The organism is Streptomyces sp. NPDC043952 (assembly GCF_056435325.1).
The window spans coordinates 57,416-114,555 of the sequence record NZ_JBWKES010000016.1 but is presented as its reverse complement, the minus strand read 5'-3'; the positions used below and the strand labels follow the sequence as shown (position 1 = coordinate 114,555).

The window sequence follows — 57,140 nt, the reverse complement described above, 5'->3', positions numbered from 1 at the left end:
GCCACACCGACAGGTTGACGATCATCCACGCGTCCCCGAGCACCGGGACGTCGGTCGCGTTGCCGGAGTCGCTCTGGAGCCGCCACACGAAGCCGTCGGCGGCGTCGGCGACCGCGTTCACCGGGTCGAGCCCGTCCACGAAGTCCTTCAACTCGGCGGAGTCCAGAGGGTGTTTGAGGCGGGCGATGTTGACCTGGGCCAGTTCGTACGCGGGTGCGATATCCGTCATGGGCGCCACCCTAAGGAGATCCGGGCCGCTCGCGGCAGCCCCGTCTCACCGGCCGAGCACCGCCCGCATCACGTCCCGCGCGATCGGCGCCGCGTCGCCCCCGCCGCTGATCTCGCCCCGGTCCGCCGAGGCGTCCTCCACCACCACCGCGACCGCCACCGCCGGCTCCACCGCGTCCTCGTCCCGCGCCCAGGAGACGAACCAGGCGTACGGCAGGCCGGTGTTGCCCACCCCGTGCTGCGCGGTGCCGGTCTTGCCGCCGACGACGGCACCCGGAATGGCCGCGCGGGTGCCGGTGCCCTCCCGCACCACCCCGGTCATCAGCTCCTTCAACTGCTCGGCCGTGTACGGGCGCATGACCTGCCGCACCGGATGCGTCCCGCTGCCCGTGACCGTCTCGCCGTCGTGCCGAGTGGTGCGCTCCACCAGGTACGGCGCGTGCAGCCGCCCGTCGTCGGCGACGGCCGCCGCGACCATCGCCATCTGGAGCGGGGTGGCGCGGGTGTTGTACTGGCCGATCGAGGAGAGCGCCAACTGGGCCTTGTCCACAGGGGAGTCGAAGGTGCTGCGCGCGACCGGGAAGGGGATGCGCAGCCCGTCGTCGTCGAACCCGAACGCCCGCGCCGTGGCCGTCATGTTCCGTACCCCGACGTCCACGCCCAGCTTGGCGAAGACCGTGTTGCAGGACCATTCGAAGGCGTCCCGCAGCGAGGTGTCCGCGCAGCCGTCGGCCTCGTTGGTCAGCTGGGTGCGGGTGCCGGGCAGCCGGTAGGGGTCGGGGGAGTGGGTGCGCGCGTCCGGGTCGGTGACCACCCCCGCGTCCAGCGCCGCCGCCGCGGTGACCACCTTGAACGTGGAACCCGGCGGATAGGTCTGCGACACCGCCCGGTTGAGCATCGGCTTGTCCGGGTCGCCGTTGAGCCGCGCCCACGCGGAGGCCACCGACGCGGCGTTGCCGGAGAGCTGGGCCGGGTCGTACGACGGGCTCGTCACCAGCGCCAGGACGCGTCCGGTGGAGGGCTCGATCGCGGCCACCGCGCCCTTGCGCCCGCCGAGCCCCCGGTACGCCGCCTCCTGGGCCGCCCGGTTGAGGGTCGTCACGACGTTCCCGCCCGGATCGCGGCCCCGCGTCAGGTCGTTCCACAGCGGCAGCGGCGCGAGCAGCGGATCGGTGCCGGAGAGCACTCCGTCCTCGGCGTTCTCCAGGAAGGTGGTGCCGTACGACTGGGAGGCGAACCCGGTCACCGGGGCGTACAACGGGCCGTCCTGATAGCTGCGTTCGTAGCGCAGCTGCTCATGGGTGTCCACGGAGCCGGTGACCGGCTTGCCGCCGACCAGGATGTCGCCGCGCGGCTGCTGGTAACGGGCGATGGCCGCACGGCGGTTGGCCGGGTTGCCGGTGTAGACGCCGGCCTGGACCAGCTGCACGCGGGCCGCGTTCACCAGCAGGGCGGCGAGCAGCAGCGTGCAGAACGCGCAGGCGTGCCGGATGTACCGGGCCATCGGCCGCCCGCCCTCGCCCACCCCGGAGAACTCGCTCACGGCGCCTCCCTGCCGTCGTACTGGCTGCGCGCCGAGTCGCTGACCCGGATCAGCAGGGCCACGATCGTCCAGTTGGTCACCACCGAGGAGCCGCCCTGGGCGAGGAACGGCATCGCCATGCCGGTCAGCGGGATCAGCCCGGTCACTCCGCCCGCGATCACGAACACCTGGAGCGCCAGGATCGAGGCGAGCCCCACCGCGAGCAGCCGCCCGAACGGCTCGCGCAGCGCGAGGCCCGCCCGGTAGCCGCGCTCCACCAGCAGCGCGTACAGCAGGATGATCGCCGCGAGTCCGGCGAGGCCCAGCTCCTCGCCGGCCGTGGCCAGGATGAAGTCCGACTTGGCGGCGAAGCCGATGAGCACCGAGTGCCCGAGCCCGAGGCCGGTGCCCAGCAGCCCGCCCGCGGCGAACGCGAACAGCGACTGGGAGAGCTGGTTGGGGCCCCGCCCGGCCTCGATGGTGGCGAACGGGTGCAGCCAGTCCGCGATCCGGCCGCCCACGTGCGGCTCCACCCGGCCGACGGCCACCGCGCCCAGCACGGCGAGCACCAGCCCCACCGCGATCCAGCCGGTGCGCCCGGTGGCGACGTACAGCAGCACCACGAACAGCCCGAAGAACAGCAGCGAGGTGCCGAGGTCCCGCTCCAGGACCAGCACCCCGACGCTGAGCAGCCAGATCGTCACGATCGGCCCGAGCACCCGCCCGGTCGGGAACTGCATCCGCCACAACCGGCGGCCGGTGTACGCCAGCGCGTTGCGGTTGGCGGCGAGGTACGCGGCGAAGAACACCGCCAGCAGCACCTTCGCGAACTCGCCGGGCTGGATGGAGAATCCGGCGACCCGGATCCAGATCCGGGCGCCGTTGACCGCCGGGAAGAGGATCGGCGCCAGCAGCAGGACGAGGGCCGCGACCACGCACACATAGGAGTAGCGCTGGAGCAGCCGGTGGTCGCGCAGCAGCAGGACGACGACGATGAACAGGGCCACCCCGAGCGCGGACCACACCAGCTGGGCGGGGGCGGCACCGTCGCCCGGTGTCTCCAGGTCGAGCCGGTAGATCAGCACCAGGCCGAGCCCGTTGAGCAGCACCCCGATGGGCAGCGGCAGCGGATCGGCGTACGGCGCCCGCAGCCGTACGGCGAGATGCGCGAGCAGCGCGAGCACCCCGAGCCCGGCCCCGTACGCCAGCGCCCCCGGCGGCACCCGCCCGGACCGCGCCAGGCCCACCGCGCAGTACCCGTACACCGACAGCGTGACGGCCAGCACGATCAGCGCCAACTCGATGCCGCGGCGCCGGGGCAGCCGGACGCCGCTCACGGCGGCCGGGGCCGTCGCCGCGGCAGTTCCGGCGTCGGTCATGCCGCGAACTTACCTAAACCTGCCCATCCCGCCTCATTGCAACGCGCTCTACCGCGCCTGCGAAGCCACCGGCAGGACGAGCGTCGCCACCGCGCCCCCCTCCGCCGCGTTCCGGAACGACAGCCGTGCGCCCAGCACCTCCGCCTGCCCCGCCGCGATCGTCAGCCCGAGCCCGTGCCCCTTCGCCCCGCCCTCGGTGCGGAACCGCTGCGGCCCGTGCGCGACCAGGTAGTCGGGGTAGCCGCCCCCGTGGTCCCGCACCGTCACCACCGGCCCGTTGACCGTGAGGACCACCGGCGGCGCCCCGTGCTTGTGCGCGTTGGCCACCAGGTTCCCCAGCACCCGCTCCAGGCGCCGCCGGTCGGTCTCCACCAGCGCGTCCCGCACCACCCGCACCTCGGTGTCCGTCCCCGAGGCCCGCACCACCCGCTCGGCGAGCGCCCCCAGCTCCTCCGCGTCGGCCTCCAGCCGCTCCCGCCCGGTGTCCAGGCGGGAGATCTCCAGCAGGTCCTCGGTGAGCGTGCGCAGTGCCGCCACCCGGTCCCGCACCAGCTCCGTCGGCCGCCCCGGCGGCAGCAGTTCCGCCGCCGCGTGCAGCCCGGTGAGCGGGGTGCGCAGCTCGTGCGCCACGTCCGCGGTGAACCGCTGCTCGCTGAGCAGCTTGCCCTGGAGCGTGGCGGCCATCGTGTCCAGCGCGGCGGCCACCGCGGCCACCTCGTCCTGGGGCCGGGTGGGGTCCTTCGTACGGGGGTCGCCGACCCGCGCGTCCAGGTCGCCCGCGCTGATCCGGCGGGCCACCCGCGCGGTGCCGTGCAGCCGCCGGGTCACCCGCGACACGGCGAACACGCCGACCAGCACGGTCGCGCCGATGGCGAGCACCGAGGACCACAGGATCGAGCTGTCCAGCCCGGCGATGGTGCGGGACTGCTGCGAGTAGTCGATCTCCACGGCGAGCGCCCGGTGCCCCTGGACGGGGCCCGCCGCCCACATCGTCGGCCGCCCCCGGTGCGTGGACACGATGGTGCCGCGCCGCCCGGAGACCGCCAGCGCCCGCAGCGAGCCGGGCAGCCCCTCGGGGTCCACCCCGGCGTTCGGCAGCAGCGTGTCCCCGGCCTCGTAGGCGCGGGTGGCGTCCGCGAGCCGGGACAGGGCGAGGTCGCGGGCCTGACCGACGGTCTGGTCGGTCACCGAGACGTGCACCAGCACGCCGAGCAGCGCGGCCAGCGCGCAGCACATCACGGTGATGAACACGGCCGCCTTCACGGCGAGGGGCCCGGCCCAGCGGGCCAGCAGCAGCCTCATGGCGTGCCCGAGGGGGACGGGGCGGCGGACGGGGCGGCCTTGTGGACGCGGCGGCCCGTGCCGGTGTGCAGGTACTCGTCGCGGGAGAACACCATCGCCCGCTGGCCGGGGTCCCACTCCCAGGTGGTGCGGTACTCGTAGCCGGAGATGTCGGCCGGGTTGCGCTCGATCAGCGCCCGCCCGGCCAGCTCCACGCCGAGGATCGCGTCGTTGTCGGCCAGCACCTGCACCAGGCGGCGGCCCTCGACGGTGTAGACCCGGACCGCCGTCTGGTTGGTCGGGTAGAGCCGGAAGCCGAGCGTGAGATCGGGCCGGCCGTCCCCGGTGAGGTCCCGGTAGTACGGCTTGAGCAGCGGGCACAGCGCCCGGTCGCCGCCCGCGCGGCACTCCTTCACCCGGTCCACGGTCCCGTGGAACGCCCCCTTGGACCCGTAGTCGGCCGGGTGCGCCTTCAGCTCCGCCTCCACGATGTCCACCGGATCGACCCGGCGTATGTCGCCGCCGGGCACGGTCAGGCCCTTGACGACCTCGCGGGTGGCCACGTCGTACGGATAGGCCGGGCTGGACGCCGGGCGCAGGTCGGGCCAGAGCTTGGCGGGGCTGTCCGCGGTCTGGGTCGGCCCGGCGCTGCGCAGCTGTCCGGCGTCCCCGCAGGCCGCCGCCGTCGCCGACAGCAGGGCGACGGCGACCGCGGCGAAGGCGGTGCGCAGGGGGCGACGGAGGGGCACGGTGCTCCAGAGACGATGGTTTTGCAGGTCAGTAGGCCAGTATGCACATAGATTCCAAGGAAGCCCCTTTTCGTCCGTTCTGCGCCCCCGGCTGCCGGAAGCTGGGAGAGAGGCTACTCGGCCAGTTCTTCGAGGAGTCGTACGGTAGGCAGCCCCGCGCGCAGATACGCCACGAACAGCTCGTTGTGCAGCGCCCACGCCGAGCGGCGGGTCCGGATCAGCCGGACGGCCTCGTCCGCCGCCTCCCCCCGCTGGATCAGCGCGTGCGCCACCACCAGACCCGAGCGGTTGTAGCCGTGGTAGCAGCGCACCAGCACCCGGCGGCCGGCGTCCAGCGCCTCGTTCGCCGCCCGCGCCAGCCGGATCACCCCGGCGAGCTGCGTCCCGTCCAGCGGCCCGTCCGGGATCGGCCACACATGGTGCTCGACGCCCGCGTCCGGGCCGTGGCCCGGCAGCCGCAGCAGCGACTGCACCACGTCGAACTCGTCCCGTACGACGGCCGTCTCCAGCCGCCCCGTACGCCCCCGGTACTGGTGCCCGCCCATCCACAGGCCGGGCACGATCTCGCTCCACGGGCTCCGTGGAGCGGGCACGTCGGGCTGCATCCCGCGGGTTCGCACCGGCGCCTCCCCAACTCCCCTGCGCAGGACCGCCCTCCACGGTAGCCGCTCTTGCCCGGTAAGCACCCGGCCTGTTCCCATGGACGAGGGGTGATGCGCATGAGCGCACTGCGCGTGGTCCCGGCCCGCCGGCACGGCCGGGACCGGTTGTACGTCTGCCGCCCGGACGGCAGCCGGATCGCCTGGTACGACCGCGACGCCGGCCGGGTCGACCTGCTCGCCGAGGACGAACGGGACCGGGTGCTCGAAGCCCTCGGGCCCTTCCTCACCGGCCCGGTCGCCGTGGGCCCGCCCCCGGTCCCCACGCCCGCCGAACTGGCCCGGCTGACCCTGCACCCGGACGACGACCTCGCGCCCAACCGGCCCGGCGAGGCGCTGCTGATCGCCCTCGACCGCGAGCCGGGCACCGGGCACCGGCTGCGCCCCGACCCGCGCCGGCGCGCCCTGCTGGCCGAGCAGACCGTGGGCGCGGCCCTCGACGGCCTGGAGGGCGGCGGCTGGCACGCGCTGCACTCGCTGCCGCTGCCCGGCGGCGACCGGGTCCACCATCTGCTGATCGGCCCCGGCGGGCTGTTCGCCGTCCACGCCCTGTACGCCCGCAGGGCGCGGGTGCGGATCGCCGACCCGATGGTCGCCGTGGGGCGGCGCGCCGCCGAGCCCCTGCTGCGCCGGCTGCGCGACCGGGCCGGCCGGGCCGCCTTCGCCCTGACCGCCGAGGTCCGCCCGGTCCTCGCCCTGACCGACCCTTCCGGGGTGACCCTGACCGCCGTGCCGCGGGAGGTGCGGATCCTGTCCGCCGCGGAGCTGCCGGGACTGGCCCGGCTGGGCGGCGTGCTGAAACCGGCGGACGTGGAGGCACTGCACGCGATGGCACGGGACCGGCGCACCTGGGAGCAGGTCTAGCTAGGTCTTGGCGGGCAGGGGCGCGGCCCGCCGCGCGTCCAGCAGGGGGGCCAGCAGGTCGCCGTGGTCGCGCAGGCGCGGTGCGATGTCCTCGGCGCGGAACTCCAGCCGCTCCGGTGAGCGGCACCCGGCGACCTCGTCCCAGGTCACGGGCGCGGAGACCAGGGGGGCGCGGCGGGCGCGCAGGGTGTAGGGGGTGGCGGTGGTCTTGCGGGCCGCGTTCTGGCTCCAGTCCACGAACACCTTGCCGGGCCGCAGGCTCCTGGTCATCCGGTGCACCACGAGCCGGGGCAGCGCCCGCTCCGCCTCGACCGCGAGCGCCTTGGCGTACTCGCTGGTCCGCTCCGAGGAGGCGCCGGACACCGCGGCCAGCAGGTGCAGCCCCTTGGACCCGGCCGTCTTCGGGTACGCCTCGATCCCGTCCGCCGCGAGCCGCTCGCGCAGCCACAGGGCGACCTCGCAGCACTGCACGACCGTCGCCGGGGCACCGGGGTCGAGGTCGAACACCAGCCGGTCGGCCTCCCCCGGCGAGGGCACCTTCCACTGGTGGGTGTGGAACTCGGTGACCAGGTTCGCCGCCCACACCAGGCTCGGCAGATCCTGTACGACGACCATCCGGGCCGGGCCCTCCGCCGAGGACCTGGGCACCTCGGCGGTCGTGACCCACTCGGGGGTACCCGGCGGCACGTTCTTGGTGAAGAACACCTGGCCCTCGGGACCGTCCGGATAGCGCAGGAAGGACACCGCGCGGTCGCGCAGATGCGGGAGCAGGGCGTCGGCGGTGGTCGCGTAGTAGTGCACCAGCTCCGCCTTGGTGAAACCGGTCGCCGGATACAGCACCTTCTCCAGGTTGGTCAGCGGGACCCGCCGCCCCTCCACCTCTGTGATAGGCGTCATAAGATGACAATCCCAGATGAAGCGGGAGAAACGGGAAAGGACGGGTGCGGCACGTGCGATCGATATGGAACGGCGCCATCTCCTTCGGGCTGGTCAGCATCCCGATCAAGCTGGTCAACGCGACCGAGAGCCACGCGATCTCCTTCCGCCAGATCCACACCGAGGACAACGGCCGCATCCGCTACCGCAAGGTGTGCGAGGTGGAGGACCGCGAGGTCAGCCAGTCCGAGATCGGCAAGGCGTACGAGGACGCGGACGGCACCATCGTCCCGATCACCGACGAGGACCTGTCCCACCTGCCGATCCCGACGGCCCGCACCATCGAGATCGTCGCCTTCGTGCCGGCCGACCGGATCGACCCGCTCCAGATGGGCGCGGCGTACTACCTCGCCGCGAGCGGGGCCCCGGCCGCCAAGCCGTACACCCTCCTGCGCGAGGCCCTGAAGCGCAGCAACAAGGTCGCCATCGCCAAGTTCGCACTGCGCGGGCGGGAACGGCTCGGGATGCTCCGGGTCGTCGACGACGCGATCGCCATGCACGCCCTGCTCTGGCCGGACGAGGTACGGGCCCCCGAGGGCGTCGCCCCGGACGTGGACGTCACCATCCGTGACAAGGAACTCGACCTCGCGGACGCCCTGATGGACACCCTCGGCGAGGTCGAGATGGCGGATCTGCACGACGAGTACCGGGAGGCGCTGGAGGAGGTCATCGCCGCGAAGGCCGCGGGCGAGGCACCCCCGCAGGCCCCGGAGCCGGCGCCCGGCGGCAAGGTCCTCGACCTCATGGCCGCCCTGGAGAACAGCGTCCGCGCCGCCCGCGAGTCCCGTGAACCCGCGGGCGAGGCCGAGGTCAGATCCCTGCCGGACCGCCGCTCCACCCCGAAGGAGACGGACGGCAAGAAGTCCGCCTCCACGGCGAAGAAGACCGCCGCGAAGAAGACCCCGGCGAGGAAGTCCACGTCGAAGACGGCGTCGAAGCCGGCGGAATCCGCCAAGAAGGCGACGGCGAAGAAGACGGCCGCGAAGAAGACGGCGGCGAAGAAGACGTCCGCGCGCAAACGCTCGGCCTGAGCGGCCCGGTTCAGCGGGCGCGCGGCGGGGCGTCCGCGCGCCCCTCGTCGCCCGGCGGCTGCTCCTCCAGCGCGGGCAGGGCGCGGGGGAGACCGGGCAGGGCGCGCCAGTCGAGCGGCTCCGTCCGGGGAGTGCCGCCGTCGGCGGTGGCGTGGACATCGGCGGCCAACCAGTGCTCGCCCGGCGGTAGTTGGCCCCGCAGTACGGGCAGCGCGGTCCGGGGCCACAGGAGATGGCTGCTGGGGTCGGGGAGCATGACCTCACCGGCGCGGGCCCCGGTGAGGTCCCGTACGGCGCTCGCGAGGTCGCCGCGCACCGCCCGCGCCTCCCGGCCCCCGGCCCCGGTGACGGCCCCCTCGCGGGGGAGCGCGAAGCCGCCCTCGACCGTGTGCAGCGGACGGGGGGTGACCAGGCGGTGGACGCGGACGTGCCGGCCGGGTCCGGCGGGCAGCAGCCAGGTGTCGACGGTGACATCGGGCCAGGGGTGCCAGCGGGCGCGCACCCGGTCGGCGGTCACGGAGCGGGACGCGCAGGCGATCCGGGAGCGCCAGTACAGGCCGTCCTCGCTGAGCAGCAGGGCGCTGTCCGGGGCGGCGGCCTCCGCGCCGAGCGGGCCGGTGGCGACGGCGCAGCCGAAGGCCGTGGAGTAGGCGAACTTGCCGTACTTCGCGGGCGCGTTGCGCACCCAGGTGTCGGCGTCGCAGGCGGCCAGCGCCGTGGTGTGCCCGCCGCCGTGCTGGACCAGCAGACCCGCCTCCGGCTGGGCGTGCACCGCGTCCGCGGCGGGCAGCGGCTCCTCCTCGGCGGTCCAGAACGGGTGCCCGGCGGGCAAGGCGAGCGGCAGGAACGCCTTGAACGCCCAGTAGGGGGAGCCCGCCGCGTTGTACTGCTCGCTCATGAACAGGTTCGGATAGGCGTAGCCGACCGACAGCGTGCCGTCGGCGGCGAACACCGGCTGCCGCGCCCACCAGCGCAGATTCCGCGCCCACAGCCCGCGCAGCACCCCCCAGGGCAGCGCCTCCACACCCGCGTGGGCGAGCGCGCCCCAGAACGCGCACTGCGCGAACCGGTACGTCAGACTGCGGCCGAAGGGCAGCGCCGCGCCGTCGGCCGCGAACCAGTGCCGGAACTCCCCGGCGAACAGCGCGGCCCGCTCCCGTACCCGCGCCACGACCGCCGGGCCGGCGTCCGGGGCGAGGGCCGTGTACAGCAGCGTGTACAGGTGCAGGGCCCAAGGACCGTAGTAGTCACGGGGTTTGCCGTCCGGTCCGTCCGAATACCAGCCGCCGCCCCGGTAGAAGTCCTCCACCCGCGCCAACGCCCGCTCGGCGAGCCCCGGTTCGGGTTCCTCCCCGACCGCCGTCAGGCCCAGCTCCACCATCACCGGGAACAGCTGCCAGTTGTTGTCGGGGACGCGCTCGGCCCGCGCCGCCGCGCGCAGCCAGGCGGCGAGCCGCGTCCGTTCCGCCCCGGAGAACGGCTCCCACAGCTCGCCGGGTGCCAGGGCCAGCGCGCACCCGAGCCCGGCCGCCTCGACCAGGCGCTGGTCCATCGCGCCGGGCTCGCCCCAGTACTCCGGGTGCGCCGGATCGGTCCCGGCGGCGACGGCCCGCCGGACGCGCTCCCAGCCGTCGTACCGCCCGCCGCCCGCCGCGAGCGGGGCCAGCCCCCACAGCGGTCGTACGGTCGCCTCCAGCCGGGCGACGCGGGGTGCGTACGCGGTGCCGGGGGCGGCCAGCGCCGCGTCGTCGGGGTAGGCATCGGCGAGCGGGGCGCACAGGGCGAGCAGCGCGCGCTGCCAGTCGGCGCGGCTGGAGAGGGGGTTGCCAAAGAACGGGTGCGGGCGGTTGCGGGTCATGGCTCCTCGTCCGGGAAGGTCCGGTGGCTGCGGTCGGGGCGGTGGCTGCGGTCGGGCCGGTGGGTGGTGACGGCCAGGTCAGTCTTCCCCTCCCCGCCCAGGGCTCAGGCCGAGCGCTCGAACTGCTCGCGGACGACCGGATGGGCGAACGGCCGCCCGTGCGCGAGGCGTTCCAGCTCGTCCAGCGCCGAGTCCGCCATCCGGTGCAGCTCACCGCCGAGCGAACCGGCGATGTGCGGGGTGAGCACCACGTTGTCCAGGTCGTACAGCGGGGAGTCGGGCGGCAGGACCTCCGGCTCGGTCACATCCAGTACGGCGTTCAGCCGGCCGCTGGTCAGCTCGCGGACCAGCGCGTCCGTGTCCACCAGCGCCCCCCGCGCGGTGTTGATCAGCGTGGCGCCGTCCGGCATCAGCTTCAGCCGGCGCTCGTCGATCAGGTGCCGGGTCTCGGGCAGCGCGGGCGCGTGCAGCGAGACCACGTCGCAGCGGGCGCACAGCTCGTCGAGGCCGGCCGGCCGCACGCCGAGCGCCCGCGCTTCCGCCGCGCTCAAGTACGGGTCGTACACCAGGAGTTCCATGTCGTAGGGGGCGAGCAGCGCGATGAGGCGGCGCCCGGTGCGGGAGGCGCCGACGATGCCGACGGCCCGGCGGTAGTTGCCGGCGTCGCGGTACTCGTGCTGCCAGGAGAGCTGGGCGCGCACGGCCCGGTAGTGGTCGCGGGTCCGCAGCGCCCGCTTGTTGGCGAGCAGGATCACCGCCAGCGCGTACTCCGCCACCGGCAGCGCGTTGGCGTCGGCGGCGGAGGACAGGGCGATGCCCCGCTCCCAGCAGGCGTCGGTGACGAAGTTCTTCACCGAGCCCGCGGCATGCACCACCGCCCGCAGCCGGGGCGCCCCGGCGAGCACCTCGGGCCCGAGCGGAGGACAGCCCCAGAAGGTGAACAGCACGTCAGCGCGGGCGAGTTCGGCGGCGATGCCGTCGGCGGTGAAGTCGTCGGCGACCAGCGCCGGGTCCAGGTCGGCGAGGCCGGTGAGCCGGGCCATCCGCGCCGGGTCGAGCAGCAGGGGCAGCAGATCGCGCTGCATGGCGAGCAGGACCCGTGGCCGGCGGGCCGTGGGCGGCAGGACCCGCGGGCGGCGGGCCGCGGGGGGCAGGTCGGACACAGGACTCCTCGGGTCATGGGCGTGGGGCGCCGGTGGCGGGCGGCGCCCCACGCGGGAGATGCGGTACGTCGGCGGCCGGCGGCCGGGACCGGCGGGGCGGCCGGACTCACCGGAGAGCGGCGGGGCTCACCCCGCCGCCGCCTTGGCCTTGGCGAATTCCTCGGCCATCTGGTCGATGCCGTTCTGCTGCTTGATCCGGGCGACGGCGCCCTCAGGGCGATGGCCACGACCCAGGAGACGAGGTCGGCGGGAACACCACCGACCGGCGCCGTACTGGAAGACCAGGAAGTACAGCACGCCCGGCACCATCATGAGCAGCGGCACCCGGTCCCGCCGCACCCGCCGCCACCACGGCACCGCGTGCCGGGCGACCGCTGCGGCGGGCGTTCCGGGAGGTACGTGCTGTCGCTCGGCCGGTGTACTGCCGGGCCGCTGGCCGACCAGGGACACAGGGGCCTCCTTCCGGGGGAGAGGCGGGGCATCGAGGACGCCGCCGGACACGACGGGATGCCGCGAAGACCGCCGGCGTCCGATGCGGCTTCAGCATCCGGTCAGGTCCGTAACCCGTCAATGAGGTCGTGCGTACCTGGAACGACCCGGAGCCATCCGGAACGTTCCGGTACCCCGCTCCCTCCCCGTCCGCCCCTTATCCCTCCTTTCGATCACCCGCCGCCCGGCCGCCTTCGCACTCTCCACGGGCCGCCGGGGGCTGCCCAACTCCCGCCGGGCCCGCTAGGTTTCTTCCGTTCCCAATAGTTCGGAACCTCTTCCATGCCAGCGCCAAGGGAAATGTGACGCGTGATGCTCTCTCCGGACCGGCACGACCTGCTCCTCGCCCATCTGCGGGAACACGGCTCGGCACGGATCAGTGACCTCGTGGGCCTGCTGGGGGTCTCCGACGTCACGGTGCGACGCGATGTCGAGGCCCTGGAACGCGAGGGCCTGGTACGGCGGTTCCACGGCGGCGTCGCCCTGGAGCGCAGAGCCGCGACCCTCGGCCACGAGCCCGAACACACCTCCAGCGCCCTGCGGTTGGGCCTGCTGCTGCCCAACGGCCCCTACTTCCGGAAGGTCCTGGAAGGAGCCCGCGAGGCGGCGTCGGAGCTGAACGCCGAACTCACCCTCGCCTTCTCCGACTACCAGCCCGAGCAGGACCTGGTGGCCATCCGCCGCCACCTGGACGACGGCGTCGACGGCCTCCTGCTGGCCCCGCCGACCCTGGAGAACTCCCGCCACACCCGCTTCGAGGAGCGCCTGCGCGAGCTGAAGCTCCCGGTGGTCCTGGTCGAACGCGAACTGCGCTCCACCACACTGGTCGACCGCCTGGACCACGTGGTCACCGACCACCAGGCCGGCGCCCGCCTCGCGGTGGAGCACCTGGCCCGCCTCGGGCACCGCCGGATCGCCCTCATGGTCAAGGACCTGGGCCCCACGGCCCCCGCCGTCCGCCTCGGCCACACCCACGCCCTGCGCGCCCTGGGCCTCGACCAGGACACCCCCGTCCACCTGGTCCCGCAGCGCGAGACCTCCCCGCACACCGAGCAGCGCATCGACGAGGTCCTCGACGACCTGCGCGCCCACGGCGCCACCGCCGTCCTCGCCCACGGGGACGCCGAAGCCATCGTCCTGCTCCAACTGGCCGCCCAGCGCGGCATCCGCGTGCCCCAGGACCTCGCGATCATCTCCTACGACGACGAGGTCGCCGCCCTGGCCAGCGTCCCCCTGACCGCCGTCGCCCCACCGAAACGCGCCCTGGGCCGCAAGGGCGTCGAACTCCTCACCTCCCGCCTCCGCTCCGACCACCCCCTCCCCGTCCACCACCTGACCCTGCAACCGTCCCTGGCCATCCGCGCCTCGTGCGGCAGAGGAGCGGGCGGCCGGGGACGCAGGGGGCGCTGAACGGGGGATCGGCAATCCCTCAGGGGGCGCCCCCGGACCACCCGTCCGAGTCACCCCGAGGCGGAGCCCAATCCGTGACGCCGAGTCCCGTACTCCGCAGGAAGTGCTCACTGATTCCCAGTTGCTGGAAGGGGGACCGCCCGTGTCTTCCGATCCAGGAGCTACGGCGCCTTTTCTCGTCCTCGGTGAGCAGGTCCCAGTCGTCGAAGTGGAGTCCGGGATTCTTGTCAGTGTGAAGTAGACCGCGCATCACGGCGTACTTCGCCTCGGCCGGATTCCTCCTCACCCTTACCAGGATCCAAGCCGTCTCGATGGTCATGCCGGCTCGCTGTCTGCGCATGAATCGATACGCGCGCCATTGCGTGACCGGAGACAACAGCCATTGCCGGGTGGCACGTCGCATCAGAACGGACCTCTGAGCAGTGAAAGACGCATCGACGCCGCTTAGACCGTCCCGTCCCTGCCCTCGTGCGGCTGATCGAGTTGCTGCTGCCGCTTCCGCTGCTCGACACGGAGGTCCTCGACCTCCTTCGTCAGTTTCGCCAAGTTGTCGGCTGGGTCCCCGGAGTAGGGCGGAATCCCGAGCTCGAAGGCGGTCGCGTGCTGGTCGATGGCATCAGCCGTCTGCTGCAAGTAGAAGCTCCGCTCCCGGTACTTGAAGTAACCGGTGAAACCCGCCGACATGCCCACGGCGAAACTGAGACCGACCGTCACCCATTTGAGATAGGAAGGCGTCTCGGCCAGGCTGGCCGCCGTGGTCGTCCCCAGGGAGCCGATGATGATGACGGACTGAAAGGCATTGTGGATGCGCCGGTAATGCTGTGCCTCGGCGCGCAGCTGGTCCAGCTCCCGCGGAAGCGAGTCCTTGTACGTGAACTGCCGCTGATCGACGGGAAAGTCGAGCGCCTTGGCCTGAAGGAGCCTGCGCTCCTCGGCGATCTCCAGCTCCAGTTCAAGCCTTCGGACGGATTTCTTGCCCACGCGACCGCGCTCCGCGGCGTGCTGAAACGCGAAGGCGATTCCACACAAGACGGTCAGGGGAATGGCAATTCTGTTGATCTTCCCGATGTCGACCGTGCGCCATGTGGCTACCGTGGCGACGTAGATGGCGACGATATTGAAGATGGTGATGAGTCCCGTGCCGTACAGAGACCGGAGCTGGATCTTTCGGATGCGGATCTGAGCCTGCAACTCCAGGATGGCTGCCCTGTGTTCCAGTAGTTGTTCGGTGGGGCCGCTCGCGTACGGCACAACTTGATTCAAGGTCCCACCCCCCGGCGGTCACGAATGGTACGGGGGAATCGTACAAGTCGGATAACGTCCGAGGTGCGCAACTCCGAAGTATTCACCAGGTCGGACATCGCTTTGACCGGATTGCCGCTCTGCGGCATCAGGTTTGTTCGAATCCCAGCGCACGCCAGTGCAGTTGTATTCCCCTCGCTGCCGGGTGAGCGGCCACCTCGGCTCGCCAGTGGCCATGGCGCTCATGCCCCCGCCCTGCCGGGCCGGTCTCCGGCTCCTACGGGTTCGGAAGCCCATCGGCGGCGCGTACCTCGACGGCTTCGGAGCTCGAACGTCTCCCCGCCGCACGGTGAGCGAATTCCAGACGGTCGCGCGGTCTCCGTTCGCTCGCCGTCCTGCCGCGGCTGCTCGGTATGGTGTGCAACTCTGCTGACGTATCGGCTCTTTGATCGAAAGATGGTGCACGTGAACGAGAACAGCACGCATGCCGCGGTGGTATCGGTCCCGGTGGGCCGGGTGGTCGGCGGCCGGGCGGAGGTCCGCGACGACGACTGGGGCGGGGAGACCGCGATCATCCGCCTGGACGCCGGCCAGTTCGGCCCCGAGGCGGTGGCCGGCCTGGACTCCTTCTCCCACCTCGAAGTCGTCTACCACTTCGACCGTGTGCCCGTGGAGAAGATCGAGACCGGCTCCCGGCACCCGCGCGGCAACACCGACTGGCCCCGCGTCGGCATCTTCGCCCAGCGCGGCAAGAACCGCCCCAACCGGCTCGGCGTCTCCCGCTGCCGCCTGATCAAGGCCGACGGCCTCGACCTGCACGTCCAGGGCCTGGACGCCGTCGACGGAACCCCCGTCCTCGACATCAAGCCCTACATGAGCGAGTTCGGTCCCCAGGGCGAGACCACCCAGCCCGAGTGGGCCACCACCATCATGCGCGACTACTACTGACGGTACGGCTACTGACGGTACGACGGCCGCTCACTGGGGCTGAAGACCGAGCGCGACGCGGGTGAGTTCCGCCTTGTCGCCGATGCCGGACTTGGACCGCACCCGCTTCGCGTACGTTCCCGTGGTGCGGTCGTAGTTCGCGGAGCAGGTGAACGGCCGGCGGGGCGGGGCCGTACCGCCTGGGGCGAGAAGGGCCCGAGAGCGAGCCGGGAACGCGACCACCCCCACAGATACAACACAATTTCCGCACGTCTCCCGTGCTCGCACTCTGTGGGTACTACAGTCAGTCGCGCGCGGTAGGTCACAGAGCGCCACGCAGCGCATCAGGCGGCCGGGGCGGGCGCTTTCCCGTGCCCGGTCCGCATCGTTTGGGGGGCTTTGTGCGCGACATGGTCGCGGGCTCGAACGTGTCGCTGCCGGCCCTGAGCGAGAACGCCAGCTCGGTGATCGTCAGTCTGGGCTGGGCGAGCCCGACCGGCGAAGGCGACGCCGATGTGTCGGTCCTGTTGCTGAACGCGAAGGGCAAGGTCCGCAGCGACGCGGACTTCTACTTCTACAACAACCCGGTCGCCCCCGACGGGAGCGTGCAACTCCTCGGCAAGGCACCTGCGGCGGACGGAAACGAGGACCGGATCAGCTCCGACCTGACCGCGGTCCCGCACGAGATCGCCCGCATCGTCGTGGCCGCCAGCCGCTACGAGGGCGCCCGCTTCGGTGAACTGGAGGACGTACGACGGTCGTTGGCGGACGGGAGCGGCGAGGAACTCCTCCGCTTCACCGTCGGGGACATAGACGACGACGCGACGGCCGAGGACGCACGGGAGGCACAGGACGCGCGGGAAGTGCAGGAGGCACGGGAAGTGCGGGGGACGACCGCCGGTGCCGACGACCGTCCGGACACGCCACCGCCGGCGCCGGCCGACGCCCCGATACGCCGGGGGACGCTGGGAGCCGTCCCCGCTCCCCGCCGGCCCGACGAGGAGACCGGCCCCAAGAAGCCGGCCAGGCGGCCTCGTACCGCCAAGAAGAGGGTCACCCTGCCCAAGGCCCCCAGGAAGACGCTGGCGGAGAACGAGTCGTGGAACGAGGCCAGACTCTTCCCGGTATCGGCGCTCAAGAGCGACCGGGACCGTGAGACGCGTGCCACCTCGGTGCTGCTGTCGGTGATGGCACAGGTACCGGAGTTCGGCAGGAGACTCACCGCCGCGTTCGGAGCGCCGGCCGGCCGCATGGAGACCTTCGCCGAGGTCACCCTCCCGCATGGTGACAGCCCGCGCCGCCCCGACGGGGTGATCCGCGTCGAGCGGGCCGGCAAGCTGTGGACGGCGCTGGTCGAGGCGAAGACCAACGGCAACGCGCTCAGGGCCGAACAGGTACAGGCCTCCATGGACATCGCCGCGCGCCGCGGCTACGAGGCCGTGATCACGCTGTCCAACGATGTCGCCCTGGAGGGCAGCCCCCTGGTCGCGGTGAAGACCGACGGACGGCGCAAGCACAACGTGGCCCTCTGGCACCTGTCCTGGGCGGAAGTCGCCCACCAGGCCCAGGTGCTGATCCGGCACGAGGGTGTCGGCAACGCCGCGCACGCCTGGCTCCTCCAGGAACTGCTGCACTACCTGCGGCACGAGAACTCCGGCTGCCACGGCTTCCAGAACATGGGCCCGGCGTGGGTGCCGGTACGCGACGGCATCGACGACGAGACCCTCTGCCAGGGAGACCCGCGCGCACTGGAGGTGGTGGAGAGCTGGTCGGCGAGACGGTCCCGGCGACCAGCTCTGTCTCGACGGCAGGCTCCAGGCGGAGCTGCGCATCGAGGGAACGCCCGGCGTCCTGGCGATCGGCGCGGACCTGCGCACCGGCAAGCTCCGCACCTCCATCGAGATCCCCGCACCCGAGCAGGGCTACCCGCTGGCCTGGGCCAAGCGGCTCATCCGGCGCCTGGCCGAGGCACCGGCCGACCTCCACATCGAAACTCTCGTCGAAGGCGGGACCGGCGGCCCCCGCGGCACCCTCGAACACCTCCGCCCCGAGCCGGCCGACCTGCTCCTCAGACGAACACAACAGCCGGCCGGCTATAGGCCCCGGCGGCTCGCACAAAGCAGGCCTGGCTTTTACGCGCATTCTGCTCCGGGCCTCGCGCAGGCCGATGGAGAGTTCCTTCGGCCTGGTCCCGGCCCTGCGGCGTTAACTGGTTGACAGCGTTCAAGGCCGGGTGATCACATGGCTCCCCCACTGGTGTTACGTGAGGGGCGGAAGTGACGCTGGAGCGTTTGGTCTCGCGGGCGCAACTTTTGGACAGTGCGCAACTGGACATGCTCGGGGAGATGGCCGAGGCTTTGCGGCAGCCATGCGAGGTTCAACTCGATCCTGGCTCTGACCTGGTGAGCAGTGAATTCAGCGACTACTTCTTGAATCGCCTGAAGGTTCACCATGCGACATCCGAAGAGAAGTTCAAGAAAACTTCGTTCGAATATGCCTTCATTGCCGCGGCCAAGTATGCGGGAGCCTCGGCGAGTAAAACGCTGTCGCAAACCTTCCAGGGTGCTGATGTCATAGTTGACGGGGTGCGCTGGTCACTGAAGACCGAGGCATCGGCAGGGATAGGTAAATCCAGTATCGTGGTCTCGAAGTTCTCCGAGGCCCGCTGGATTCGGGATTGCAAGACGCCCGGAGACTTTGCGCGCGAATGCCTGCCGAGATTTCTTGCACACTTGGGCGAGTATGACAGAATCGCCACACTCCGCGCCTTTTCGGTGGGGCATGAATTTGTGCGTTATGACCTCGTGGAGATACCGAAAATCCTCTTGATGGGCGTGGCCGACCTCACGGAAGATGACTTCACGTTGCGGACGAAAAACGGAGGAAGCTCTGCGCTCGTGAAGGACGGGAACGGCATTGCGTTCAAGTTGGTTCTCGACGGCAGTGTCGAGAAGGTCACCCTGACTCGAATTCCGGTCAAACGTTGTCGGATCCACGCGAGTTGGACGGTGCCGACTATTCCCGAGATTGCCGAATAGCGGGCGCGAATGAAAAGGCGGAGTGCGACCTCGATCAATAGCGCTCCGCCGCACTGACATCAAACCGCGGCGAGATCCAGCTGCGTCGGCTGGTCGGAGAGCACGATGTCTTCCGGCCGCAGGCTGGTTCCGGGAAGGACGACGCTCTCGAGCTCGGGCCGCTTTCCTGTCAGCACCCACTCGGCGACATGCGCCAACTGGTAAGAAATCAACGGCGGTACCGCATCGCCGATATGGCGGTACATGTTGGAGACCGCACGGGCCTTGAAGACAAAGCTTTCCGGAAAACCTGAGAGGAGACCAAGTTCACGCACGGTGCAAAGCCGGTCCTGTTCGGGATGCGAGTATCTCCCGTTGCCGAAGTGTGAGCACTCTCGCTTGATGGTGGGCGAGGGCCTGTCCCACCACAAACGCCCGTAGATGTCGGGATAGGAACCGAACTTGCCGGCGGCGATCGTCCGTTTCATGGCCGGCGTCAATACGATGTCAGCGTCAGGGTGTTCCCGCATATCGATCCACGAGCCACCATTGCGAGGGGTGGCCTGAAGTCGCCTGAGCGTGACGTCCGTACCGATGGAGGGCGAGACGTGCATCGGATCGGCGGGGTGACGCACGCCTGCTGCCACCTGCGGTAGATGGCTGATCGCCCGCCGCACCGAGATGGCTTCCGGCTGCACTGTCGCGTCGCCCCACAGCTCTTCGAGGGTGTGGAGCTGCTTGTCCTCGCGGACGGCGATGACCAAGGCACGTTCGCGCTGTTGCGGCAGCCCGAATCGCGTCAGCATGTGGGTGCTGGCGTAGACGCGATAGCGCATGTCCTTCAGGTCTGCGCGGAGCTGTTCGAAATGATGGCGGAAGTTTCCCTGAAGCATCTCCCGCGCGTTCTCCATCACCAGGACGGAGGGCATCAGTTCTGCGACGAACTCTGCTGTCTTTCCGATCAGCGAGTTTCGCACGTCATCTTCGATGTGGTTCTTCGGATTGGCTCGGGACAAACCCGTGCAAGGCGGGCAAGCGCTGAGCACGTCGAGTTCCCGGCCTTGAAGCCGCGGTTCCAGCAGTGAGCGAAGATCTGAGCCGGAAAGTGCAGCGATGTCTTTTTCGAATGGCTGGAGATGCATGTTGGCTGCATAGGTGTCATTGCATTCCAGCGTTCCCCTGCCGCTGCTGGGCTTGCCCAGCTGAGCGTCAACGGCCCCGACCAGCTGGAAGGCGCCATGTGCATGAAACCCATAGCTCATTCCACCGGCGCCGCTGAAGAGGTCGGCGAACGTCCATCGTTGCATCCAGCTGCCCCTTTCTCGGCGACTGCAGCGGTCGCGCTGCGGATCCTAGCGACTCGTCAAGGCTCGATGGGCTTCCCATGAGCACAGCCATTGTGGCGGGAGCCTCTGACATCGCAGCGAGCGCCGTCCCCTCATCCGTCCGCAGCCACCGTCGGACAGGCAGGACACGCCAGTGCCGGCTGGCGACAGACCTTTACGATCAGCGAGTCTACGTTGTGCTGCTGCCCCGGCAGGCCGAGGAGGCGTACCCGGATCACCGCGGCGACTTCCGTCCGGAGCTGCGGGCCTGCCCGGTAAAGCAGACGTCGGCGCCATGATCTTCGAGGCCGGCACAAAGCCGCTGGCAAAATGCGCATCATGCTGGGGCACGCATCGGCACCTCGACTTTCCCGGCTTGGCCCAGCGCCCCGGTGCCGGTGTGCGGGCGGGCGGAAGTCCACTGTTGCGCCGTCCGCCGAGGGTGCTGCCGTGACCGATTCAACAGCCCCTTCCCCAGGGCCGTCCGTCCCCTTCGCGGACCCGGGGCGAAGGAAGCTGCCGTCATGACGGCAGACGCCGCTCCCGCCCGGTAGGGCTCCCCGCGCCGGCTTCGCGGGGGTGCTCACACCTCTTCGGCCGACCGAACGCGCCGTTGCGGCCCCGCATCACCGAGTGCGCGGCCAAAGGCGCGAGACCGCGACCGTCAACCCCGGACCCCGGGCCATCAGGTTGCTCGTGCCCGCCCCGAGCTTGCAGACCTCCGGCTCCGACACGGGCCAGCAGGCCCTGGCGCCGTTGCACCGCGAATCCCTGCTCGGCCTTGCTGCCTCACACCCGCGTTGCCGACCCCCGGCCAACTGCACACGATGACCGCCATGAACGTCCTGCGACGAGTACGCCAAGACCTGTCCCATGGCGAGCATCTGGAGATCTCTACGACCGCCCTGCTGTCCTTGACCCTGGCGGTCTGGGAGTTCTCGACATAGCCGGCGGGAAGACCCTGGTCGCCGCCACCCTCGCCACCCTGGCCCTGCTTGCCGGAGGGCTGCTCGGCAGCCGCAGGCAGATCTCCGACCTGGCCGCGCACGTGCGCTCCCGCCTCGAAGGCGAGGTGTCCGCGGAGGACTTCCTGTCCCACGGCAAACCCGAGCTGATCGAGCAGATATGCGGCGCGTGGGACATCAGAATCATCGGAGTGACCCTGTCGCGCACGCTGCGAGACCTGGTCGACGAACTGCAACGCCGGGTCACAGCCGGAGCGACGGTCAAGGTGGCGCTGATCGATCCGACCACCTCCGCCCGAGAACAGACTGCGGCCGTCCATCGACCTGTTGCGAGAGGTGATGGAGACTCCGGGCGCGGAAGGCAGGGTGGAGGTGAGATTCATCCCCTTCGTCCCCGCATTCGGCCTTGCGCCGGTGGACCCGCAGCGGCCGTCAGGCCATATCCATGTCGACATCTACTCGCACAGCTCCGCCACCGGAGACGCCGTCTTCACGCTGACTCCGAACCGTGACGGCCAGTGGTACCAGCATCCCCAGGCCGAATTCGACCGCATCCGGACCTTCGGCCGCCCCGCCGCCACATCCGACGACTTCACCCCCGGCCCCGGCGCGTAGTGTCCTCCCCTTCACAGGAGCCCACTCGATCGATCGACGGCGTCGGACAACGAGCCCCGAACCGCGGCCGCTCAGGCCGAAATCCGGCTGCACACACGCAAAGACCCCACCCCAGCGTTCTCGACTGGGGGTGGGGTCTTTCGGCACCTTCTCTAAGGTGCCCCCGGCAGGATTCGAACCTGCGCACACGGCTCCGGAGGCCGTTGCTCTATCCCCTGAGCTACGGGGGCGTGTCGGTTGCGGAGCGTTGTGCTCGCTGCGACGGGTAGAACATTAGCAGGTCCGGTGGGGTGATCAGGAACCCGTTTGCGGGGAGGGGTCCCCTGTAGGGGGTGGAAGTGGGGAAAACCCGGACGCGGTGGCCCGGGCGGTCCTACTCTCGAGTTGTGCCGGGCGCGTCGGGCCGGGTGCTTGTTGTCGACGACAACAAGGTCATCCGGCAGCTGATCAGGGTCAATCTCGAGCTGGAAGGGCTTGAGGTCGTGACCGCGGCCGATGGTGCCGAGTGTCTGGACGTGGTGCACCACGTGCGGCCCGATCTCGTGACGCTCGACGTCGTCATGCCGCGGCTGGACGGGCTGCGCACTGCCGCCCGGCTCCGTGCCGATCCCCGTACGAATCATCTGCCCCTCGCCATCATCAGCGCCTGCACCCAGTACGAGGTCGAGACCGGCCTCGACGTCGGGGTCGACGCCTTCCTCTCCAAGCCCTTCGAACCCGCCGAACTCGTGCGCCTCGTCAAGCAGCTGATCCAGGGCCGCGCCGGGCGTGGGGGAGGGGGCGGTGGTGGAGACGGGGATGAGGACGATGACGATGACGGGCTCGCGGATGGGGTGGCCGGCGGGGTTTCCATCGGGTGATGCGGGCGGATCCGGCGGGGTGAGGGCCGCTGCCTGCCGGACCGGGTGGCTTGCCGACGCCGCAACGTGATCGAGCGCTGCTTCAACCGGCTCAAGCACAACAAGGCCCCGGCCATGCCACGACAGACGCGCCCGCCGCTGCCAAGCCCTCGTCACCATCGCCTGCCTACGACCCCTCCCCGTCTCACCAGGGAAACCGGCTCGCCCTCCCACCCCCCTCCTCCCCTACCCTTGTCCCGTGACCCCCGTCGAGCTCTCCCGCACCGTCCTGCACGCGGTGCGTCGTGCCGTGGACGAGGGGGAGCTGAGCGGCACCGTTCCCGAGCGGGTGGTCGTGACCGAGCCGGGGGCCGGCGGATGCGGCCAGTACGCGACCAACGTCGCGCTCCAGCTCGCCCGCGCGGCCGGGAAGCCGCCGCTCAAGGTCGCCGAGATCCTGCGGCCCCGGCTCATCGCGGCGGAGGGCATCGAGGACGTCGTCGTCACCGGGCCCGGTTTCCTCAACTTCCGGCTCGACCGGCGGGTCGATCCGCTCCAGGCGCTGGTACGCGAGATCCGCGCGCAGGGGGAACGGTACGGGCATGGGGACGCCCTCGCCGGGCAGGTCCTCGCGTTGCGGGTGCCGTACGAGGTGCGGGCCGAGGTCGTCGCCGACGCCGTCGTACGGATCGTCGCCACGCAGGGCGGGCGGGCCACCGTGGCGCATGGTGAGCCCGTCAATCTGCGGCCCGTGCCCGCGCCCGAGGACCCCGCGCCGCTCGGGCCCGACGCCGCCCGCTGGGCGCTGCTCCACCCCGCGCCGCACGACCGGCCCCGCATCACCGCCGACCATCTCGTCCAGCGCGAGGTCAATCCGCTGTTCCGGGTGCGGTACGCCCACGCCCGCATCCGGGCCCTCGGCCGGAACGCCGCCCACCTGGGCTTCACCGCCGAGCCCGGCCCCCTGACCGGGTCGGCTCCGCAGATCGAGCGGGGCTCACTGAACGAGCCGGCTCCGCAGACCGAGCAGGGCTCCCCGGCCGAGCTGCACCCCCTGACCGAGCCGGCTCCGCAGACCGAGCAGGGCTCACTGACCGAACAGGGCTCGCCAACCAAGCCGCGCCCCCTGGCTGCCAACTCAGGCCCCCTGGCCAAGCCGCGCCCCCTATCCGAGCCGACCCCCCCGACCCCCCCGACACCCCACCACGCCCTCACCACCCCCCTCCCCGATATCAACGCCGGCACCCACCACCCCCCGGCCCCCGCCTCCCCCCGCGCCGGCACCGGCCACCCCCCCGCTCCCGCCGCCCCCGGTGCGGATGTCCACGTCGGCCCCCCCGCCCCCGCCACCCCCGGTGCGGATGTCCACGCCGGCGCCCCCGCCCTCGCCGCCCCCCTCCACACCCCCCTGTCCGACTACCCCCGCATCCTCACCGCGGCCGCCACCCATCGCGCCCCGGACCGGCTGGCCCGGCATCTCGTCACCGTCGCGGATGCCGTGCTGCCCTTTCTGAGCTGTGTGCTGCCGGTCGGCGAGGAGAAACCCTCGGCCGCCCACCGGGCCCGGCTCGCGCTTGCCGAAGCGGCCGGGACGGTGCTGGCCGGCGGCCTGTCCCTGCTCGGCATCGACGCACCCGAACATCTCTGAGGGGACCGAGGAACAGATGTCCCCCGGAGAGAGACAGAGAGTCTGAGAGCCACCGTCATGAGCCGTTCCGCCCATCCCGCCGGGCCCCGTCACGCCGATGTCCTGCCCGAGGGGCATTACTCCGCGCCGCCCACCGACCTCAACCTGCTCGACCACAAGGTCTGGGCGCAGACCGTCGGCCGCGGTGAGGACGGGGTCGTCACCGTCGGCGGGGTCCCCGTGACCCGGCTCGCCGAGGAGTTCGGCACGCCCGCCTACATCATGGACGAGGCCGACTTCCGGGCACGGGCGCGCGCCTGGCGCACCGCCTTCGGGGCCGACGCCGATGTGTTCTACGCCGGGAAGGCGTTCCTCTCGCGCGCCGTCGTGCGGTGGCTGGATGAAGAAGGGCTGAATCTCGACGTCTGCTCCGGCGGTGAGCTCGCGACGGCGTTGTCCGCGGGGATGGATCCCGCGCGCATCGCCTTCCACGGGAACAACAAGTCCGTCGGGGAGATCACCCGCGCCGTGGAGGCCGGTGTCGGGCGGATCGTGCTCGACTCCTTCCAGGAGATCGTGCGCGTCGCCCACATCGCCCAGTCCCTGGGCAAGCGGCAGAAGGCGCAGATCCGGATCACCGTCGGCGTCGAGGCCCACACCCACGAGTTCATCGCCACCGCCCACGAGGACCAGAAGTTCGGCATCCCGCTCGCCGGCGGGCAGGCCGCCGAGGCGGTACGGCGGGCGCTGCACCTGGACGGGCTCGAACTGATCGGCATCCACTCCCACATCGGCTCGCAGATCTTCGACATGTCCGGGTTCGAGGTCGCCGCCCACCGCGTCGTCGGACTGCTCAAGGACATCCGCGACGAGCACGGCGTCGAACTGCCCGAGATCGACCTCGGCGGCGGCCTCGGCATCGCCTACACCAGCGACGACGACCCGCGCGAGCCGCACGAGATCGCCAAGGCGCTCGGCGAGATCGTCAGCCGCGAGTGCGAGGCCGCGCGGCTGCGCACCCCACGCATCTCGGTCGAGCCGGGGCGCGCCATCGTCGGCCCGACCGCGTTCACGCTCTACGAGGTCGGCACCGTGAAGCCGCTGGAGGCGCTGCGCACCTACGTCTCCGTCGACGGCGGCATGTCCGACAACATCCGGACCGCGCTGTACGACGCCGCGTACAGCGTCGCCCTCGTCTCGCGGGCCAGCGATGCCGAACCGATGCTCGTCCGGGTCGTCGGCAAGCACTGCGAGAGCGGGGACATCGTGGTCAAGGACGCGTTCCTGCCCGCCGATCTGGCGCCGGGCGACCTCATCGCCGTACCGGCCACGGGGGCGTACTGCCGGTCGATGGCCAGCAACTACAACCATGTGCCGAGGCCGCCCGTCGTCGCGGTGCAGGACGGCGAGGCCCGGCTGATCGTCCGGCGGGAGACGGAGGAGGATCTCCTGCGGCTCGACGTCGGGTGAATCCCATCGGTGTCGGGTGAATCCCCTGCGCGCGGGGTGGAAGATCTGCGGTCTGCCGACCCCGCGAAAATGAAATAAACGTCTCAGGATCCGGACGAAGGGTAGAAACTCCCGTCCGGTGAGTGAGACTGGTCCAACCGTAGACGGTAAGAGGAAACGAGGTCGGATGATGCGTACGCGTCCGCTGAAGGTGGCGCTGCTGGGCTGTGGGGTTGTCGGCTCAGAGGTGGCGCGCATCATGACGACGCACGCCGACGACCTCGCCCAGAGGATCGGCGCCCCGGTGGAGCTCGCCGGGGTCGCCGTACGCCGTCCGGCCAAGGTGCGCGAGGGCATCGACCCGGCCCTGGTCACCACGGACGCCACCGCGCTCGTCAAACGCGGCGACATCGACGTCGTGGTCGAGGTGATCGGCGGGATCGAGCCCGCCCGGTCGCTCATCACCACCGCCTTCGAGCACGGCGCGTCCGTCGTCTCCGCGAACAAGGCGCTGCTCGCCCAGGACGGCGCCGCCCTGCACGCCGCCGCCGGGGAGCACGGCCGGGACCTCTACTACGAGGCCGCCGTCGCCGGCGCCATCCCGCTGATCCGCCCGCTGCGCGAGTCCCTGGCCGGCGACAAGGTCAACCGGGTGCTCGGCATCGTCAACGGCACCACCAACTTCATCCTCGACAAGATGGACTCCACCGGCGCCGGCTACCAGGAGGCCCTGGACGAGGCAACCGCGCTCGGGTACGCCGAGGCCGACCCGACCGCCGACGTCGAGGGCTTCGACGCCGCCGCCAAGGCCGCCATCCTCGCCGGCATCGCCTTCCACACGCGGGTGCGCCTGGACGACGTCCACCGCGAGGGGATGACCGAGGTCACCGCCGCCGACTTCCGCTCGGCCAAGGAGATGGGCTGCACCATCAAGCTGCTCGCCATCTGCGAGCGGGCGGCGGACGGGGCGTCCGTCACGGCGCGCGTGCACCCCGCGATGATCCCGCTGAGCCACCCCCTCGCCTCCGTGCGCGGCGCGTACAACGCCGTCTTCGTGGAGAGCGAGGCGGCCGGCCAGCTGATGTTCTACGGCCCCGGCGCCGGCGGGTCCCCGACCGCCTCCGCCGTGCTCGGCGACCTCGTCGCCGTCTGCCGCAACAAGCTCAACGGCACCACGGGGCCCGGCGAGTCGGCGTACGCCGCGCTGCCCGTCTCCCCGATGGGCGATGTCGTCACGCGGTACCACATCAGCCTGGACGTGGCCGACAAACCGGGCGTCCTCGCCCAGGTCGCCACGGTCTTCGCCGAGCACGGGGTGTCCATCGACACCGTTCGGCAATCGGGCAAGGACGGCGAGGCGTCCCTCGTCGTCGTCACCCACCGGGCCCTCGACGCCGCCCTCACCGGTACCGTCGAGGCGCTGCGCAAGCTCGACACCGTGCGGGGTGTCGCCAGCATCATGCGGGTTGAAGGAGAGTAACCAGCAATGACCCACCAGTGGCGCGGAATCATCGAGGAGTACCGGGACCGGCTGCCGGTTTCCGACAGCACGCCGGTCGTGACGCTCCGTGAGGGCGGCACGCCCCTCGTGCCCGCGCAGGTGCTCTCCGAGCGCACCGGCTGCGAGGTCCACCTCAAGGTGGAGGGCGCGAACCCGACCGGGTCCTTCAAGGACCGCGGCATGACGATGGCCATCTCCAGGGCGAAGGAGGAGGGGGCCAAGGCCGTCATCTGCGCGTCCACCGGCAACACCTCCGCCTCCGCCGCGGCGTACGCCGTACGCGCCGGCATGGTCTCGGCCGTGCTGGTGCCGCAGGGCAAGATCGCGCTCGGCAAGATGGGCCAGGCCCTGGTGCACGGCGCGAAGATCCTCCAGGTCGACGGCAACTTCGACGACTGCCTCACCCTCGCCCGCGCGCTGAGCGAGAACTACCCGGTGGCGCTGGTCAATTCGGTCAACCCGGTGCGGATCGAGGGCCAGAAGACGGCCGCCTTCGAGATCGTGGACATGCTCGGCGACGCGCCCGACATCCACGTCCTGCCGGTCGGCAACGCGGGCAACATCACCGCGTACTGGAAGGGCTACCGCGAGTACGCCGCCGACAACGCCGCCACCCGTACGCCCCGCATGTGGGGGTTCCAGGCCGCCGGCAGCGCGCCCATCGTGCGCGGCGAGGTGGTCAAGGACCCGTCGACCATCGCCACCGCCATCCGGATCGGCAACCCGGCCTCCTGGCAGTACGCGCTCGCGGCACGGGACGAGTCCGGCGGTGCCATCGACGAGGTGACGGACCGTGAAATCCTGCGCGCCTACCGGCTGTTGGCCGCGCAGGAGGGCGTCTTCGTGGAGCCCGCCTCCGCCGCCTCGGTCGCCGGTCTGCTGAAGGCCGCCGAGCAGGGCAAGGTCGATCCGGGCCAGCGCATCGTCTGCACCGTCACCGGCAACGGCCTCAAGGACCCCGACTGGGCCGTCGCCGGCGCGCCGCAGCCGGTCACCGTCCCGGTCGACGCCGCCACCGCGGCCGAGCGCCTCGGCCTCGCCTGAGTCTTCCCTGACAGGGGGCACAGGGGGCCTACGACACGCATCGTGCGCCTCCTGTGCGCCCTATGTCGCTACTGAACCTTCCTTCGATAGGCTGTACCGAACCCGCTCGTTGCATATGCACTGCGCATAGGGGCAACGCCGCGCCGTCTGCGCGAGGGTCTCCACGTACGTATCGAATGTCTCAGACAGTCACGCAGCTCAAGGAGAGTCTTCGAGCGATGGCCGGTCCAGCCTTCCGTGCCGCCGCCGTCCGGGTGCGCACCCCCGCCACCAGCGCCAATCTCGGTCCGGGCTTCGACGCCCTGGGCCTCGCGCTGGGGCTCTACGACGACGTCGTCGTCCGGGTGGCCGACTCCGGGCTGCACATCGACATCGCGGGCGAGGGCAGCGAGACCCTGCCGCGCGACGAGCGCCACCTCCTCGTCCGCTCCCTGCGCACCGCCTTCGACCTGCTGGGCGGCCAGCCCCGCGGCCTGGAGATCGTCTGCGCCAACCGCATCCCGCACGGCCGGGGGCTCGGCTCCTCCTCCGCCGCCATCTGCGCCGGCATCGTGGCCGCCCGCGCCGTGACCATAGGCGGCGAGGCCCGGCTGGACGACGCGGCCCTGCTGGCGCTGGCCACCGAGATCGAGGGCCATCCCGACAATGTGGCCGCCTGTCTGCTCGGCGGATTCACCCTGTCCTGGATGGAGACCGGCGTGGCCCGCGCGATCAGGATGGACCCCGACGATTCCATCGTTCCGGTGGTTTTCGTGCCCGGAAAGCCGGTCCTGACCGAGACCGCCCGCGGACTGCTGCCGCGCACCGTGCCGCATGTCGACGCCGCCGCCAACGCGGGCCGTGCCGCCCTGCTGGTCGAGGCCCTGACCCGGCGCCCCGAACTGCTGCTGCCCGCCACCGAGGACCGCCTCCACCAGGAGTACCGCACCCCGGCCATGCCGGAGAGCGCCGCGCTGGTGGAGCGGCTGCGGGCGGACGGCATCCCGGCGGTCATCTCCGGCGCCGGACCCACCGTCATGGCCCTGACCGACGCCGGCACCGCCGACAAGGTCTCCCACCTCGCGGGTGAGGGCTGGGCCGCCAACCGGCTGGACCTCGACACGCGGGGAGCGAGCGTGCTGCCGCTTGCGTCCTGACACACGGTTGCCGGATTTGGAGAGGGGGAATGTTTGTTGGATCCGGTAGTGTTAATCTCAAGTCTGCACCCGACCCCACCATGGCGAGGTGCCACGTGTCCCCGTCCGGGACAGACATTCTTCCGGGAGCCCCCCACGCCACTCCGTGTTCCGTGCGCCGTACCTGGGCAGTACGACGGATGCGAGCACTGAGCCGGTCGCAGGGCATGCTCCGGAACAGGTGCTACCACGCCACGTGACACCGGGTGCCACGGCTCGCGGAAGCGCCATCACCGCACATTTCTCTTCCGCCGCGTTCGTTGGCGGACCACCGCCCCGGCACGGTTCACCGAAGACAGGACCGTAGCCGGACAGCACAACCGGTCGCCGAGCCAGAAGGCCGACGTCCGCTCCAGGGAAGGACCCTTCGTGAGCGACACCACCGATCTGATGGGCGCACGTGTCGAGGAGACCGCTGCCGCGCCCGCCACGGACGCCTCCGCGCCTGCCACCGGTGCCGGCTCCCGGCGGCGCCGGGGTACCGGCCTTGAGGGCATGGTGCTGGCCGAGTTGCAGCAGGTCGCCTCGGGCCTCGGGATCAGGGGCACCGCGCGGATGCGCAAGAGCCAGCTGATCGAGGTCATCAAGGAGGCGCAGGCCCAGGGCGGCGCCCCCAAGGCCGAGGCCGCCGCCGAGACCAAGCCGAAGCGCCGGGCCACCTCCAAGGCCCGCACCGGCGAGAGCGCGGACGGCGCGCAGAAGGCCGCCAAGTCCGAGGCGCCCGCCGAGAAGGCTCAGCAGCAGATCGAGATTCCGGGGCAGCCCGTCGCCGGGGGCACCGCCCGCGCCAGCGAGGGCGAGCGGGCGGACGAGGCGCCGGCCGAGCGCCGTCGCCGTCGCGCCACCGCCGAGGCCGGCAGCCCCGCCGCGGGCGCCGAGACGGCCGCCGCCGAGACGAAGACCGAGGCCCGCGCCGAGGCGAAGGGCGAGGCCAGGGCCGACGGCCAGCAGCCGCAGCAGCAGGGCGAGTCCGCGAAGAACGACGCCGGTGACGGCGAGGGCCGTGGCCGCCGCGACCGCCGTGAGCGCGGCCGCGACCGCGACCGCGGCGAGCGTGGTGACCGCGGGGACCGTGGTGACCGCAGGAACAAGGGCGACGACCAGCAGGGCGGCCAGCGTCAGCAGCAGGGCCAGCAGGGCGGCCGCCAGGACCGGCAGCAGCAGGACGACGACGACTTCGACGGCGGCCGGCGCGGCCGGCGCGGCCGTTACCGTGACCGCCGGGGCCGTCGTGGCCGCGACGAGATCGCCGAGCCGCAGGTCGCCGAGGACGACGTCCTGATCCCCGTCGCGGGCATCCTGGACATCCTCGACAACTACGCCTTCATCCGGACCTCCGGCTACCTGCCGGGCCCGAACGACGTGTACGTCTCCCTCGCCCAGGTCCGCAAGAACGGCCTGCGCAAGGGCGACCACCTCACCGGTGCGGTCCGCCAGCCGAAGGAGGGCGAGCGCCGCGAGAAGTTCAACGCGCTGGTCCGCCTCGACTCCGTCAACGGCATGGCGCCCGAACACGGCCGCGGCCGCCCGGAGTTCAACAAGCTGACGCCGCTGTACCCGCAGGACCGCCTCCGCCTGGAGACGGACCCCGGTGTGCTGACGACCCGGATCATCGACCTCGTGTCGCCGATCGGCAAGGGCCAGCGCGGTCTGATCGTGGCCCCGCCGAAGACCGGCAAGACCATGATCATGCAGGCGATCGCCAACGCGATCACGCACAACAACCCCGAGTGCCACCTGATGGTCGTCCTGGTCGACGAGCGTCCGGAAGAGGTCACCGACATGCAGCGGTCGGTCAAGGGCGAGGTCATCTCCTCGACCTTCGACCGCCCGGCCGAGGACCACACCACGGTCGCGGAGCTGGCCATCGAGCGCGCCAAGCGCCTCGTGGAGCTGGGCCACGACGTGGTCGTGCTGCTGGACTCCATCACGCGTCTGGGCCGCGCCTACAACCTGGCGGCGCCGGCCTCCGGCCGCATCCTGTCCGGTGGTGTCGACTCGACCGCGCTGTACCCGCCGAAGCGCTTCTTCGGTGCCGCGCGCAACATCGAGGACGGCGGCTCGCTGACCATCCTGGCGACGGCCCTCGTGGACACCGGCTCCCGCATGGACGAGGTGATCTTCGAGGAGTTCAAGGGCACCGGCAACATGGAGCTCAAGCTCGACCGGAAGCTCGCCGACAAGCGCATCTTCCCGGCGGTGGACGTGGACGCGTCCGGCACCCGCAAGGAGGAGATCCTGCTGGGCGCCGAGGAGCTGGGCATCGTCTGGAAGCTGCGCCGGGTGCTGCACGCCCTGGACCAGCAGCAGGCGATCGAGCTGCTGCTGGACAAGATGAAGCAGACCAAGTCGAACGTCGAGTTCCTGATGCAGATCCAGAAGACGACGCCGACCCCCGGCAACGGCGACTGACGTCCCCGGCGCCGAACAAGAGGCCGTCCCCTTCCAGGGGGCGGCCTCTTCGCCGTACGGATGCCGGAAGGCGTCGGCGCGAGACCTTTGCCACAAGGGTTACGTTCCGTACCCGGCCGGAAACATACGACAACCGGTGCCAAAACCCCAGGTGAGCGCCGCACCCCGGACCCCCGCGACTACACACAGTGCCCATCGCCGCACGCGGTGGGCACTCTGCGTTGTGCAACGCTGTCCCGAGTTTCTCCGTCCTCCCGTACGGAGGGACGATGGAGCGGTGATGACCGCGCCTGACCCTGACCGCAGGGGGTAACCGATCGACGAGACCTAGGAGTGCCGTGTCCGCCGAGAGCATGCCGGAACCGATACCCCAGCCCGGCGCCCAGGAGCCCGGCCGAAGGGGCCGGGGACGGCGCCGCAAGCCCCGCAGCACCGGCCGCAAGGCCCTGCTCGCGACGGCCTGGACGGCCGCGGGCGTGCTGGTGCTCGGCGGCGCCGGGGCCGGTTACCTGTACTTCAAGCTCAACGGCAACCTGCACAGCGTCGACATCAACCAGGTCCTCGGCAAGGACCGGCCCACGAAGATCGACAACGGCTCCGAGAACATCCTGGTCCTCGGCTCGGACACCCGCTCCGGCTCCAACAAGAAGCTCGGCGGCGGCACGGACGACGGCAGCGCCCGCTCCGACACCGCGATGATCGTGCACGTCTACGAGGGCCACAAGAAGGCCGGCGTGGTCTCCATCCCCCGCGACACCCTGGTGGACCGCCCCGCGTGCACCGACACCAAGGGCGCCACGCACCCGGCGGCGAGCGCCGTGATGTTCAACGAGGCGTACTCCACCGGCGGTGCCGCCTGCGCCGTGAAGACCGTGGAATCCCTCACCGGCATCCGCATGGACCACTACCTGGAGGTCGACTTCGCGGGCTTCCAGAAGCTCATCGACGACCTCGGCGGCGTTCCGGTCACCACCACCAAGGCCATCGCCGACCCGCAGAGCCACCTCGACCTGAAGGCCGGCACGCACACCCTCGACGGACAGCAGGCCCTCGGCCTGGTCCGCACCCGGCACGGCGTCGGCGACGGCTCCGACCTCGGCCGCATCCAGCTCCAGCAGGCCTTCGTCAAGGCGCTGCTCGGCCAGGTCAAGAGCGTCGGCGTGTTCAGCGACCCGAAGAAGCTGTACGACCTCGCCGACACCGCCACCAAGGCCGTCACCACCGACTCCGACCTCGGCTCGGTCAACTCCCTCATCGAGTTCGCCGACGGTCTCAAGGGCATCGACTCCCGGCACATGACGATGGTCACCATGCCCGTCGAGTACGACCCGGCGAACCCCAACCGGGTGCTGCTGGTCAAGTCCAAGGCCCAGCTGGTGTGGGACGCGCTGAAGAACGACCGCCCGATCCCGAAGTCGGCCACGCAGGGCACGGCCACGGGCGAGGCCGGCGGCGTGGTCAGCGGCTGACGGCCGGCCGCGGGGGCGGTTCCGGCAGGACCTCCCGGAACCGCCCGCGGGGTCTCCCGGACTGCTCGCGGGGTCTCCCGGAACCGCCTGCGCAGCCCCCGCAGCCGTCTTCCGGGACCGCCCTGCGGAACCCTCGCAACCGCCTCCCAGGAGTCCCCGCAGCCGTCTTCCGGGACCGCGCCCCGCGGAGCCCCCGCAACCGCCTCCCAGGAGCCCCGGCAGCCGTCTTCCAGACTGCCTGCGGGGCTTCCCAGAACCGCTGCGGAGTCCCCGCAGCCCTCTTCCGGGACCGTCCCGCGGAGCCCCCGCGATCGCCCCCGGTCCCGCTCGCGGAGTCCCGGAACCGCCCCCCGGTCCCGCTCGCGGAGCCCCGGAACCGCCCCCCGGTCCCGCCCGCGGAGTCCCGGAGCCGCGCCCCGTCCCGCCCCCGGAATAGAACAACCGCACCCCCGGTTTTGGGGGATGGCCCCAGTCCTGGCAGACTGGTACGTCGGCCCCGGTTCACGTCCCCGCAGCCCGCGGCGGCGACCCGGAGCCCTCCCGGAACCTAGGAGAAACCTTGAAGCGCGACATCCACCCCGAGTACGTCGAGACGCAGGTCAGCTGCACCTGTGGCGCGTCGTTCACCACCCGGAGCACCATCGAGTCCGGCACCATCCGTGCCGAGGTCTGCTCCGAGTGCCACCCGTTCTACACGGGCAAGCAGAAGATCCTCGACACCGGTGGCCGTGTGGCCCGCTTCGAGGCCCGCTTCGGCAAGGCTGCCGCCGGCTCCAAGAAGTAGCGAGCCCCCATTCGCCGGTCCACGGCCGTACGTCCGCGAGGGCGTGCGTCCGGGACCGGCGTTTTTGGTCGCCCGCCCCTTCCCTTCACCGCAGTACAGGAGCCGAAAGATGTTCGAGGCAGTCGAGGAGCTCGTCGCCGAGCACGCCGACCTCGAGAAGAAGCTCGCCGACCCGTCGGTCCACGCCGACCAGGCGAACGCGCGCAAGCTGAACAAGCGCTATGCCGAGCTGACCCCGATCGTCGGCACGTACCGCTCCTGGAAGCAGGCCGGCGACGACATCGAGACCGCGCGCGAGCTGGCCGCCGACGACCCCGACTTCGCCGCCGAGGTCAAGGAGCTGGAGCAGCAGCGCGAGGAGCTGACCGAGAAGCTGCGCCTCCTGCTGGTCCCGCGCGACCCCAGCGACGACAAGGACGTCATCCTGGAGATCAAGGCGGGCGCGGGCGGCGACGAGTCGGCGCTGTTCGCCGGCGACTTGCTGCGCATGTACCTGCGCTACGCGGAGCGCGTCGGCTGGAAGACCGAGATCATCGACGCCACCGAGTCCGAGCTGGGCGGCTACAAGGACGTCCAGGTCGCGGTGAAGACCCGCGGCCAGGCCGAGCCCGGCCAGGGCGTGTGGGCGCGGCTGAAGTACGAGGGCGGTGTGCACCGCGTGCAGCGCGTGCCGGCCACCGAGTCCCAGGGCCGTATCCACACCTCCGCCGCCGGTGTCCTCGTCACCCCCGAGGCCGAGGAGGTGGACGTGGAGATCAACCCGAACGACCTGCGGATCGACGTCTACCGGTCCTCGGGCCCCGGCGGCCAGTCCGTCAACACCACGGACTCCGCGGTGCGCATCACCCACCTGCCCACCGGTGTGGTCGCCTCCTGCCAGAACGAGAAGAGCCAGCTCCAGAACAAGGAGCAGGCCCTGCGCATCCTGCGCTCCCGGCTGCTCGCCGCGGCCCAGGAGGAGGCCGAGCGGGAGGCCGCGGACGCCCGCCGCAGCCAGGTCCGCACCGTCGACCGCTCCGAGAAGATCCGTACGTACAACTTCCCGGAGAACCGCATCTCCGACCACCGCGTCGGCTTCAAGGCGTACAACCTGGACCAGGTCCTGGACGGCGAACTCGACGCGGTCATCCAGGCCTGCGTCGACGCCGACTCGGCGGCGAAGCTCGCGGCCGCGTAAGGAACCACGAGGACTTGCTGACTTCCGGAGGACTTGCGTGAACCTGCTGCTATCGGAGGTGGCCCAGGCCACCCAGCGGCTGGCCGACGCCGGCGTGCCCTCGCCGCGCACCGACGCGGAGGAGCTCGCCGCGTTCGTGCACGGCGTCAAGCGCGGCGAACTGCACTCCGTGAAGGACGCGGACTTCGACGCCCGGTACTGGGAGGTCATCGCCCGGCGCGAGCAGCGCGAGCCGCTCCAGCACATCACCGGGCGGGCCTACTTCCGCTACCTGGAACTCCAGGTCGGGCCCGGCGTGTTCGTGCCCCGGCCGGAGACCGAGTCGGTGGTCGGCTGGGCCATAGACGCGGTGCGCGCCATGGACGTGGTCGAGCCCTGCATCGTCGACCTGTGCACCGGCTCCGGTGCCATCGCGCTGGCCCTCGCCCAGGAGGTGCCGCGCTCGCGGGTGCACGCCGTGGAGCTGTCGGAGGACGCGCTGCGCTGGACCCGCAAGAACGTGGAGGGGTCCAGGGTCGACCTGCGCCAGGGTGACGCCCTGGCCGCGTTCCCGGACCTGGACGGCCAGGTCGACCTGGTCATCTCCAACCCGCCGTACATCCCGCTCACCGAATGGGAGTACGTCGCCCCCGAGGCCCGCGACTACGACCCCGAGCTGGCGTTGTTCTCGGGGGAGGACGGGCTCGACCTGATCCGCGGCATCGAGCGCACCGCGCACCGGCTGCTGCGGCCCGGCGGGGTCGTCGTCATCGAACACGCCGACACCCAGGGCGGACAGGTGCCGTGGATCTTCACCGAGGAGCGGGGCTGGGCCGACGCGGCCGATCACCCCGACCTCAACAACCGGCCGCGGTTCGCCACCGCCCGCAAGGCGCTGCCGTGAGCAGCGAGACGTCAACCCCGCAGTTTGTGTACGAGGAGGCCCGTTAAATGGCACGGCGATACGACACCAACGACGCGACCGACCGCGCGACGGGTCTGCGCGAAGCCGCGTCCGCCGTCCGCCGGGGCGAGCTGGTGGTGCTGCCGACCGACACGGTCTACGGCATCGGTGCCGACGCGTTCTCCGCCGAGGCCGTCGCCGATCTGCTCGCCGCCAAGGGCCGGGGCCGCAACATGCCCACCCCCGTGCTCATCGGCTCCCCGAACACCCTGCACGGCCTGGTCACGAACTTCTCCGAGCTGGCCTGGGACCTGGTCGACGCGTTCTGGCCGGGTGCCCTGACGCTGGTCGCCAAGCATCAGCCGTCGCTCCAGTGGGACCTCGGCGACACGCGGGGCACGGTCGCCGTGCGCATGCCGCTGCACCCGGTCGCCATCGAGCTGCTCACCGAGGTCGGTCCGATGGCGGTCTCCTCCGCCAACCTCACCGGGCACCCGTCGCCGGAGACCTGCGACGCCGCGCAGGACATGCTCGGCGACTCCGTCTCCGTCTACCTCGACGGCGGCCCGACGCCGGGCAACGTGCCCTCGTCCATCGTGGACGTCTCCCGCGACGTGCCGGTGCTGCTGCGCGAGGGCGCCATCTCGCCGGACGAGCTGCGCAAGGTCGTACCCGACCTTGAGGTGGCGAATTGACGGCCCCTGAAGCGGGGCGTGGCATAGGCATCGGGGAGCGCCTCGCGGAGGAGACGACGACCTTCGGGTTTCCGCGCGACACCTTCCGCATCCTCCACGTCAGCACCGGCAACGTGTGCCGCTCGCCGATCACCGAGCGGCTGACCCGGCATTTCGTCGCCGAGCGCCTCGGTGTGCTCGGCGGCGGGCTGATCGTGGAGAGCGCGGGCACCTGGGGCCACGAGGGCGCGCCGATGGAGGCCAACGCGGAGACCGTGCTGGCCGACTTCGGCGCGGACGCCTCCGGCTTCATGGGCCGGGAGCTGCTGGACGAGCACGTGATCCGGGCCGACCTGGTCCTGACCGCGACCCGCGACCACCGCGCCCAGGTCATCTCCATGGGCCATTCGGCGGGCCTGCGCACCTTCACCCTGAAGGAGTTCACGCGCCTGGTCCGCGCGATCGACCCGGCGACGCTGCCGCCCCTGGAGGACGGCCTCGTCATGCGCGCCCGCGCCCTGGTCCGCGCCGCCGCCGCCCTGCGCGGCTGGCTCCTGGCCCCCACGGCCGAGGCCGACGAGGTCTACGACCCCTACGGCGCCCCCCTGCCCTTCTTCCGCTCCATCGGCGACGAGATACGGGACGCGCTGGACCCGGTCGTCACGGCGCTCACCGGAGTCCCGGCACGGATGTAGCGGACCATGCGAGTTCGCCGACACCGCGCCCCCGGACCGACCCCGGCCTACATTGGGGATACGTCACCGTCGACCGCCCGGAGTCCGTCATGTCGGTCATCACCCTGCACGAGGCCGATGTCCTGCGGGAGCAGGACTCCGAGGTGGCCGAGATCCTGCTGGGGGAGCTGCGGCGGCAGTCGACGTCGCTCCAGCTGATCGCGGCGGAGAACTTCACCTCCCGCGCCGTGCTCGCCGCCCTCGGGTCGCCGCTGGCGAACAAGTACGCCGAGGGCTACCCCGGCGCCCGCCACCACGGCGGCTGCGAGCTGGTGGACATGGCCGAGCGGCTGGCCGTAAAGCGGGCGTGCGCGCTGTTCGGGGCCCGGCACGCGAACGTGCAGGCCCACTCCGGCTCCTCCGCCGTCCTCGCGGCGTACGCCGCCCTGCTGCGCCCCGGCGACACCGTCCTCGCCCTGGGGCTGCCCTACGGCGGTCACCTCACCCATGGCTCCCCGGCCAACTTCTCCGGCCGCTGGTTCGACTTCGTCGGCTACGGCGTCGATGCGGAGACCGGGCTGATCGACCACGACCAGGTGCGCCACCTGGCCCGCAACCACCGCCCCAAGGCGATCGTGTGCGGCTCGATCTCCTACCCCCGGCACATCGACTACGCCTTCTTCCGCGAGGTCGCCGACGAGGTCGGCGCCTATCTGATCGCGGACGCCGCCCACCCCATCGGCCTCGTCGCGGGCGGCGCCGCCCCGACCCCGGTGCCGTACGCCGACATCGTGTGCGCGACCACGCACAAGGTGCTGCGCGGCCCCCGCGGCGGCATGGTGCTGTGCGGCGAGGAGCTGGCCGAGCGGGTGGACCGGGCGGTGTTCCCGTTCACCCAGGGCGGGGCGCAGATGCACACCATCGCCGCGAAGGCCGTCGCGTTCGGCGAGGCCGCGACGGCGGCGTTCGCCACGTACGCGCACCAGGTGGTCGCCAACGCCCGCACCCTGGCCGGCCACCTCGCCGAGGAGGGGCTCGCCGTCACCACCGGCGGTACGGACACCCACCTGATCACCGCCGACGTGGCGCCGTTCGGCGTGGACGGCCGCACCGCCCGCGGCCGGCTCGCCGCCGCCGGGATCGTCCTGGACTGCTGCGCGCTGCCCGGCGGCGACGGCCGGGGCCTGCGCCTGGGGACGGCCGCGGTGACCACCCAGGGCATGGGCGAGCCGGAGATGGAGCGGATCGCGAAGCTGCTCGCCGCGGTGGTGCGCGGGCACCCGGAACCGGCCGGGGCGCGGGCGGAGGTGCGCGAGCTGACCGCGGCGTTCCCGCCGTATCCGGGGTGAACGGGGGCAGCCGCGTCAAAGGGCACAGCACCGGCACAGCGACGGTCACAGCAAGGTCTGCAACCATCCTGGCTACCCGTAAGTCCTCATCCGTATACGCCCGCCGCTAGGCTGTGAGGCTGTGATGGCCAGCGAGACCTGTGGGGAAGCCCGTGCGTGAATACCTGCTGACGCTCTGCATCACGGCCGCGGTGACGTACCTGCTGACGGGGCCGGTGCGGAAGTTCGCGATCGTGGCGGGGGCGATGCCGGAGATCCGGGCCCGTGACGTGCACCGGGAGCCCACTCCGCGCCTCGGCGGGATCGCGATGTTCTTCGGGCTGTGCGCCGGTCTGCTGGTCGCCGACCATCTGTCCAGCCTCAACTGGGTGTTCGAGAAGTCCAACGAGCCGCGGGCCCTGCTCTCCGGCGCCGCCCTGATCTGGCTGATCGGCGTCCTGGACGACAAGTTCGAGATCGATGCCCTGATCAAGCTCGGCGGCCAGATGATCGCCGCCGGCGTCATGGTGATGCAGGGCCTGACGATCCTGTGGCTGCCTATCCCCGGCGTCGGCAATGTGGCGCTCACCCAGTGGCAGGGCACGCTGCTGACCGTGGCGCTCGTGGTCATCACCATCAACGCGGTCAACTTCGTGGACGGCCTGGACGGTCTCGCGGCCGGCATGGTGTGCATCGCGACGGTGGCGTTCTTCCTGTACGCGTACCGCGTGTGGGTGTCGTACGGCATCGAGGCCGCCGCCCCCGCCACCCTGTTCGCGTCGATCCTCATGGGCATGTGCCTGGGCTTCCTGCCGCACAACATGCACCCGGCGCGGATCTTCATGGGCGACTCCGGCTCCATGCTGATCGGCCTGGTGCTGGCCGCGGGCGCCATCTCGATCACGGGTCAGGTGGACCCGGACGTGATGAACCTGTTCTCCGGTTCGGAGCGCGCCACCGTCCACCAGATGGTGCCGGTCTACATCCCGCTGCTGATGCCGCTGACGATCATCGCGATCCCCGCGGCCGACCTGGTGCTGGCGATCGTGCGCCGCACCTGGCGCGGCCAGTCGCCGTTCGCCGCGGACCGCGGGCATCTGCACCACCGGCTGCTGGAGATCGGCCACTCGCACAGCCGCGCGGTGCTGATCATGTACTTCTGGTCCGCGCTGATCGCCTTCGGCGCGCTCGCCTACTCGGTCAACTCGGCCTCCATGTGGATCGTGCTCGGCGTCGTCTTCCTGAGCGCCGTCGGCCTCGTCCTGCTGCTCCTGCCGCGCTTCACGCCGCGGGTGCCCGTGTGGGCCCAGCGCTTCGTGCCGCCCCGCTACCGGCGCCGGCGCGCGGCCGCGGCGGCGGAAGCGGAACTCGCCAGCGAGGCTGCCGGACAAGGCACTTCGGAGGTTCCGGGGGGCGAAGAGCCCGCCCCCGTCCCGGCCGGTGTGTCCGGCGTCAACGGGGCGACCGCAATCGGCACTCGTGGGCGATTTCCTGACCGTTCCTGAGACGGTCAAGGTAAGAATCTGACTAGAGCATTGCCAACTCGTGGGGGAGCAAAGATCCCCAATACCAGACAAAGCGGCGGGGTTTCTGATCAGACGTGCAGAGTCACTCTCATGTGTGACAGCAAGCACACCGACCAGGTAAAGACCTCATCAAATAGTTTGTGATACTGTTCACGAGAACCCCGGATAGAGCCGAAGGACCGTAGTGCGACGGTCCATTGGTGTGAGATCTCGATCGCTCAGTCCGGGACTACGCTCGTCCATGACGACACCTGCCCCCTGTGAAAGCGGAGTTGCCGCCATGCCGTCTTCTGACGCCCGGATCCTTGCCCAGGCCGCCGTGCCCACGGCTGCCGTCGGCGCGCTCGCCGCCGTCGTCAGCGGTGTGGTCGCGGGCGGCAAGGGAGCGATCGGGGCCGTCGTCGCGACGGTGGTCGTCATCCTGTTCATGGGGCTCGGTCTGTACGTGCTCCAGCGCACCGCCAAGTCTTTCCCGCAGCTGTTCCAGATGATGGGCCTGATGCTCTACGCGGCCCAGCTGCTGCTGCTGGTCATCTTCGTCGCCCTGTTCAAGAACACCACGCTTTTCAACCCGCGTGCCTTCGCCATCACGCTCGTGGTCGCCACCCTCGCGTGGATCGGCGCGCAGACACGTGCGCACATGAAGGCCAAGACCCTCTACGTCGAACCGGACGCCTCGTCCTCGGGTGACAAGCCCGAAAAGACAGGGCGTACGTCGTGAGAGGTAGGGCCGGGATAAAGGCGCAGCACGCTTGCTGCTATCGTCCGGTGCCAACTGCGGCATCGCGGGCGCGGGCATCCGAGCTGACGCCTGTTCGATCGCGAGGCGAGATGCCCCCCAGCCGCCCCCACATCCGTCACACCAGTCCCGTGCCGACCCGCGGCCGCACGCCGCGCCGACACAACGAGGTTGCCGTACCTATGCGCCACGATGAAGGAGCCCGCGGTGAGTGCTGATCCGACGCAGACGCTCGCTTTCGACACGAGCTGCCACCTGTTCGACGGGTGCGGCTTCCCGGCTCCGGGCCTGCACTCGTTCCTGTTCAAGCCGCTCTGGGGCGACGCGGACAGCAACTTGTACTTCAACAAGACGATGCTGCTGGCGCTCCTCGGTTCCATCATCATCATCGGCTTCTTCTGGGCCGCGTTCCGGAAGCCGAAGGTCGTTCCGGGCAAGCTGCAGATGGCCGCCGAGGCGGGCTACGACTTCATCCGCCGCGGTGTCGTCTACGAGACGATCGGCAAGAAGGAGGGCGAGAAGTACGTACCGCTGGTCGTCTCGCTGTTTTTCTTCGTCTGGATGATGAACCTCTGGTCGATCATTCCGGTCGCCCAGTTCCCGGTGACGGCGATCATCTCGTACCCCGCCGTCCTGGCCGCCATCGTCTACGTCCTCTGGGTCGGCCTGACGTTCAAGCGCCACGGCTTCGTCGGTGCCTTCAAGAACTTCACGGGCTACGACAAGTCGCTCGGCCCGGTCCTCCCGCTGGCCATGGTCATCGAGTTCTTCTCGAACCTGCTGGTGCGGCCGTTCACCCACGCGGTGCGACTGTTCGCGAACATGTTCGCGGGCCACACCCTGCTGCTGCTGTTCACGATCGCCAGCTGGTACATGCTCAACGGCATCGGCATCGCCTACGCGGGCGTCAGCTTCATCATGACCATCGTGATGACCGCCTTCGAGCTGTTCATCCAGGCCCTGCAGGCGTACGTCTTCGTTCTGCTGACGTGCTCCTACATCCAGGGCGCGCTCGCCGAGCACCACTGAGCTTTCCTCCTCCTCACCCCAAGTCGTCCGGTGGCCAACCCCCACCGGTCCGTAAAGAAAAGGAAGAACTGGCATGTCCCAGACCCTTGCCGCTGTTTCCGGCTCGCTCGGCTCCATCGGTTACGGCCTCGCTGCCATCGGCCCCGGCGTCGGCGTCGGCATCATCTTCGGTAACGGTACGCAGGCCCTCGCCCGTCAGCCCGAGGCGGCCGGCCTGATCCGCGCCAACCAGATCCTGGGCTTCGCCTTCTGTGAGGCGCTCGCCCTGATCGGCCTGGTCATGCCGTTCGTCTACGGCAAGTGATCTGACGATCCACGACCAGCCGACTAGACGAAAGGCACTGATATGAGCCCCCTGGTTCAGCTCGCGGCTGAGGAGGCCGAGAACCCCCTCATCCCGCCGATCCCAGAGCTCGTCATCGGCCTGATCGCCTTCGTCATCGTCTTCGGCTTCCTCGCCAAGAAGCTTCTCCCGAACATCAACAAGGTTCTGGAGGAGCGCCGCGAGGCCATCGAGGGCGGTATCGAAAAGGCCGAGGCCGCGCAGACCGAGGCCCAGAGCGTCCTTGAGCAGTACAAGGCCCAGCTCGCCGAGGCCCGGCACGAGGCCGCGCGGCTGCGCCAGGAGGCGCAGGAGCAGGGTGCCGCCCTCATCGCCGAGATGCGGGCCGAGGGCCAGCGGCAGCGCGAGGAGATCGTCGCCGCCGGTCACGCCCAGATCGAGGCGGACCGCAAGGCCGCCGCGTCCGCGCTGCGCCAGGACGTCGGCAAGCTCGCCACCGACCTGGCCGGCAAGCTCGTCGGCGAGTCCCTTGAGGACCACGCCCGGCAGAGCCGCGTGATCGACCGCTTCCTCGACGAGCTCGAGGAGAAGGCCGAGGCCGCGCGATGAACGGAGCGAGCCGCGAGGCCCTGGCAGCCGCACGGGAGCGTCTCGACGCGCTGACGGACTCCACGTCCGTGGACGCGACCACGCTCGCCGACGAGCTGGCGGCCGTCACCGCGCTGCTCGACCGCGAGGTCGGCCTGCGCCGGGTTCTCACCGACCCGGCGCAGTCCTCGGAGGCCAAGGCCGAGCTGGTCCAGCGCCTGCTCGGCACCCAGGTCAGCGGCGTGACCGCCGACCTGGTGGCCGGGATGGCCCGCGCCCGCTGGTCGCAGCCCCGCGACCTGGTGGACGCACTGGAGCAGCTGGCGGACATCGCCGACCTCACCGCCGCGGAGAAGCGTGGCAACCTCGACGAGGTCGAGGACGAGCTGTTCCGGTTCGGCCGGATCGTCTCCTCCAGCACCGAGCTGCGTGCCGCCCTGACCGACCGCGCCGCGGCCGCCGGGGCCAAGACCGAGCTGCTGAACCGGCTGCTGGGCGGACGGGCCAAGCCCGCCACCGAGCGCCTGGTCGTGCGCCTCGTGGCCGCGCCGCGTGGTCGTAGCCTGGAAGCGGGACTGGAGTCCCTGTCCAAGCTGGCCGCGGAGCGCCGGGACCGGCTGGTCGCCGTCGTCACCTCGGCGGTACCGCTGAGCGACACCCAGAAGCAGCGCCTCGGCGCCGCCCTCGGCAAGCTCTACGGCCGCCGGATCCACCTCAACCTGGACGTGGACCCCGACGTCGTAGGCGGAATGCGGGTCCAGGTCGGCGACGAGGTCATCAACGGTTCGCTCGCGGACCGGCTGGACGAGGCCGCCCGCCGCATGGCGGGCTGACGGCGACGCGTCAGCGACGCGGCACCTCGACATACCGATATAGCAGTACGTACATACGGCCCTGGTTGGGCCGTGCAGAGGATTCACCTCCTGTTGGGGGGAGTCCCCATCCCCCCAAAGTGAAACTTCGGGCCCAACAAGGAGAGCAGGGAACCCAGATGGCGGAGCTCACGATCCGGCCGGAGGAGATCCGGGACGCGCTGGAGAACTTCGTCCAGTCGTACAAGCCGGACGCGGCCTCGCGCGAGGAGGTCGGTACGGTCACCCTTGCCGGCGACGGCATCGCGAAGATCGAGGGTCTTCCCTCGGCCATGGCCAACGAACTGCTGAAGTTCGAGGACGGCACCCTCGGCCTCGCCCTCAACCTTGAGGAGCGCGAGATCGGTGCCATCGTCCTCGGCGAGTTCAGCGGCGTCGAGGAGGGCCAGCCGGTCACGCGTACCGGCGAGGTGCTCTCCGTCGCGGTCGGCGAGGGCTACCTCGGCCGTGTTGTCGACCCGCTCGGCAACCCGATCGACGGCCTCGGCGAGATCGAGACGTCCGGCCGCCGCGCGCTTGAGCTGCAGGCCCCCACGGTCATGCAGCGCAAGTCGGTGCACGAGCCGATGGAGACCGGCTACAAGGCCGTCGACGCGATGACCCCGATCGGCCGTGGTCAGCGTCAGCTGATCATCGGTGACCGCCAGACCGGCAAGACCGCCCTGGCCGTCGACACCATCATCAACCAGCGCGACAACTGGCGCACCGGCGACCCGAAGAAGCAGGTCCGCTGCATCTACGTCGCCATCGGCCAGAAGGGCTCCACCATCGCGGGCGTGCGCCGCTCGCTGGAGGAGAACGGCGCCCTGGAGTACACGACCATCGTCGCCGCCCCGGCGTCCGACCCGGCCGGCTTCAAGTACCTTGCGCCGTACACCGGTTCGGCCATCGGTCAGCAGTGGATGTACGAGGGCAAGCACGTCCTCATCATCTTCGACGACCTCTCGAAGCAGGCCGACGCCTACCGCGCCGTGTCCCTGCTGCTGCGCCGCCCGCCGGGCCGTGAGGCCTACCCGGGTGACGTCTTCTACCTGCACTCGCGTCTGCTGGAGCGCTGCGCCAAGCTCTCCGACGAGATGGGTGCCGGTTCGATGACCGGTCTGCCGATCGTCGAGACCAAGGCCAACGACGTCTCGGCGTTCATCCCGACCAACGTCATCTCCATCACCGACGGCCAGTGCTTCCTGGAGTCGGACCTGTTCAACGCCGGTCAGCGTCCCGCGCTGAACGTCGGTATCTCGGTCTCCCGAGTCGGTGGCTCCGCCCAGCACAAGGCGATGCGCCAGGTCTCCGGCCGCCTGCGTGTGGACCTCGCCCAGTTCCGCGAGCTGGAGGCGTTCGCCGCCTTCGGTTCCGACCTGGACGCGGCCTCCAAGGCCCAGCTGGAGCGCGGTCAGCGCATGGTCGAGCTGCTGAAGCAGGACCAGTACCAGCCGATGGCCACCGAGGACCAGGTCGTCTCCGTGTGGGCCGGCACCAACGGCCGTATGGACGACGTCCCGGTCGCGGACGTCCGCCGCTTCGAGCGGGAGCTGCTGGACTTCCTGCACCGCAAGCACCAGGGCCTGATGACCTCCATCAAGGAGGGCGCCAAGATGTCGAACGACACCATCCAGGCGATCGACGACGCCGTTGCCGAGTTCAAGAAGCAGTTCGAGACCTCGGACGGCAAGCTGCTCGGCGAGGACACTCCTGCCGCTGCCGCCAAGTGACGTAAGGAAGGGACCTGACTCATGGGAGCCCAGCTCCGGGTCTACAAGCGTCGCATCCGATCCGTCAGCGCGACCAAGAAGATCACCAAGGCGATGGAGATGATCGCCGCCTCGCGCGTCGTCAAGGCGCAGCGCAAGGTGGCGGCCTCCGCGCCGTACGCGACCGAGCTGACGCGCGCGGTCACGGCGGTCGGTACGGGGTCGAACACCAAGCACCCGCTCACCACGGAGGCGGAGAACCCGACCCGTGCCGCGGTCCTGCTCCTCACGAGCGACCGCGGTCTGGCCGGCGCCTTCAACTCCAACGCCATCAAGGCGGCGGAGCAGCTGACCGAGCGCCTGGAGCGCGAGGGCAAGCAGGTCGACACGTACATCGTCGGCCGGCGCGGTGTCGCCCACTACAACTTCCGCGAGCGCAAGGTCGTGGAGTCGTGGACGGGCTTCACCGACGAGCCGACGTACGCGGACGCCAAGAAGGTCGCGGCACCCCTGATCGAGGCCATCGAGAAGGACACGGCCGAGGGCGGCGTGGATGAACTCCACATCGTCTACACCGAGTTCGTCTCGATGATGACGCAGACCGCGCTCGACGCACGGCTGCTTCCGCTGCGCCTCGAAGAGGTCGCCGAGGAGACGAGGACCGAGGGCGAGATCCTTCCGCTCTACGACTTCGAGCCCTCGGCGGAGGACGTCCTCGACGCCCTGCTGCCGCGCTACGTGGAGAGCCGTATCTACAACGCGCTGCTTCAGTCGGCCGCTTCCAAGCACGCCGCCACGCGGCGCGCGATGAAGTCGGCCACCGACAACGCGGGCGAGCTGATCAACACGCTCTCCCGCCTTGCCAACGCGGCCCGCCAGGCCGAAATCACCCAGGAAATCAGCGAGATCGTCGGTGGCGCGAGCGCCCTGGCCGACGCGACCGCGGGGAGTGACCGATAAATGACCACCACTGTTGAGACCGCGACGGCTACGGGCCGCGTCGCCCGGGTCATCGGCCCGGTCGTCGACGTGGAGTTCCCCGTCGACGCGATGCCGGACATCTACCAGGCGCTGCACGTCGAGGTGGCCGACCCGGCCAACGCCGGCGAGAAGAAGACGCTGACCCTGGAGGTCGCCCAGCACCTGGGTGACGGTCTGGTCCGCACCATCTCCATGCAGCCGACCGACGGCCTGGTCCGCCAGGCCCCGGTCACCGACACCGGTGCCCCGATCTCGGTGCCCGTCGGCGACTTCACCAAGGGCAAGGTGTTCAACACCCTTGGCGAGGTGCTGAACGTCGACGAGCAGTACGAGGGCGAGCGCTGGCCGATCCACCGCAAGGCGCCCAACTTCGACGAGCTCGAGTCGAAGACCGAGATGTTCGAGACCGGCGTCAAGGTCATCGACCTGCTGACCCCGTACGTCAAGGGCGGCAAGATCGGTCTGTTCGGCGGCGCCGGCGTCGGCAAGACGGTGCTCATCCAGGAGATGATCTACCGTGTCGCCAACAACCACGACGGTGTCTCCGTGTTCGCCGGTGTCGGCGAGCGCACCCGTGAGGGCAACGACCTCATCGAGGAGATGACCGACTCGGGCGTCATCGACAAGACCGCCCTGGTCTTCGGTCAGATGGACGAGCCGCCGGGCACCCGTCTGCGCGTCGCGCTGGCCGGCCTCACCATGGCCGAGTACTTCCGTGACGTCCAGAAGCAGGACGTGCTGTTCTTCATCGACAACATCTTCCGCTTCACGCAGGCCGGTTCCGAGGTCTCCACGCTGCTCGGCCGTATGCCGTCCGCGGTGGGTTACCAGCCGAACCTGGCCGACGAGATGGGTCTCCTCCAGGAGCGCATCACGTCGACCCGCGGTCACTCGATCACCTCGATGCAGGCGATCTACGTCCCCGCGGACGACCTGACCGACCCGGCCCCGGCCACCACCTTCGCCCACCTCGACGCGACGACGGTTCTCTCCCGTCCGATCTCGGAGAAGGGCATCTACCCGGCCGTGGACCCGCTGGACTCGACGTCCCGGATCCTGGACCCGCGGTACATCGCCGCGGACCACTACAACGCGGCCATGCGCGTGAAGAACATCCTGCAGAAGTACAAGGACCTGCAGGACATCATCGCGATCCTCGGTATCGACGAGCTCGGCGAGGAGGACAAGCTCGTCGTCCACCGTGCCCGTCGCGTGGAGCGCTTCCTGTCCCAGAACACCCACGTCGCCAAGCAGTTCACCGGCGTGGACGGTTCGGACGTGCCGCTGGACGAGTCGATCGCCGCGTTCAACGCGATCTGTGACGGCGAGTACGACCACTTCCCGGAGCAGGCGTTCTTCATGTGCGGTGGCCTCGACGACCTCAAGGCCAACGCCAAGGAGCTGGGCGTCTCCTGAGCCTCGCGCTCGTACGAGGGGGCGGGCGCGTCCCGCCCCCTCGGCAACGCCCACTAGAATTGACCCCAACACCCGGCGCCCCTGCCGGGTGGTGACCCGAGGAGCCACTCTTGGCTGCTGAGCTGCACGTCGAGCTGGTCGCCGCGGACCGCCAGGTCTGGTCCGGCGAGGCCACCCTGGTCGTCGCGCGCACCACCTCCGGCGACATCGGCGTCATGCCCGGTCACCAGCCGCTGCTCGGTGTGCTGGAGTCGGGCCCGGTGACCATCCGTACGAGTGATGGCGGAACCGTCGTCGCCGCGGTGCACGGCGGTTTCGTCTCGTTCGCGGACAACAAGCTGTCCCTGCTGGCCGAGATCGCCGAGCTGTCGGACGAGATCGATGTCCAGCGCACGGAGCGGGAACTCGAGCGGGCGAAGGCGGAGGGCGACGCCGCCGCCGAGCGCCGCGCGGACGTCCGACTTCGTGCGGCGACCGCGCGCTGAACCAGCCGCGCGGTACGTTGACATCACTCAGCCGCGGCCGGCCCGGAGCAATCCGGTGCCGGTCGCGGCTGAGGCAGATGTAGGTGTTTTTTCCGTTTCATTACTCAGTAGTAGAAGCAGTTCCCCTACCTAGGAGACGAGGAGGTCGGTGCCGATGGTCCTCGCTCTGACTGTGTGCGGGATCGTGGTCGCGCTCGTGGTGGTGGGACTGTTTCTGTTCGGGCTGCGCCGCCGGCTGATCCAGCGCTCGGGCGGGACCTTCGACTGCTCCCTGCGCTGGGACGTGGCCGAGAAACCGGACACCGGCGGCAAGGGCTGGAGCTACGGCGTCGCCCGCTACAACGGCGACCGCATCGAGTGGTACCGGGTCTTCTCCTACGCCGTCCGCCCCCGCCGCGTCCTGGAACGCGCCCAGATCGAGGTGGCCGGCCGCCGGCTGCCCGAGGGCGAGGAGGAACTGGCGCTGCTGTCCGACGCGGTGATCCTCGCCTGCATCCACCGGGGCACGCGCCTCGAACTCGCGATGAGCGAAGACGCGCTGACCGGCTTTCTGGCGTGGCTTGAGGCAGCCCCGCCCGGACAGCGGGTGAACGTGGCGTAGCCGCGTTCACCCGCTGTCCGGGGGTCCCCCCGGACGGAGTCTGGGGGAGGGTCAACGTCGCTTAGAGGGTTTCTCAGTCGACGGTTCTCACAGGTTGCTGCTGATCGCGTTCACCAGCTCGCCGTCGCTGGTGTCGCCGCTGAACTCCCAGAAGAACGCGCCGCCCAGGCCCTGGGACTTGGCCCAGCTCATCTTCCCGGCGATGGTCGACGGGGTGTCGTACGACCACCAGTTGCTGCCGCAGTGGGCATACGCGGTGCCCGCTATGGTGCCGGTGACCGGGCAGGACGACTTGAGGACCTTGTAGTCCTCGATGCCCTGCTCATAGGTGCCGGCCGCCGGACCCGTGGCGGTGCCGCCGGGCGCGTCCTGGGTGACGCCGGTCCAGCCACGGCCGTAGAAGCCGATGCCGATGAGCAGCTTGGACGCGGGGACGCCGGCCGCCTTGTACTTGGCGATCGCGTCGGCGGTGGTGAAGCCGGCCTTCGGGATGCCGCTGTACGAGGTGAGCGGGGAGTGCGGGGCGGTGGGGCCCTGCGCGTCCCAGGCGCCGAAGAAGTCGTACGTCATCACGTTGTACCAGTCGACGTACTGGGCGGCGCCGGAGTAGTCGGCGGAGTCGATCTTGCCGCCGTCCGAGCCGTCGGCGGTGACCGCGGCGGTGACCAGCTTGCTGGAGCCGAACTTGGCGCGCAGCGCGGCCAGCACGTTCTTGAACGCCTCCGGCCCGCTGGTGTCACAGGTCAGACCGCAGTTGTTGGGGTACTCCCAGTCGATGTCGATACCGTCGAACACATCGGCCCAGCGCGGGTCGTTGACGAGGTCGTAGCAGGACTGGGCGAAGCCCGCCGGGTCCTTGGCCGCGTCGGCGAATCCGCCGGACCAGGTCCAGCCGCCGAAGGACCAGATGATCTTGAGGTTGGGGTACTTGGCCTTCAGCTCGCGCAGCTGGTTGAAGTTGCCGCGCAGCGGCTGGTCCCAGGTGTCGGCCGTGCCGTTGACGGACTGGTCGGCGGTGAACGCCTTGTCGTAGTCGGCGTAGGAGTCGCCGATGGCGCACTTGCCGCCGGTGATGTTGCCGAAGGCGTAGTTGATGTGGGTGATCTTGGCGGCGGAGCCGGAGGTCACCAGGTTCTTCACGTTGTAGTTGCGGGCGTAGATGCCCCAGTCGGTGAAGTAGCCGAGCTTGACCTTGCCGCCGGCGGGCGGGGGAGTGGTGGAGCCGCCGCCGGTGGTGTGTACGGCTACCGCGGCGCTGGCCGGGCCGGTCTGGCCGGCGGTGTCGCGGGCCTGCACGGAGTAGGAGTAGTCGCTGCCGGCGGTGAGCCCGGTGTCGGTGTACGAGGTGGTGGTCACGGTGGCGACGACCTTGCCGTCGCGCAGCACGTCGTAGTTCTTGATGCCCTTGTCGTCGGTGGCCGCGCTCCAGGTGAGCTTCACCGAGGTGTCGGTGACGGCGGAGGCGGTCGGGGTGCCGGGGGCGCTCGGGGCGGCGTCGCCGGGGGCCGTCATGCCGTCGCAACTGCCGCCGTTCAGCGTGCAGTTGCTCGGATTGCCGGAGCCGGCGCCGTTGAAGCCGAAGCTGACGGAGGCGCCGGGGGCGAGGGTGCCGTTGTAGGACTTGTTCTTCGCCGTCCAGTGGTTGCCGGAGTTGGTGACGTCGGCGTCCCAGGCGGAGCTGACGGACGTGCCGGAGGGGAAGTCCCATTCGACGGTCCAGGAACTGATGCTCGCGGAGCCGGAGTTCTTGATGGTCCACTGGCCGCCGAAGCCGGTGCCCCAGTCGCTGGACTTGGTGAAGCTCGCGGTGACGCCGGCCGCCTGGGCGCCGTCCGCGGCCGGCGCCGGGCTCGCGAGTCCGACCAGTCCGGCCAGGGGGAGTGCCAGGGTCGCGAGCCCTGCCGCGACCTTGTCTCTGAAGCGCATCGAGCGCCTCCCTCGGTAGTGGGGTGACAGAGGGCGGACATGACTGAGCCTTCATGTCCACGGTGCCCCGAGGGTAGGAAGGTCTGGACCACGGGTCAATAGGTCTGGACCAATCCAACTGGGGTGTGCCCCCGGTGGATTGGGGGGTTTTCCCCAGCGAAGCGCAGGCGGTGGGGTGCGTACGATCGCAGTGACCGATCAGCGATCCGATGCTCTGTATACGGGGGACCCTTCATGCGTCGCGCGCGTTTCCTTGCTGCCGTGGCCCTGGCCGCACTGTCCGTCGGCGGGCTGTCCGCGTGCTCGGTCCTCGACCAGAAGACCTTCCAGGACGACGCCAGGGTGTCCCAGAAGGTCACGTCGATCCGGATCGACAGCGGCGACGGCGGGGTGAAGGTGGAGGCGTCGCGGGACACCTCCGGGATCTCCGTGCACCGCAAGGTCACCTACAGCGGCGACAAGCCGACCGGTGTGTCCTTCCGCGTGACGGACGGCGTCCTCACCCTCGCCGGCTGCGGCCACCACTGCGGCGTCGACTACGACGTCAAGGTCCCCGCCGCCCTCCCGGTCACGGGCAGCACCTCCAACGGCGGCCTCGCGCTGGACGGCGTCGGCGCCGTCGACGTGCACACCAGCAACGGCGGGATCACGGTGCGCGACACAGCGGGCCCGGTGAAGCTGCGCACCTCGAACGGCGAGGTCAGGGTGAAGAACGCCAAGGGCGGCATCGACGCGCAGACCTCGAACGGCGGAGTGACGATCCAGACCGCCACCCCCCAGAACATCAAGGCCCACACCTCCAGCGGCGACCTCACGGTCACGGCACCGCCCGCCGGCTACCGGATATCGGCACACAACACCAACGGCGACCGGAACCTGGCCTTCCAGGACGACCCGTCGGGCCGCTACGTCCTGGATCTGTCGACGACGAACGGCGACTTGACGGTGAGGTCGGCGGGCCAGCGGACGCGCTAGCGTTCGCCGCCCGGTACCCACAGCACGTCGCCCGTGGCCTTGTTGGCGATGCGGGCCAGGATGAAGAGGAGGTCGGAGAGGCGGTTGAGGTAGGTGGCGGTGAGGGGGTTCATGAGGTCGCCGTGCACCTCCAGGGCCGCCCAGGTGGAGCGTTCGGCGCGGCGGACGACCGTGCAGGCCTGGTGGAGCAGGGCCGCGCCCGGAGTGCCGCCGGGGAGGATGAAGGAGCGCAGCTTCTCCAGCTGCTCGTTGAAGCGGTCGCAGTCCGCCTCCAGGCGGTCGATGTAGAACTGCTCGACCCGCAGCGGGGGGTACTGCGGGTTGTCCGCCATTGGGGTGGACAGGTCCGCGCCCACGTCGAACAGGTCGTTCTGCACGCGGGTGAGGACCTGCACGACCTCCTCGTCCAGGCCGCCCAGGGCGATCGCGGTGCCGATGACCGCGTTGGCCTCGTTGGAGTCCGCGTACGCGGAGATCCGGAGGTCCGTCTTGGGCACCCGGCTCATGTCACCGAGGTGCGTGGTGCCCTTGTCCCCGGTGCGGGTGTAGATACGCGTCAGATTGACCATGGGCCCAGCGTAATTACGCCCCGGCCGTCCGGAACACCCGTGTGCCCGCCGTCACGGCCAGCGCGGCGAAGCCGACGGCCACGAGGACGCCGTAGAGCATGTGTGGGCTGGCGTAGTGGCCGACGTAGGCGTCGCGCACCGCGTCCACCAGGTAGCGGAACGGCACGAAGTGGGACAGCACGTCCAGCCAGCCCGGTGCCAGGGTCATCGGGAGCATCAGGCCGGACAGCAGCATCGAGGGCATCGACACCGCGTTGATCAGCGGGCCGAACTCCTGCGGGGTGCGGACCTTCATGCCCATGGCGTATGACAGCGAGGCCAGGGAGAGGGTGAGCAGGGCGACGAACCCGAAGCCGATGAGGATCCCCGCCACGGGTGCGCGCAGGCCCATCGCCACGGCGGCAAGCACCAGCAGGACCGCCTGGAACACGAACACCGTGGCGTCGCGCAGCACCCGGCCGAGCAGCAGGGCGAGCCGGCTGACGGGGGTGACCCGCATCCGGTCCACCACCCCCTGCGCGCTCTCCATGATGATCGTGAATCCCGAGAACAGGGCACCGAACAGGCCGAGTTGGAGCAGCAGCCCCGGCACCAGGACCTGCCAGGAGCTGCCCGCCTGGCCGAGCGGGAGCTTGGTGAGCAGGGGGCCGAAGAACAGCAGGTAGAGCAGCGGGGTGAGGACGCCGAAGAGGAGGGCGAAGCGGGAGCGCAGGGACTGGCGGAGGTAGCGGCCGTAGACGAGGGCCGTGTCGTGCAGCAGCATGCCGGTGGCTTTCTGGGGACTGGACGGAAGCTAGACGGCGACGGGGGTGTCGTCGGCGGGGGCGGGGGCGCGGCCGGTGACGGCCAGGAAGGTGTCCTGGAGCGTGGCGTCCAGGGAGCCGCCGTACCGCAGCTTGAGCGCGTTCGGCGTGCCCTCGGCGGCGACGGTGCCGCCGTCCACGATCACCAGGCGGTCGGCGAGGGCGTCGGCCTCGTCCAGGTAGTGGGTGGTGAGGAAGACGGTCGTGCCGTGCTCGTCGCGCAGCCGGCGGACCAGGTCCCACAGGTCGGCGCGGCTGCCGGGGTCGAGGCCGGTGGTGGGCTCGTCCAGGAACAGCACCCTGGGGCGGTGGGTCAGTGCCATCGCGATGTCGAGGCGGCGCCGCTGACCGCCGGAGAGGGCGGACGTTTTGCGATCGAGGAGGTCGGTGAGGTCGAGTTCGCGGGCGAGTTCCCGGGCGCGGGCGACGGCGTCGGACCTGGACAGCCGGTAGAACCGCCCCTGGGTGACCAGTTCCTCCCGCACCGTGATCTGCGGGTCGACGCCGCCGGACTGGGCCACGTATCCGGAGGCCCGGCGCACTCCCGCCGGGTCGGTGGCCAGGTCGTGCCCGGCGACGGTGGCCGTGCCGCCGGTCGGCTTCAGGAGCGTGGTGAGCATGCGCAGGGTGGTCGTCTTGCCGGCGCCGTTGGGGCCGAGGAAGCCGAGGATCTCGCCCTCGTGGACGGTGAGATCGACGCCGCGTACGGCCTCGACGGGGCCGGCTTTGGTCTGGAAGGTGCGGGCGAGATCCACCGCGCTGATGACTGCTGTCATACCCCTAGAAAAACAGAGTCTCTGAAAGTTTGCAATGACTCCAAAATTTCAGGAAGGCCAGCGAAGTTAGGATGCGGGCATGGCTGAGGGACTCAGGGAGCGGAAGAAGCGGCAGACCCGGCAGTACATCTCCGATGTCGCCACGGGCCTGTTCGTCGAGCGCGGCTTCGACGCGGTGACGGTCGCGGAGATCGCCGACGCGGCGAACGTCTCCGTCAACACCGTCTACAACTACTTCCCGGCCAAGGAGGACCTCTTCTTCGACCGTTCCGCGGGCATGGTCGACCGCCTCGCACGCTGGGTCCGCGGCCGCCGGGAGGGGGAGTCGGCCGCGGAGGCGGTGCTGCGCGAACTGCGCGAGGAGATCGAGGCGGTGTCCCCGCGCGTCGGACTGCTCGCGGGCTACGCCGACTTCATGCGCGTGATCGAGGAGGCGCCGGCCCTGCGCTCCCGGCTCTGGGCGCTCGCCCAGGAGGTGGAGGCCAACCTGGAGCAGGCGCTGCGCGAGGAGACCGGGGCGGCCGGGGACGACGAACTCCCGCGGCTGATGGCCGGTCAGATCAGCTGGATATACGGCACGGTCGTCAGGGTCATCGGCCGCGAGATGCTCAAGCGCCGCGCGCCGGCGGAGGTCTCACGGGAGGTCCTCGCGCTGCTGGACGACGTCGAGGCCCTGCTGAGCGAGCGGGTGCTCGCCTACGCGGTGCGCGGGCAGGGCGAAGGGCCGTCCCCGAAGGGGTGAACGGGGCCGGGGCGCCGCCGGATTCGAACGGAAACGTGTCCCGATGTGACGTCCGTCAAATGAGACGTGACGCGCGTTACTTACTGGTCACACGGCCGCTTCGGAGCGCTATCGTCCGCCGAAGACGCACATGTCCATAGCGGGTAACAGCGGGAAGAGGGAGTCGGACGTGGCAGGGAAGCTCGCCGTCATCGGGGCCGGTCTCATGGGGTCCGGTATCGCTCAGGTCGCCGCGCAGGCGGGCTGGGAGGTCGTCCTGCGCGATGTCACCGACGAGGCGCTGGCGCGCGGCACCGACGGCATCAAGGCGTCGTACGACAAGTTCGTGAGCAAGGGCAAGCTGGACGCGGCGGACGCCGAGGCCGCGCTGGGCCGCATCGCCCCCACCACCGACCTGGACGCCGCCGCGGACGCGGACATCGTCGTGGAGGCCGTGTTCGAGAAGCTGGAGGTCAAGCACGAGATCTTCCGCGCGCTCGACAAGATCGTGCGCCCGCAGACCGTGCTCGCCTCCAACACCTCCGCCATCCCGATCACCAAGATCGCGGCGGCCACCGAGCGTCCCGAGCGGGTCGTCGGCGTCCACTTCTTCTCGCCGGTGCCGATGATGAAGCTGGTCGAGCTGGTGCGCGGCTACAAGACGAGCGACGAAGCCCTCGCCACCGCGCGGGAGTTCGCCGAGTCCGTCGGCAAGACCTGCATCGTGGTCAACCGCGACGTCGCCGGGTTCGTCACCACCCGCCTGATCTCCGCGCTCGTCGTGGAGGCCGTCAAGCTCTACGAGTCGGGCGTGGCGACCGCCGAGGACATCGACCTCGCCTGCAAGCTGGGCTTCGGGCACGCCATGGGCCCGCTCGCCACCACCGACCTGACCGGCGTGGACATCCTGCTGCACGCCACCGGGAACATCTACACCGAGTCCCAGGACGAGAAGTTCGCCCCGCCGGAGCTGATGCGCCGGATGGTGGACGCCGGTGACATCGGCCGCAAGAGCGGGCAGGGCTTCTACACGTACTGAGCGGCGCCCGGACGCGTCCCGGCACCGAATTCACCCCCGGAGCATCACTCTCAGGGGTGAATTCGGTATCGGTTCGCTTACAAGCAGCAACCGCACCGCCACGCATTCAGTCAGACGGTGCACACCATCGAGTCAGACGGTGCACACCATCGATACGGAGTTGGCCTCAACCGCACTCAACGGGGAGCGTATATGTACATCAGGGGCGACCACGCCGAGCTGGTCGTCGGGGGGCGCCTCGACGTCCGCAGCGCGGCGGACGCCCGTACGGCCCTGCACTCGGCCGTCGACGACGGCGCCGGCGATCTGGTGCTCGACCTGTCCGAACTGGACTCCTGGGACGCCACCGGACTCGGCGTGATCATGGGTGCCCACCGGCGGGCCGGCCGCTGCGGCCGCCGCCTGGTGCTGCGCGCCGTACCGCCGCAGATGCAGCGCCTGTTGGTGGCCACCCGGCTGCACCGCATCCTCGCGATCGAGGGCGGCATCGGGGTGGACTCGCTGCCGCGGGTCTGAGTCTTCGCGCGGGTCTGAGTCCCCGGAGGGCGCGGGCGCGGGCACAGGCCGGCGGGCAATCCGCGTCGGACCGTGACGTCCCGGACCGCCGGGCACCCCGCCCTGTCGTGGATACTGGGCAAAGGTTTAGTGTTCGGTCGCCCGCCTGACTCGCATCCCTCGACCGAGCGGGCCCGGACCGGAGCGAGTGAGCGGCGTGCGGCAGGCCGGGAGGGCCGTAACACGAGCACACGACGCTTATGGGGGGCTTGAACCCATGGACCCGATCAGCCCTGGGCCTGAGGAGTACGGACACACGGGCGCCCGGCGCCCGCACCGGGACCCCCTCACCGCCGACTTCGGCCCGAGCACACCCGCGCCCGCCCGCACCGCGCACCTCGTCTCCGGCGATCTGCTGCTGACCGTCAACCCCGTGGACGGCAGCGAGATCGAGCCCTGCCCGCCGGCCGACCGGCCGGGCAGCCCCCGCAAGCGAAGCGCCGCCGAGCGGGCCGGTGCCGAGCGCGCGGCCCGGCCCCCGGTGCCGCCGGGAGCCGCCCCGCACCCGCTGCCCCTGCTGGAGCGTCAGGAGGTGCGGGAGCGGCTGGTACGGCTGCTCGCGCGCGGCCGTACCGTACGGCTCACGGGCCCCGGCGGGTCCGGCCGTACCGCCCTGCTCGACCTGGTCGCCGACGACTGCGCCGACCTCGCGCCCGACGGCGTGGTGCGCCTGTGCGGCGTCCACCGCACCGCCGAGGACCTGCTGTACGACCTCTTCCACACCGTCTACGACGCCCCCGGACACCGCCCCGAGCGCCGCGAACTGCGGGCGCCGCTCGCGGAGATCGGGGCGGTCGTGGTGGTGGACGACATCGGGTTCGGCGGCGCCGAGCTGGACGAGCTGCTGGACGCGACGCCCGAGTGCGCCT

Annotated in this window: 53 protein-coding genes, 1 tRNA gene and 2 pseudogenes (2 of these 56 running past the window's edge); 38 read left to right on the top strand and 18 right to left on the bottom strand. The window is 70.6% G+C overall.

Annotated features, from left to right (window positions below; translation table 11 throughout):
• The 6 genes from AC069R_RS19960 to AC069R_RS19935 form a co-directional block, all read right to left on the bottom strand.
• Window positions 1–229: the 5' end (the start) of a DUF3291 domain-containing protein gene (locus AC069R_RS19960; RefSeq protein ID WP_478768154.1), read on the bottom strand. 257 nt of this gene lie to the left of the window's left edge; only the first 229 of its 486 coding nucleotides appear in the window; the start codon lies at window positions 227–229; its stop codon lies off the left edge, out of view.
• Between the two features lie 45 nt (window positions 230–274).
• Window positions 275–1,732: a penicillin-binding transpeptidase domain-containing protein gene (locus tag AC069R_RS19955; protein ID WP_478768202.1), complete on the bottom strand. Its 1,458-nt coding sequence runs from the start codon at window positions 1,730–1,732 to the stop codon at window positions 275–277.
• A 35-nt stretch (window positions 1,733–1,767) separates the two neighbouring features.
• A complete protein-coding gene (locus AC069R_RS19950; protein ID WP_478768153.1) occupies window positions 1,768–3,129 on the bottom strand; it encodes an FtsW/RodA/SpoVE family cell cycle protein in 1,362 nt (453 codons plus the stop codon).
• A 48-nt stretch (window positions 3,130–3,177) separates the two neighbouring features.
• A complete protein-coding gene (locus AC069R_RS19945) occupies window positions 3,178–4,431 on the bottom strand; it encodes an ATP-binding protein (RefSeq protein ID WP_478768152.1) in 1,254 nt (417 codons plus the stop codon).
• Entirely contained in the window at window positions 4,428–5,159 is a 732-nt protein-coding gene (locus AC069R_RS19940) for a hypothetical protein (RefSeq protein WP_478768151.1), read from the bottom strand. Before AC069R_RS19940 ends, AC069R_RS19945 begins: the two co-directional genes overlap by 4 nt.
• Before the next feature lie 113 nt (window positions 5,160–5,272).
• Window positions 5,273–5,779 (bottom strand): protein-tyrosine phosphatase family protein, encoded by a 507-nt coding sequence (locus AC069R_RS19935; protein ID WP_478768150.1) that lies wholly within the window; start codon window positions 5,777–5,779, stop codon window positions 5,273–5,275.
• 99 nt (window positions 5,780–5,878) lie between these two features.
• On the opposite strand from AC069R_RS19935, the gene AC069R_RS19930 reads away from it, so the two are divergent.
• Window positions 5,879–6,682 carry a nuclease-related domain-containing protein gene (locus AC069R_RS19930; RefSeq protein WP_478768149.1) on the top strand — a complete coding sequence of 268 codons (804 nt, stop codon included), beginning with the start codon at window positions 5,879–5,881 and terminating at the stop codon, window positions 6,680–6,682.
• Here AC069R_RS19930 and ligD read toward each other — a convergent pair whose 3' ends face one another.
• Window positions 6,683–7,579 (bottom strand): non-homologous end-joining DNA ligase, encoded by an 897-nt coding sequence (gene ligD, locus AC069R_RS19925; protein ID WP_478768148.1) that lies wholly within the window; start codon window positions 7,577–7,579, stop codon window positions 6,683–6,685.
• Window positions 7,580–7,632: 53 nt separating this feature from the next.
• On the opposite strand from ligD, the gene ku reads away from it, so the two are divergent.
• The gene (gene ku / locus AC069R_RS19920; protein WP_478768147.1) at window positions 7,633–8,649 is read left to right on the top strand and encodes a non-homologous end joining protein Ku; all 1,017 of its coding nucleotides are present in this window, start codon (window positions 7,633–7,635) and stop codon (window positions 8,647–8,649) included.
• Window positions 8,650–8,659: 10 nt separating this feature from the next.
• On the opposite strand, the gene AC069R_RS19915 is transcribed toward ku, so the two are convergent.
• The 3 genes from AC069R_RS19915 to AC069R_RS19905 all read right to left on the bottom strand — a co-directional run bounded on the left by AC069R_RS19915 (window position 8,660) and on the right by AC069R_RS19905 (window position 12,120).
• Window positions 8,660–10,507 carry a DUF2264 domain-containing protein gene (locus AC069R_RS19915; protein WP_478768146.1) on the bottom strand — a complete coding sequence of 616 codons (1,848 nt, stop codon included), beginning with the start codon at window positions 10,505–10,507 and terminating at the stop codon, window positions 8,660–8,662.
• Between the two features lie 104 nt (window positions 10,508–10,611).
• Window positions 10,612–11,592 (bottom strand): hydroxyacid dehydrogenase, encoded by a 981-nt coding sequence (locus AC069R_RS19910; RefSeq protein WP_478768201.1) that lies wholly within the window; start codon window positions 11,590–11,592, stop codon window positions 10,612–10,614.
• A 204-nt stretch (window positions 11,593–11,796) separates the two neighbouring features.
• Complete coding sequence (locus AC069R_RS19905) at window positions 11,797–12,120, bottom strand: hypothetical protein (protein ID WP_478768145.1); 324 nt, start codon at window positions 12,118–12,120, stop codon at window positions 11,797–11,799.
• A gap of 351 nt (window positions 12,121–12,471) precedes the next feature.
• Here AC069R_RS19905 and AC069R_RS19900 point away from each other — a divergent pair, with 351 nt between their 5' ends.
• A complete protein-coding gene (locus tag AC069R_RS19900; RefSeq protein WP_478768200.1) occupies window positions 12,472–13,569 on the top strand; it encodes a LacI family DNA-binding transcriptional regulator in 1,098 nt (365 codons plus the stop codon).
• Window positions 13,570–13,588: 19 nt separating this feature from the next.
• Here AC069R_RS19900 and AC069R_RS19895 read toward each other — a convergent pair whose 3' ends face one another.
• On the bottom strand, window positions 13,589–13,888 hold the full coding sequence (locus AC069R_RS19895; RefSeq protein WP_478768144.1) for a hypothetical protein: 300 nt from the start codon (window positions 13,886–13,888) through the stop codon (window positions 13,589–13,591).
• Window positions 13,889–14,013: 125 nt separating this feature from the next.
• Window positions 14,014–14,820: a DUF4231 domain-containing protein gene (locus AC069R_RS19890; RefSeq protein WP_478768143.1), complete on the bottom strand. Its 807-nt coding sequence runs from the start codon at window positions 14,818–14,820 to the stop codon at window positions 14,014–14,016.
• A gap of 447 nt (window positions 14,821–15,267) precedes the next feature.
• Between AC069R_RS19890 and AC069R_RS19885 the strand changes: the two genes are divergently transcribed.
• The 3 genes and pseudogenes from AC069R_RS19885 to AC069R_RS19875 all read left to right on the top strand — a co-directional run bounded on the left by AC069R_RS19885 (window position 15,268) and on the right by AC069R_RS19875 (window position 18,776).
• A complete protein-coding gene (locus AC069R_RS19885) occupies window positions 15,268–15,759 on the top strand; it encodes an SAM-dependent methyltransferase (RefSeq protein ID WP_478768142.1) in 492 nt (163 codons plus the stop codon).
• Window positions 15,760–16,148: 389 nt separating this feature from the next.
• Window positions 16,149–17,955, top strand: a pseudogene (locus AC069R_RS19880) (TerD family protein).
• 59 nt (window positions 17,956–18,014) lie between these two features.
• On the top strand, window positions 18,015–18,776 hold the full coding sequence (locus AC069R_RS19875) for a hypothetical protein (RefSeq protein WP_478768141.1): 762 nt from the start codon (window positions 18,015–18,017) through the stop codon (window positions 18,774–18,776).
• 59 nt (window positions 18,777–18,835) lie between these two features.
• On the opposite strand, the gene AC069R_RS19870 is transcribed toward AC069R_RS19875, so the two are convergent.
• Complete coding sequence (locus tag AC069R_RS19870; protein ID WP_478768140.1) at window positions 18,836–20,062, bottom strand: DNA cytosine methyltransferase; 1,227 nt, start codon at window positions 20,060–20,062, stop codon at window positions 18,836–18,838.
• A gap of 1,355 nt (window positions 20,063–21,417) precedes the next feature.
• Between AC069R_RS19870 and AC069R_RS19865 the strand changes: the two genes are divergently transcribed.
• Window positions 21,418–21,660 carry a hypothetical protein gene (locus tag AC069R_RS19865; RefSeq protein ID WP_478768139.1) on the top strand — a complete coding sequence of 81 codons (243 nt, stop codon included), beginning with the start codon at window positions 21,418–21,420 and terminating at the stop codon, window positions 21,658–21,660.
• A 158-nt stretch (window positions 21,661–21,818) separates the two neighbouring features.
• On the opposite strand, the gene AC069R_RS19860 is transcribed toward AC069R_RS19865, so the two are convergent.
• Window positions 21,819–21,890 (bottom strand) — tRNA-Arg (locus AC069R_RS19860).
• Between the two features lie 108 nt (window positions 21,891–21,998).
• Between AC069R_RS19860 and AC069R_RS19855 the strand changes: the two genes are divergently transcribed.
• From AC069R_RS19855 to AC069R_RS19730, 26 genes and pseudogenes are all read left to right on the top strand, one after another.
• Window positions 21,999–22,520, top strand: coding sequence for a response regulator (locus AC069R_RS19855; RefSeq protein WP_397987173.1), 522 nt, complete (start codon window positions 21,999–22,001; stop codon window positions 22,518–22,520).
• 3 nt (window positions 22,521–22,523) lie between these two features.
• Window positions 22,524–22,692, top strand: a pseudogene (locus AC069R_RS19850) (IS5/IS1182 family transposase); the annotation flags it as partial.
• A 66-nt stretch (window positions 22,693–22,758) separates the two neighbouring features.
• Window positions 22,759–24,147, top strand: coding sequence for an ArgS-related anticodon-binding protein NrtL (nrtL, locus tag AC069R_RS19845; RefSeq protein ID WP_478768138.1), 1,389 nt, complete (start codon window positions 22,759–22,761; stop codon window positions 24,145–24,147).
• A 57-nt stretch (window positions 24,148–24,204) separates the two neighbouring features.
• Complete coding sequence (gene lysA / locus AC069R_RS19840; RefSeq protein ID WP_478768137.1) at window positions 24,205–25,596, top strand: diaminopimelate decarboxylase; 1,392 nt, start codon at window positions 24,205–24,207, stop codon at window positions 25,594–25,596.
• 166 nt (window positions 25,597–25,762) lie between these two features.
• Complete coding sequence (locus AC069R_RS19835) at window positions 25,763–27,055, top strand: homoserine dehydrogenase (RefSeq protein WP_478768136.1); 1,293 nt, start codon at window positions 25,763–25,765, stop codon at window positions 27,053–27,055.
• A gap of 6 nt (window positions 27,056–27,061) precedes the next feature.
• Window positions 27,062–28,120, top strand: coding sequence for a threonine synthase (gene thrC / locus AC069R_RS19830; protein ID WP_478768135.1), 1,059 nt, complete (start codon window positions 27,062–27,064; stop codon window positions 28,118–28,120).
• A 218-nt stretch (window positions 28,121–28,338) separates the two neighbouring features.
• The gene (gene thrB, locus AC069R_RS19825; RefSeq protein WP_478768134.1) at window positions 28,339–29,256 is read left to right on the top strand and encodes a homoserine kinase; all 918 of its coding nucleotides are present in this window, start codon (window positions 28,339–28,341) and stop codon (window positions 29,254–29,256) included.
• Window positions 29,257–29,664: 408 nt separating this feature from the next.
• Complete coding sequence (rho, locus tag AC069R_RS19820; RefSeq protein ID WP_478768133.1) at window positions 29,665–31,707, top strand: transcription termination factor Rho; 2,043 nt, start codon at window positions 29,665–29,667, stop codon at window positions 31,705–31,707.
• A 338-nt stretch (window positions 31,708–32,045) separates the two neighbouring features.
• Window positions 32,046–33,176, top strand: coding sequence for an LCP family protein (locus AC069R_RS19815; RefSeq protein WP_478768132.1), 1,131 nt, complete (start codon window positions 32,046–32,048; stop codon window positions 33,174–33,176).
• A 559-nt stretch (window positions 33,177–33,735) separates the two neighbouring features.
• Window positions 33,736–33,960: a 50S ribosomal protein L31 gene (gene rpmE, locus AC069R_RS19810; RefSeq protein ID WP_019326867.1), complete on the top strand. Its 225-nt coding sequence runs from the start codon at window positions 33,736–33,738 to the stop codon at window positions 33,958–33,960.
• A 109-nt stretch (window positions 33,961–34,069) separates the two neighbouring features.
• A complete protein-coding gene (gene prfA, locus AC069R_RS19805) occupies window positions 34,070–35,137 on the top strand; it encodes a peptide chain release factor 1 (RefSeq protein WP_397984015.1) in 1,068 nt (355 codons plus the stop codon).
• A 37-nt stretch (window positions 35,138–35,174) separates the two neighbouring features.
• Window positions 35,175–36,020, top strand: a complete 846-nt coding sequence (gene prmC / locus AC069R_RS19800) for a peptide chain release factor N(5)-glutamine methyltransferase (protein ID WP_397984014.1) — start codon at window positions 35,175–35,177, stop codon at window positions 36,018–36,020.
• Window positions 36,021–36,067: 47 nt separating this feature from the next.
• On the top strand, window positions 36,068–36,715 hold the full coding sequence (locus AC069R_RS19795; protein ID WP_397984013.1) for an L-threonylcarbamoyladenylate synthase: 648 nt from the start codon (window positions 36,068–36,070) through the stop codon (window positions 36,713–36,715).
• Entirely contained in the window at window positions 36,712–37,389 is a 678-nt protein-coding gene (locus AC069R_RS19790; RefSeq protein ID WP_397984012.1) for an arsenate reductase/protein-tyrosine-phosphatase family protein, read from the top strand. The genes AC069R_RS19795 and AC069R_RS19790 overlap by 4 nt, the downstream gene beginning before the upstream one ends.
• 89 nt (window positions 37,390–37,478) lie before the next feature.
• Window positions 37,479–38,717, top strand: a complete 1,239-nt coding sequence (locus AC069R_RS19785) for a serine hydroxymethyltransferase (RefSeq protein ID WP_478768131.1) — start codon at window positions 37,479–37,481, stop codon at window positions 38,715–38,717.
• 152 nt (window positions 38,718–38,869) lie between these two features.
• Window positions 38,870–40,201 (top strand): MraY family glycosyltransferase, encoded by a 1,332-nt coding sequence (locus tag AC069R_RS19780; protein WP_478768130.1) that lies wholly within the window; start codon window positions 38,870–38,872, stop codon window positions 40,199–40,201.
• Window positions 40,202–40,502: 301 nt separating this feature from the next.
• The gene (locus tag AC069R_RS19775; protein ID WP_471065058.1) at window positions 40,503–40,943 is read left to right on the top strand and encodes a Cg1360 family ATP-synthase-associated protein; all 441 of its coding nucleotides are present in this window, start codon (window positions 40,503–40,505) and stop codon (window positions 40,941–40,943) included.
• Window positions 40,944–41,153: 210 nt separating this feature from the next.
• Window positions 41,154–41,990: a F0F1 ATP synthase subunit A gene (gene atpB / locus AC069R_RS19770; protein WP_478768129.1), complete on the top strand. Its 837-nt coding sequence runs from the start codon at window positions 41,154–41,156 to the stop codon at window positions 41,988–41,990.
• A gap of 73 nt (window positions 41,991–42,063) precedes the next feature.
• Window positions 42,064–42,294 carry an ATP synthase F0 subunit C gene (atpE, locus tag AC069R_RS19765; RefSeq protein ID WP_024884520.1) on the top strand — a complete coding sequence of 77 codons (231 nt, stop codon included), beginning with the start codon at window positions 42,064–42,066 and terminating at the stop codon, window positions 42,292–42,294.
• A gap of 42 nt (window positions 42,295–42,336) precedes the next feature.
• Window positions 42,337–42,882, top strand: a complete 546-nt coding sequence (locus AC069R_RS19760) for a F0F1 ATP synthase subunit B (protein ID WP_471065061.1) — start codon at window positions 42,337–42,339, stop codon at window positions 42,880–42,882.
• A complete protein-coding gene (locus AC069R_RS19755) occupies window positions 42,879–43,694 on the top strand; it encodes a F0F1 ATP synthase subunit delta (protein WP_478768128.1) in 816 nt (271 codons plus the stop codon). The genes AC069R_RS19760 and AC069R_RS19755 overlap by 4 nt, the downstream gene beginning before the upstream one ends.
• Before the next feature lie 158 nt (window positions 43,695–43,852).
• Window positions 43,853–45,445 (top strand): F0F1 ATP synthase subunit alpha, encoded by a 1,593-nt coding sequence (atpA, locus tag AC069R_RS19750; RefSeq protein WP_397984005.1) that lies wholly within the window; start codon window positions 43,853–43,855, stop codon window positions 45,443–45,445.
• 21 nt (window positions 45,446–45,466) lie between these two features.
• Window positions 45,467–46,384 (top strand): F0F1 ATP synthase subunit gamma, encoded by a 918-nt coding sequence (locus tag AC069R_RS19745; RefSeq protein WP_478768127.1) that lies wholly within the window; start codon window positions 45,467–45,469, stop codon window positions 46,382–46,384.
• Window positions 46,385–47,821 (top strand): F0F1 ATP synthase subunit beta, encoded by a 1,437-nt coding sequence (atpD, locus tag AC069R_RS19740; protein WP_471065067.1) that lies wholly within the window; start codon window positions 46,385–46,387, stop codon window positions 47,819–47,821.
• 110 nt (window positions 47,822–47,931) lie between these two features.
• The gene (locus AC069R_RS19735; protein ID WP_037656493.1) at window positions 47,932–48,306 is read left to right on the top strand and encodes a F0F1 ATP synthase subunit epsilon; all 375 of its coding nucleotides are present in this window, start codon (window positions 47,932–47,934) and stop codon (window positions 48,304–48,306) included.
• A gap of 154 nt (window positions 48,307–48,460) precedes the next feature.
• Window positions 48,461–48,907 carry a DUF2550 domain-containing protein gene (locus tag AC069R_RS19730; RefSeq protein ID WP_397984002.1) on the top strand — a complete coding sequence of 149 codons (447 nt, stop codon included), beginning with the start codon at window positions 48,461–48,463 and terminating at the stop codon, window positions 48,905–48,907.
• An 87-nt stretch (window positions 48,908–48,994) separates the two neighbouring features.
• On the opposite strand, the gene AC069R_RS19725 is transcribed toward AC069R_RS19730, so the two are convergent.
• A complete protein-coding gene (locus AC069R_RS19725; RefSeq protein ID WP_478768126.1) occupies window positions 48,995–50,833 on the bottom strand; it encodes a glycosyl hydrolase family 18 protein in 1,839 nt (612 codons plus the stop codon).
• A gap of 261 nt (window positions 50,834–51,094) precedes the next feature.
• Here AC069R_RS19725 and AC069R_RS19720 point away from each other — a divergent pair, with 261 nt between their 5' ends.
• Window positions 51,095–51,808: a DUF4097 family beta strand repeat-containing protein gene (locus AC069R_RS19720; RefSeq protein WP_478768125.1), complete on the top strand. Its 714-nt coding sequence runs from the start codon at window positions 51,095–51,097 to the stop codon at window positions 51,806–51,808.
• On the opposite strand, the gene AC069R_RS19715 is transcribed toward AC069R_RS19720, so the two are convergent.
• Genes AC069R_RS19715 through AC069R_RS19705 form a run of 3 tightly spaced genes read right to left on the bottom strand, consistent with a single transcriptional unit; the run spans window position 51,805 to window position 53,956 of the window.
• Window positions 51,805–52,377 (bottom strand): cob(I)yrinic acid a,c-diamide adenosyltransferase, encoded by a 573-nt coding sequence (locus AC069R_RS19715; protein ID WP_478768124.1) that lies wholly within the window; start codon window positions 52,375–52,377, stop codon window positions 51,805–51,807. The genes AC069R_RS19720 and AC069R_RS19715 overlap by 4 nt on opposite strands.
• Before the next feature lie 13 nt (window positions 52,378–52,390).
• Entirely contained in the window at window positions 52,391–53,140 is a 750-nt protein-coding gene (locus tag AC069R_RS19710) for an ABC transporter permease (RefSeq protein ID WP_478768123.1), read from the bottom strand.
• A 30-nt stretch (window positions 53,141–53,170) separates the two neighbouring features.
• Window positions 53,171–53,956, bottom strand: coding sequence for an ABC transporter ATP-binding protein (locus AC069R_RS19705; RefSeq protein WP_478768122.1), 786 nt, complete (start codon window positions 53,954–53,956; stop codon window positions 53,171–53,173).
• 79 nt (window positions 53,957–54,035) lie between these two features.
• On the opposite strand from AC069R_RS19705, the gene AC069R_RS19700 reads away from it, so the two are divergent.
• From AC069R_RS19700 to AC069R_RS19685, 4 genes are all read left to right on the top strand, one after another.
• Window positions 54,036–54,698 carry a TetR/AcrR family transcriptional regulator gene (locus AC069R_RS19700; RefSeq protein WP_478768121.1) on the top strand — a complete coding sequence of 221 codons (663 nt, stop codon included), beginning with the start codon at window positions 54,036–54,038 and terminating at the stop codon, window positions 54,696–54,698.
• 169 nt (window positions 54,699–54,867) lie between these two features.
• Complete coding sequence (locus AC069R_RS19695; protein ID WP_478768120.1) at window positions 54,868–55,716, top strand: 3-hydroxyacyl-CoA dehydrogenase family protein; 849 nt, start codon at window positions 54,868–54,870, stop codon at window positions 55,714–55,716.
• Window positions 55,717–55,908: 192 nt separating this feature from the next.
• Window positions 55,909–56,232 carry an STAS domain-containing protein gene (locus tag AC069R_RS19690; protein WP_397983994.1) on the top strand — a complete coding sequence of 108 codons (324 nt, stop codon included), beginning with the start codon at window positions 55,909–55,911 and terminating at the stop codon, window positions 56,230–56,232.
• A 256-nt stretch (window positions 56,233–56,488) separates the two neighbouring features.
• A protein-coding gene (locus tag AC069R_RS19685; protein ID WP_478768119.1) for an ATP-binding protein crosses the window boundary here: on the top strand, window positions 56,489–57,140 show its start. 1,808 nt of this gene lie beyond the right edge of the window; the window shows 652 of its 2,460 coding nt (coding positions 1–652); it begins with the start codon at window positions 56,489–56,491; its stop codon lies beyond the right edge, outside the window.

Coding starts and splice junctions, on each gene's coding strand:
- AC069R_RS19955 (WP_478768202.1), bottom strand. CDS start 1,732: ATGGCCCGGTACATCCGGCACGCCTGCGCGTTCTGCACGCTGCTGCTC.
- AC069R_RS19950 (WP_478768153.1), bottom strand. CDS start 3,129: ATGACCGACGCCGGAACTGCCGCGGCGACGGCCCCGGCCGCCGTGAGC.
- AC069R_RS19945 (WP_478768152.1), bottom strand. CDS start 4,431: ATGAGGCTGCTGCTGGCCCGCTGGGCCGGGCCCCTCGCCGTGAAGGCG.
- AC069R_RS19930 (WP_478768149.1), top strand. CDS start 5,879: ATGAGCGCACTGCGCGTGGTCCCGGCCCGCCGGCACGGCCGGGACCGG.
- ligD (WP_478768148.1), bottom strand. CDS start 7,579: ATGACGCCTATCACAGAGGTGGAGGGGCGGCGGGTCCCGCTGACCAAC.
- AC069R_RS19915 (WP_478768146.1), bottom strand. CDS start 10,507: ATGACCCGCAACCGCCCGCACCCGTTCTTTGGCAACCCCCTCTCCAGC.
- AC069R_RS19910 (WP_478768201.1), bottom strand. CDS start 11,592: ATGCAGCGCGATCTGCTGCCCCTGCTGCTCGACCCGGCGCGGATGGCC.
- AC069R_RS19900 (WP_478768200.1), top strand. CDS start 12,472: ATGCTCTCTCCGGACCGGCACGACCTGCTCCTCGCCCATCTGCGGGAA.
- AC069R_RS19895 (WP_478768144.1), bottom strand. CDS start 13,888: ATGACCATCGAGACGGCTTGGATCCTGGTAAGGGTGAGGAGGAATCCG.
- AC069R_RS19885 (WP_478768142.1), top strand. CDS start 15,268: ATGGTGCACGTGAACGAGAACAGCACGCATGCCGCGGTGGTATCGGTC.
- AC069R_RS19870 (WP_478768140.1), bottom strand. CDS start 20,062: ATGCAACGATGGACGTTCGCCGACCTCTTCAGCGGCGCCGGTGGAATG.
- lysA (WP_478768137.1), top strand. CDS start 24,205: ATGAGCCGTTCCGCCCATCCCGCCGGGCCCCGTCACGCCGATGTCCTG.
- AC069R_RS19835 (WP_478768136.1), top strand. CDS start 25,763: ATGATGCGTACGCGTCCGCTGAAGGTGGCGCTGCTGGGCTGTGGGGTT.
- thrC (WP_478768135.1), top strand. CDS start 27,062: ATGACCCACCAGTGGCGCGGAATCATCGAGGAGTACCGGGACCGGCTG.
- thrB (WP_478768134.1), top strand. CDS start 28,339: ATGGCCGGTCCAGCCTTCCGTGCCGCCGCCGTCCGGGTGCGCACCCCC.
- prfA (WP_397984015.1), top strand. CDS start 34,070: ATGTTCGAGGCAGTCGAGGAGCTCGTCGCCGAGCACGCCGACCTCGAG.
- AC069R_RS19795 (WP_397984013.1), top strand. CDS start 36,068: ATGGCACGGCGATACGACACCAACGACGCGACCGACCGCGCGACGGGT.
- AC069R_RS19785 (WP_478768131.1), top strand. CDS start 37,479: ATGTCGGTCATCACCCTGCACGAGGCCGATGTCCTGCGGGAGCAGGAC.
- AC069R_RS19775 (WP_471065058.1), top strand. CDS start 40,503: ATGCCGTCTTCTGACGCCCGGATCCTTGCCCAGGCCGCCGTGCCCACG.
- atpB (WP_478768129.1), top strand. CDS start 41,154: ATGAAGGAGCCCGCGGTGAGTGCTGATCCGACGCAGACGCTCGCTTTC.
- atpE (WP_024884520.1), top strand. CDS start 42,064: ATGTCCCAGACCCTTGCCGCTGTTTCCGGCTCGCTCGGCTCCATCGGT.
- AC069R_RS19760 (WP_471065061.1), top strand. CDS start 42,337: ATGAGCCCCCTGGTTCAGCTCGCGGCTGAGGAGGCCGAGAACCCCCTC.
- AC069R_RS19755 (WP_478768128.1), top strand. CDS start 42,879: ATGAACGGAGCGAGCCGCGAGGCCCTGGCAGCCGCACGGGAGCGTCTC.
- atpA (WP_397984005.1), top strand. CDS start 43,853: ATGGCGGAGCTCACGATCCGGCCGGAGGAGATCCGGGACGCGCTGGAG.
- AC069R_RS19745 (WP_478768127.1), top strand. CDS start 45,467: ATGGGAGCCCAGCTCCGGGTCTACAAGCGTCGCATCCGATCCGTCAGC.
- atpD (WP_471065067.1), top strand. CDS start 46,385: ATGACCACCACTGTTGAGACCGCGACGGCTACGGGCCGCGTCGCCCGG.
- AC069R_RS19730 (WP_397984002.1), top strand. CDS start 48,461: ATGGTCCTCGCTCTGACTGTGTGCGGGATCGTGGTCGCGCTCGTGGTG.
- AC069R_RS19725 (WP_478768126.1), bottom strand. CDS start 50,833: ATGCGCTTCAGAGACAAGGTCGCGGCAGGGCTCGCGACCCTGGCACTC.
- AC069R_RS19715 (WP_478768124.1), bottom strand. CDS start 52,377: ATGGTCAATCTGACGCGTATCTACACCCGCACCGGGGACAAGGGCACC.
- AC069R_RS19710 (WP_478768123.1), bottom strand. CDS start 53,140: ATGCTGCTGCACGACACGGCCCTCGTCTACGGCCGCTACCTCCGCCAG.
- AC069R_RS19705 (WP_478768122.1), bottom strand. CDS start 53,956: ATGACAGCAGTCATCAGCGCGGTGGATCTCGCCCGCACCTTCCAGACC.
- AC069R_RS19700 (WP_478768121.1), top strand. CDS start 54,036: ATGGCTGAGGGACTCAGGGAGCGGAAGAAGCGGCAGACCCGGCAGTAC.
- AC069R_RS19690 (WP_397983994.1), top strand. CDS start 55,909: ATGTACATCAGGGGCGACCACGCCGAGCTGGTCGTCGGGGGGCGCCTC.